At 63.9% G+C, this 56,727-nt stretch carries 52 protein-coding genes (2 of these 52 cut by a window edge); 25 read left to right on the forward strand and 27 right to left on the reverse strand.

Annotated elements, in window-relative coordinates:
- Positions 1–758, reverse strand: the 5' portion of a protein-coding gene (locus ABIE33_RS11350; RefSeq protein ID WP_429124839.1) for an ABC transporter substrate-binding protein. It extends 403 nt beyond the left edge of the window; the window shows 758 of its 1,161 coding nt (coding positions 1–758); its start codon is at positions 756–758; its stop codon lies off the left edge, out of view.
- Between the two features lie 203 nt (positions 759–961).
- Complete coding sequence (locus ABIE33_RS11355) at positions 962–1,870, reverse strand: LysR family transcriptional regulator (protein WP_053248315.1); 909 nt, start codon at positions 1,868–1,870, stop codon at positions 962–964.
- 160 nt (positions 1,871–2,030) lie between these two features.
- Here ABIE33_RS11355 and ABIE33_RS11360 point away from each other — a divergent pair, with 160 nt between their 5' ends.
- Positions 2,031–2,954, forward strand: coding sequence for an alpha/beta hydrolase (locus ABIE33_RS11360; protein ID WP_429124842.1), 924 nt, complete (start codon positions 2,031–2,033; stop codon positions 2,952–2,954).
- Between the two features lie 60 nt (positions 2,955–3,014).
- Here the strand turns inward: ABIE33_RS11360 and msrA are convergent, their stop codons facing one another.
- Positions 3,015–3,719 carry a peptide-methionine (S)-S-oxide reductase MsrA gene (msrA, locus tag ABIE33_RS11365; protein ID WP_429125537.1) on the reverse strand — a complete coding sequence of 235 codons (705 nt, stop codon included), beginning with the start codon at positions 3,717–3,719 and terminating at the stop codon, positions 3,015–3,017.
- Positions 3,720–3,927: 208 nt separating this feature from the next.
- On the opposite strand from msrA, the gene ABIE33_RS11370 reads away from it, so the two are divergent.
- Positions 3,928–4,329, forward strand: a complete 402-nt coding sequence (locus tag ABIE33_RS11370; protein WP_429124844.1) for an ACT domain-containing protein — start codon at positions 3,928–3,930, stop codon at positions 4,327–4,329.
- 73 nt (positions 4,330–4,402) lie between these two features.
- Here the strand turns inward: ABIE33_RS11370 and ABIE33_RS11375 are convergent, their stop codons facing one another.
- The 7 genes from ABIE33_RS11375 to ABIE33_RS11405 form a co-directional block, all read right to left on the reverse strand.
- Positions 4,403–4,822 (reverse strand): GFA family protein, encoded by a 420-nt coding sequence (locus ABIE33_RS11375; protein WP_429124846.1) that lies wholly within the window; start codon positions 4,820–4,822, stop codon positions 4,403–4,405.
- Positions 4,823–4,946: 124 nt separating this feature from the next.
- Complete coding sequence (locus tag ABIE33_RS11380; RefSeq protein ID WP_429124848.1) at positions 4,947–6,542, reverse strand: MFS transporter; 1,596 nt, start codon at positions 6,540–6,542, stop codon at positions 4,947–4,949.
- Positions 6,535–7,002 (reverse strand): SRPBCC domain-containing protein, encoded by a 468-nt coding sequence (locus tag ABIE33_RS11385; protein ID WP_429124849.1) that lies wholly within the window; start codon positions 7,000–7,002, stop codon positions 6,535–6,537. The genes ABIE33_RS11380 and ABIE33_RS11385 overlap by 8 nt, the downstream gene beginning before the upstream one ends.
- 133 nt (positions 7,003–7,135) lie before the next feature.
- Positions 7,136–7,702 carry a TetR/AcrR family transcriptional regulator gene (locus ABIE33_RS11390; protein ID WP_429124851.1) on the reverse strand — a complete coding sequence of 189 codons (567 nt, stop codon included), beginning with the start codon at positions 7,700–7,702 and terminating at the stop codon, positions 7,136–7,138.
- The gene (locus tag ABIE33_RS11395) at positions 7,699–8,193 is read right to left on the reverse strand and encodes an HPP family protein (RefSeq protein ID WP_429124853.1); all 495 of its coding nucleotides are present in this window, start codon (positions 8,191–8,193) and stop codon (positions 7,699–7,701) included. The genes ABIE33_RS11390 and ABIE33_RS11395 overlap by 4 nt, the downstream gene beginning before the upstream one ends.
- 66 nt (positions 8,194–8,259) lie before the next feature.
- A complete protein-coding gene (locus ABIE33_RS11400; RefSeq protein WP_429124855.1) occupies positions 8,260–10,254 on the reverse strand; it encodes a CocE/NonD family hydrolase in 1,995 nt (664 codons plus the stop codon).
- 78 nt (positions 10,255–10,332) lie between these two features.
- Positions 10,333–11,922: an ABC transporter substrate-binding protein gene (locus ABIE33_RS11405; protein WP_429124857.1), complete on the reverse strand. Its 1,590-nt coding sequence runs from the start codon at positions 11,920–11,922 to the stop codon at positions 10,333–10,335.
- A gap of 128 nt (positions 11,923–12,050) precedes the next feature.
- Here ABIE33_RS11405 and ABIE33_RS11410 point away from each other — a divergent pair, with 128 nt between their 5' ends.
- Positions 12,051–12,845 (forward strand): helix-turn-helix domain-containing protein, encoded by a 795-nt coding sequence (locus tag ABIE33_RS11410; protein WP_429124859.1) that lies wholly within the window; start codon positions 12,051–12,053, stop codon positions 12,843–12,845.
- A gap of 70 nt (positions 12,846–12,915) precedes the next feature.
- The gene (locus ABIE33_RS11415; RefSeq protein WP_429124861.1) at positions 12,916–13,257 is read left to right on the forward strand and encodes a hypothetical protein; all 342 of its coding nucleotides are present in this window, start codon (positions 12,916–12,918) and stop codon (positions 13,255–13,257) included.
- A 12-nt stretch (positions 13,258–13,269) separates the two neighbouring features.
- Here the strand turns inward: ABIE33_RS11415 and ABIE33_RS11420 are convergent, their stop codons facing one another.
- Entirely contained in the window at positions 13,270–14,313 is a 1,044-nt protein-coding gene (locus tag ABIE33_RS11420) for a LuxR C-terminal-related transcriptional regulator (protein WP_429124863.1), read from the reverse strand.
- Positions 14,314–14,327: 14 nt separating this feature from the next.
- Positions 14,328–14,705 (reverse strand): response regulator transcription factor, encoded by a 378-nt coding sequence (locus ABIE33_RS11425; protein WP_429124865.1) that lies wholly within the window; start codon positions 14,703–14,705, stop codon positions 14,328–14,330.
- A gap of 170 nt (positions 14,706–14,875) precedes the next feature.
- Between ABIE33_RS11425 and ABIE33_RS11430 the strand changes: the two genes are divergently transcribed.
- A complete protein-coding gene (locus ABIE33_RS11430) occupies positions 14,876–15,130 on the forward strand; it encodes a DUF1127 domain-containing protein (RefSeq protein WP_429124867.1) in 255 nt (84 codons plus the stop codon).
- A gap of 51 nt (positions 15,131–15,181) precedes the next feature.
- Here ABIE33_RS11430 and ABIE33_RS11435 read toward each other — a convergent pair whose 3' ends face one another.
- The 9 genes from ABIE33_RS11435 to ABIE33_RS11475 form a co-directional block, all read right to left on the reverse strand.
- Entirely contained in the window at positions 15,182–16,834 is a 1,653-nt protein-coding gene (locus ABIE33_RS11435; RefSeq protein WP_429124869.1) for an ABC transporter ATP-binding protein, read from the reverse strand.
- Positions 16,827–17,654 carry an ABC transporter permease gene (locus ABIE33_RS11440; RefSeq protein WP_429124871.1) on the reverse strand — a complete coding sequence of 276 codons (828 nt, stop codon included), beginning with the start codon at positions 17,652–17,654 and terminating at the stop codon, positions 16,827–16,829. Before ABIE33_RS11440 ends, ABIE33_RS11435 begins: the two co-directional genes overlap by 8 nt.
- Entirely contained in the window at positions 17,651–18,766 is a 1,116-nt protein-coding gene (locus tag ABIE33_RS11445) for an ABC transporter permease (RefSeq protein ID WP_429124873.1), read from the reverse strand. Before ABIE33_RS11445 ends, ABIE33_RS11440 begins: the two co-directional genes overlap by 4 nt.
- Positions 18,766–20,355, reverse strand: coding sequence for an ABC transporter substrate-binding protein (locus tag ABIE33_RS11450; RefSeq protein WP_429124875.1), 1,590 nt, complete (start codon positions 20,353–20,355; stop codon positions 18,766–18,768). The genes ABIE33_RS11445 and ABIE33_RS11450 overlap by 1 nt, the downstream gene beginning before the upstream one ends.
- Before the next feature lie 339 nt (positions 20,356–20,694).
- A complete protein-coding gene (locus ABIE33_RS11455) occupies positions 20,695–21,477 on the reverse strand; it encodes a carnitinyl-CoA dehydratase (RefSeq protein WP_429124876.1) in 783 nt (260 codons plus the stop codon).
- Positions 21,478–21,481: 4 nt separating this feature from the next.
- The gene (locus tag ABIE33_RS11460; RefSeq protein ID WP_429124878.1) at positions 21,482–23,551 is read right to left on the reverse strand and encodes an acetate--CoA ligase family protein; all 2,070 of its coding nucleotides are present in this window, start codon (positions 23,549–23,551) and stop codon (positions 21,482–21,484) included.
- Between the two features lie 236 nt (positions 23,552–23,787).
- Positions 23,788–24,948 (reverse strand): acyl-CoA dehydrogenase family protein, encoded by a 1,161-nt coding sequence (locus ABIE33_RS11465; protein WP_429124880.1) that lies wholly within the window; start codon positions 24,946–24,948, stop codon positions 23,788–23,790.
- Positions 24,949–25,086: 138 nt separating this feature from the next.
- Positions 25,087–26,580: a carnitine 3-dehydrogenase gene (locus tag ABIE33_RS11470; RefSeq protein ID WP_429124882.1), complete on the reverse strand. Its 1,494-nt coding sequence runs from the start codon at positions 26,578–26,580 to the stop codon at positions 25,087–25,089.
- A gap of 183 nt (positions 26,581–26,763) precedes the next feature.
- Complete coding sequence (locus ABIE33_RS11475) at positions 26,764–27,666, reverse strand: 3-keto-5-aminohexanoate cleavage protein (protein ID WP_429124884.1); 903 nt, start codon at positions 27,664–27,666, stop codon at positions 26,764–26,766.
- Between the two features lie 108 nt (positions 27,667–27,774).
- Here ABIE33_RS11475 and ABIE33_RS11480 point away from each other — a divergent pair, with 108 nt between their 5' ends.
- A complete protein-coding gene (locus tag ABIE33_RS11480) occupies positions 27,775–28,812 on the forward strand; it encodes a GlxA family transcriptional regulator (RefSeq protein WP_429124886.1) in 1,038 nt (345 codons plus the stop codon).
- Positions 28,813–28,943: 131 nt separating this feature from the next.
- On the opposite strand, the gene ABIE33_RS11485 is transcribed toward ABIE33_RS11480, so the two are convergent.
- A complete protein-coding gene (locus ABIE33_RS11485) occupies positions 28,944–30,236 on the reverse strand; it encodes a LysR family transcriptional regulator (protein ID WP_429124888.1) in 1,293 nt (430 codons plus the stop codon).
- Positions 30,237–30,444: 208 nt separating this feature from the next.
- Here ABIE33_RS11485 and ABIE33_RS11490 point away from each other — a divergent pair, with 208 nt between their 5' ends.
- From ABIE33_RS11490 to ABIE33_RS11535, 10 genes are all read left to right on the forward strand, one after another.
- On the forward strand, positions 30,445–31,983 hold the full coding sequence (locus ABIE33_RS11490) for an aromatic amino acid lyase (RefSeq protein ID WP_429124890.1): 1,539 nt from the start codon (positions 30,445–30,447) through the stop codon (positions 31,981–31,983).
- A 43-nt stretch (positions 31,984–32,026) separates the two neighbouring features.
- The gene (locus tag ABIE33_RS11495; RefSeq protein WP_429124892.1) at positions 32,027–33,406 is read left to right on the forward strand and encodes a dihydroorotase; all 1,380 of its coding nucleotides are present in this window, start codon (positions 32,027–32,029) and stop codon (positions 33,404–33,406) included.
- Positions 33,403–34,674 carry a Zn-dependent hydrolase gene (locus tag ABIE33_RS11500; RefSeq protein WP_429124893.1) on the forward strand — a complete coding sequence of 424 codons (1,272 nt, stop codon included), beginning with the start codon at positions 33,403–33,405 and terminating at the stop codon, positions 34,672–34,674. Before ABIE33_RS11495 ends, ABIE33_RS11500 begins: the two co-directional genes overlap by 4 nt.
- Positions 34,675–35,769 (forward strand): DUF917 domain-containing protein, encoded by a 1,095-nt coding sequence (locus ABIE33_RS11505; protein ID WP_429124895.1) that lies wholly within the window; start codon positions 34,675–34,677, stop codon positions 35,767–35,769. It begins immediately after the preceding gene.
- Positions 35,770–35,785: 16 nt separating this feature from the next.
- On the forward strand, positions 35,786–36,115 hold the full coding sequence (locus ABIE33_RS11510; protein WP_429124897.1) for a TfoX/Sxy family protein: 330 nt from the start codon (positions 35,786–35,788) through the stop codon (positions 36,113–36,115).
- A gap of 313 nt (positions 36,116–36,428) precedes the next feature.
- Positions 36,429–38,096 (forward strand): urocanate hydratase, encoded by a 1,668-nt coding sequence (locus ABIE33_RS11515; protein WP_429124899.1) that lies wholly within the window; start codon positions 36,429–36,431, stop codon positions 38,094–38,096.
- 53 nt (positions 38,097–38,149) lie between these two features.
- Positions 38,150–38,989: a transporter substrate-binding domain-containing protein gene (locus ABIE33_RS11520; protein WP_429124901.1), complete on the forward strand. Its 840-nt coding sequence runs from the start codon at positions 38,150–38,152 to the stop codon at positions 38,987–38,989.
- Entirely contained in the window at positions 38,986–39,741 is a 756-nt protein-coding gene (locus ABIE33_RS11525) for an amino acid ABC transporter ATP-binding protein (RefSeq protein WP_429124903.1), read from the forward strand. The genes ABIE33_RS11520 and ABIE33_RS11525 overlap by 4 nt, the downstream gene beginning before the upstream one ends.
- Before the next feature lie 9 nt (positions 39,742–39,750).
- Complete coding sequence (locus tag ABIE33_RS11530) at positions 39,751–40,434, forward strand: amino acid ABC transporter permease (protein ID WP_429124905.1); 684 nt, start codon at positions 39,751–39,753, stop codon at positions 40,432–40,434.
- Positions 40,434–41,093: an amino acid ABC transporter permease gene (locus tag ABIE33_RS11535; protein WP_429124906.1), complete on the forward strand. Its 660-nt coding sequence runs from the start codon at positions 40,434–40,436 to the stop codon at positions 41,091–41,093. The genes ABIE33_RS11530 and ABIE33_RS11535 overlap by 1 nt, the downstream gene beginning before the upstream one ends.
- A gap of 30 nt (positions 41,094–41,123) precedes the next feature.
- Here the strand turns inward: ABIE33_RS11535 and ABIE33_RS11540 are convergent, their stop codons facing one another.
- From ABIE33_RS11540 to ABIE33_RS11560, 5 genes are all read right to left on the reverse strand, one after another.
- Positions 41,124–41,885 carry an SDR family NAD(P)-dependent oxidoreductase gene (locus tag ABIE33_RS11540; RefSeq protein WP_429124908.1) on the reverse strand — a complete coding sequence of 254 codons (762 nt, stop codon included), beginning with the start codon at positions 41,883–41,885 and terminating at the stop codon, positions 41,124–41,126.
- Between the two features lie 4 nt (positions 41,886–41,889).
- Positions 41,890–42,708 (reverse strand): ABC transporter permease, encoded by an 819-nt coding sequence (locus ABIE33_RS11545; protein ID WP_429124910.1) that lies wholly within the window; start codon positions 42,706–42,708, stop codon positions 41,890–41,892.
- Positions 42,708–43,574 (reverse strand): ABC transporter permease, encoded by an 867-nt coding sequence (locus tag ABIE33_RS11550; RefSeq protein WP_025427797.1) that lies wholly within the window; start codon positions 43,572–43,574, stop codon positions 42,708–42,710. The genes ABIE33_RS11545 and ABIE33_RS11550 overlap by 1 nt, the downstream gene beginning before the upstream one ends.
- 275 nt (positions 43,575–43,849) lie before the next feature.
- A complete protein-coding gene (locus ABIE33_RS11555) occupies positions 43,850–45,010 on the reverse strand; it encodes a polyamine ABC transporter substrate-binding protein (protein WP_429124912.1) in 1,161 nt (386 codons plus the stop codon).
- A 72-nt stretch (positions 45,011–45,082) separates the two neighbouring features.
- A complete protein-coding gene (locus ABIE33_RS11560) occupies positions 45,083–46,171 on the reverse strand; it encodes an ABC transporter ATP-binding protein (protein WP_429124914.1) in 1,089 nt (362 codons plus the stop codon).
- A gap of 186 nt (positions 46,172–46,357) precedes the next feature.
- Here ABIE33_RS11560 and ABIE33_RS11565 point away from each other — a divergent pair, with 186 nt between their 5' ends.
- From ABIE33_RS11565 to ABIE33_RS11605, 9 genes are all read left to right on the forward strand, one after another.
- Positions 46,358–47,161, forward strand: coding sequence for a helix-turn-helix transcriptional regulator (locus ABIE33_RS11565; protein WP_429124916.1), 804 nt, complete (start codon positions 46,358–46,360; stop codon positions 47,159–47,161).
- A gap of 570 nt (positions 47,162–47,731) precedes the next feature.
- Complete coding sequence (locus ABIE33_RS11570) at positions 47,732–48,700, forward strand: sugar-binding transcriptional regulator (protein ID WP_429125540.1); 969 nt, start codon at positions 47,732–47,734, stop codon at positions 48,698–48,700.
- 125 nt (positions 48,701–48,825) lie between these two features.
- Positions 48,826–50,268, forward strand: a complete 1,443-nt coding sequence (locus ABIE33_RS11575; protein ID WP_429124918.1) for an extracellular solute-binding protein — start codon at positions 48,826–48,828, stop codon at positions 50,266–50,268.
- Between the two features lie 195 nt (positions 50,269–50,463).
- On the forward strand, positions 50,464–51,387 hold the full coding sequence (locus ABIE33_RS11580; protein WP_429124920.1) for a carbohydrate ABC transporter permease: 924 nt from the start codon (positions 50,464–50,466) through the stop codon (positions 51,385–51,387).
- Between the two features lie 9 nt (positions 51,388–51,396).
- Positions 51,397–52,254, forward strand: coding sequence for a carbohydrate ABC transporter permease (locus tag ABIE33_RS11585; protein ID WP_429124922.1), 858 nt, complete (start codon positions 51,397–51,399; stop codon positions 52,252–52,254).
- 3 nt (positions 52,255–52,257) lie between these two features.
- Positions 52,258–53,376 (forward strand): ABC transporter ATP-binding protein, encoded by a 1,119-nt coding sequence (locus tag ABIE33_RS11590; RefSeq protein ID WP_429124924.1) that lies wholly within the window; start codon positions 52,258–52,260, stop codon positions 53,374–53,376.
- Positions 53,373–54,497, forward strand: coding sequence for an ABC transporter ATP-binding protein (locus ABIE33_RS11595; RefSeq protein ID WP_429124926.1), 1,125 nt, complete (start codon positions 53,373–53,375; stop codon positions 54,495–54,497). The genes ABIE33_RS11590 and ABIE33_RS11595 overlap by 4 nt, the downstream gene beginning before the upstream one ends.
- Positions 54,497–56,074 (forward strand): FGGY family carbohydrate kinase, encoded by a 1,578-nt coding sequence (locus ABIE33_RS11600; protein WP_429124928.1) that lies wholly within the window; start codon positions 54,497–54,499, stop codon positions 56,072–56,074. Before ABIE33_RS11595 ends, ABIE33_RS11600 begins: the two co-directional genes overlap by 1 nt.
- Positions 56,071–56,727, forward strand: partial view of a 2-hydroxyacid dehydrogenase gene (locus ABIE33_RS11605; RefSeq protein WP_429124930.1) — the 5' portion only. It continues 381 nt past the right edge of the window; the window shows 657 of its 1,038 coding nt (coding positions 1–657); its start codon is at positions 56,071–56,073; its stop codon lies beyond the right edge, outside the window. The genes ABIE33_RS11600 and ABIE33_RS11605 overlap by 4 nt, the downstream gene beginning before the upstream one ends.

The raw sequence follows: 56,727 nt of genomic DNA on the forward strand, positions 1-56,727 counted from the left end.
ACGCCTTCGTTCTTGAAGTCGTCGATCTGGATCATCGCATCGTGCCAGTAGCGGCCGACGAGCGTGCGCTGGGTGCGAAGCAGATCGAGTGCTGCCTTGTACTGGTCTTCGTTGAGTTCGTACGGATCCTTGATGCCAAGCTCAGGCTTGTGCTTGATCAGGTAGTTGGCGGCGTCGGCCACATGGATCGGGCCGTCATAGGCCTGGACGCGACCCTTGTTGGACTTGCCGTCCGGCAGGGTCATTTCCTCGAAGACGACGTTCCAGCTCTTCGGCGCTTCGCCCTTGAAGGCGTCCTTGTTGTACATCAGCACGTTCGGGCCCCAGACGTAGGGCGTGCCGTAGTGAACGCCGTTGACCGTGTACCAGGGCGCGTTCTGCATGCGCTCGTCGATGGTCTTCCAGCTGGGGATGAGGTCGGTGTTGATTGGCTGGACGCGCTTGCCGGCGACAAGCCGCATCGAGGCATCGCCCGAGGCGGTGACGAGATCGAAGCCGCCTTCGTTCATCAGCGCCACCATTTCGTCCGAGGTGGCGGCGGTCTTGACGCTGACCTTGCAGCCGGTCTGCTTTTCGAAATCGGTGACCCAGTCGTAGTTCTTGTCGGTCTCGCCGCGCTCGATGTAGCCGGACCAGGCGACGATCGACAATTCGCCTTCGCCCTTGCCCAGTTCCTTCAGCGGCTCCTGCGCCAAGGCCGGCGCCACGAGGCCGAACGACAACGTCAGCGCGGTGCAGGATTTCAGGATCTGCTTCATCTGAATTCTCCCAGTTTTGAGCCGCATTTTACGGCTTCGTTCCCAGATTGAAGCGTGCCTTGATTTCTCCGCATTCGCAAATTCATTAATCAGAATGCCGCTATCGGTTTTGCCGATAGCGAGGACTGAGCGGGCGCGAACACACGCATCGACGGTGCCATAGCCCGATGATTTTCTTTGGATTTTTGTACACTATCGGATTTCTAGCGTGGACGGGCGCTGCGCAGCGCTTCGGCGATTCCGACGAAATCGCGTGCCGATTGCGGCAGGCTGGAGCCCTTGCGCCAGACCATGCCGACCTGGACGACGGGCAGGGCGCCCGAGACGTCGCGGCTCTCGATGCGGTCGCCTTCAAGCGACCAGGGGCGGTAGACGAGATCGGGCAGAAGCGCGACGCCGGCACCCGTCGCCACCAGGCTGCGCACCGCTTCGACCGAGCGGGTGCGGAAGGCGACATGCGGGCGGGCGCCGAGGGCCGACAGGAGCTTGCCTGTGTTCTCCTCGATCTCGTCGACCGTCAGCATGATCAGCGGCTCCTTGGCGATATCGCTGATCGAGATGATGTCGGCGCTGACAAGCGGATGGCCGATCGGCAGCCACAGGCGATAGGGCGAGGTTTCGAGAATCTCGGCCTGCAATGCCATGCGGTCTCTAAGGTTGGAGATGACCATGACGGCGACGTCGAGTTCTCCGCCTATCAGCAGGTGTTCGAGATAGGAGCCGTTGTCCTCGATGGCGCTGACATCGACGCCGGGGCAGGCCCGGCGATAGCGGGCGAGCAGGTCGGAAAGCACATAACCGGCCACCAGAGAGGTGACGCCGAGATTGAGCTTGCCGCCGGTTTCCTCGCGGCTGTCGGAGAAGCTGCGCCTCGCGTCCGAGACATCGGAGAGGATCTTGGTCGCATGCCGCAGGAACTGGTGGCCATTGTGGGTGATCGAAAGGCCGCGCGGATGCCGGTCGAACAGCTCGACGCCGAGGTCACCTTCAAGCTCCTTGATCGCCTCGGTGATCGAGGACTGTGAGATCGAGAGGTTCTGTGCTGCCCGCGTGATCGAGCCCTGCTCGGCGACGGCGACGAAATACTGCAACTGTCTGAAGGTGAAGGCCATCCGCGCAGTTAATCGTTGTCGCGCGGCGCTTGCAAGCGCGGCCAAGAGATCGTCCCCGACAACGCAACTGCGGCGGGATTTTCGCGTTGATGTCGGTTTCCGGATAGTAGACAGGCGGCCTGCTGCTAGACTTCCACCGGAGAGACGAGGGAGGCGGAATTTGGATCAGGCGGTATCAAAGCCCATGCCGACGGAGGAGGGCATTCTCGCCTTTCACCATCGCTGCGAAGCCTTCTATCCCGCCGATGCGGTCGACGCATCGATCGAGCAGCAGCGCAAATGGTATGATGCGCTCTGCGCCGAATTCGATGCGCCGTCGCCGCCGGGGCTTACGCGCGAGGATGCGCTTGTCGATGGCCGCATCCCGATCCGGCGCTATCGGCCAGCGACGGTTTCGACCGACACCCGCATCTACTACATTCACGGCGGAGGTTTCGTGGTCGGCTCGCTCGACAGCCATGATGCCATCTGCGCCGAGCTTGCCGATTTCGCCAGGGCCGAACTCTTTTCGATCGATTACCGGCTGGCCCCCGAACATGTCTGGCCGGCCGCCTTCGAGGATTGCTGCGCGGTGCTGAACTTCCTGCTGGCGGAAGGCCGGCCGGTGGTGGTCGCCGGCGACAGCGCCGGCGGGAACCTGACGGCGGGCATCGTGTTGAAGGCACGGGCGGACGGGGTGTCGGGTATCGTCGGGCAGGCGCTGATCTATCCCGGCCTCGGCGGTGACCTGGTTTCCGGCTCCTATGTGGAAATGTCCGAGGCGCCGGGGCTGACGACCGCCGACACCAGCTACTACCGAAAGATTTTGCAGGCGCCGGCCGACAATCCGTTCGCAGCGCCGCTGGCGGAGAAGGATCTTGCCGGTCTGCCGCCGACCTATATCACCGGCGCTTTCTTCGATCCGTTGCGGGATGACGCACGCCTTTATGCCGCTCGGCTTGCGACGGCAGGCGTCAACGTCACCTTTCGTGAAGAGCCGCAGATGATTCATGCTTGGCTGCGCGCGCGACACATGAGCGAAGGCGCGCGCGAGGCGTTTCGTCGCCTGGCCGAAGGCATTGCGGTGCTTGTCGGAACTGGCTGAGTTGGCTTTGACCGCGACGCACTTCCTGGAAGAGCACTTCACACGTCTCCCAGAATTGCTTTAGCTCTTCGCCTTGAACACCAACACGGGGTTGGCGCGGAAACTCTGCGGGAACAGTTTGCGCAGGCTCTCGATCTTCGGCATGTCGTTGTAGACGATATAGGGATAGGTCGGGTTGCGCGTCAGGAAATCCTGATGATAGCCCTCGGCGACATAGAAGCCTTTGAGCGGCGAGATCTCGGTGACGATCTCGGCCGGGAACACCCCTGATTTGCCCAGTTCGGCGATGTAGGCTTCGGCGATCCTCTTCTGCTCCGGTGTGGCGACGAACAGGGCCGAGCGATACTGCGTGCCGCGATCCGGCCCCTGATAGTTCAACTGCGTCGGATTGTGGCCGACGGAGAAGAAGATCTGCAGCAGCTTTCCGTAGCTCACCTGGCCTGGATCGTAGGTCACTTCCACCGATTCCGCATGGCCGGTGTCGCCATTGCTGACGGCCTCATAGGAAGCAGTGTCGGGGCTGCCGCCGGCATAGCCAGAGACAGCGTTGGTCACGCCCTTCACGTGCTGGAACACGCCCTGGACGCCCCAGAAACAGCCGCCGGCAAATACCGCCGTCTCCGGACCGCTGGCCGTTTTTTCATCGAGCGATGGCGGCGGAATGGACACGGCCGGTTCGGCGGCCCTTGCCATGGGGGCGATGGAAAGCGTGGCGCCGAGCGCAAGTGCGGAGGTAATCCACCGCAGGCGGCGGCCGGTCTTCACAGCGAGCGGATGATTGTCGCGTTTCGCAAACATCGGGCGGTTCCTTTGCCGCGGTCGGGCGGCGGCCGTGTTGCGCCCATGTTTTTCGTGGGCTCGTCCGAAAGCAAATCGCAAGAGCGTGCTTCACGGCAATGTGACGATCCGCTACCACTGCAGTTGCGATCGAGATCTCCCAAAATGAGGCCCGCGGAAGGTTGGAGGCGTTGTGATGGCTGGAGAAACGGATCTGACGACGTTGCTGGCGACGATGGCGCCGGTACTGTTCCCGCAGACCTATGTCTATTGCACTGTGCCCCATGACGAGGTGCGGCGCTACAGGCCGCTGGAGCCGCTTGCCACCTATCGTGAGGACGAAGGGCTGACGCTGATCCTGGAGCGGCACGCTGCGGATGCGGCCGACCTTGCCTACGGCCCGCTCCTTCGCCGCATTACGCTCAACGTGCATTCGGCGCTCGAAGCGGTCGGGCTGACGGCGGCGGTGGCAACGGCACTGACACGAGAGGGCATCAGCGCCAATGTCGTGGCAGCCTACTATCACGACCACATCTTCGTGCCGGAGGCGGACGCGGAACGTGCACTCGAGGCGTTGCGGGCATTGAGTCCCGCCTGATAAAATCCCGCTTGCGTATGCCCTGACAGGCGGCCACTTCACACTTTCCCCGGAAATTCTCCGGCTATGACGGTCACATGAAGCGAACGTCTGACGGCGGGTTTTCATAGTCGTCGTCACGACCGTTCTCGTAGATGATCGGTGCCGTGCCCAGCTCGTCGTCGCTGACGCCGTCCAGGCAGGCGACATTGACGGCGTAGAAATGGCCGAGGAAATCCTCGAGATAGCCGCGCGAAAACGGCCGGATACCGCAACGGCTGCAGAAGTAATGATCGACGTCGCCCTCCCGCCAGTTCGACGGTTCCGCCCGGTAGCTCGTCAGCGCTTCCTTGCCCTTGGTGATGGCGAACTCGTCGCGAAGCGCGAAGGATTTCTGCATGCGCGTCTCGGCACAGAAGCTGCAATTGCAGCGGCGGATGCCTTCGGCTAGATCGAGCTGGCATTCGAAGGCAACGGTGCCGCAGTGGCAGCTGCCGCGATAAAGCTTCTTCATTGGACGGGCTCCTGTTTTTTGGACAGGCGTCACCTGTCCCCGGTCTTTCGACCAGAGAGATGACGCTGCCGAGGTGAACGTTGATGCATATTCTGAACGGCGTCCGTTGCGTGGACGCCAGTCATTATCCGGCTTTGACGGAGGCTTCCGCCTCGTCGGCGATAACAGGATCGTTGTCGGCGCCGTCGCCGGTGGCCTTGCGCAAGAGCAGGAAGGCGAGCAGTGCCGTCAGCAGCGACAGCGCCACGCAGATCGATGCGGTGAAGGCAAACGAATTGGTGAACACGTCGCGGGCGGCAAACAGCAGCCGTTCCGACTGCTCGCCCGGAAGCTGCTCGGCGATGGCAACGGCGCCGCCAAGCGTCTGGCGTGCGGCCTCCACGGTCTCTGTGGGAAGGCCGGTGACGATCACGTCGTCCATGCGGCTGCGATAGGCTGATGTCAGCATGCTGCCGAGCACGGCGATCCCGAGCGCGCCGCCGAATTCGAAGCTCGTCTCCGAGATCGCCGATGCCGCCCCGGCGCGCTCCGGCGGAGCGGAGCCGACGATCAGGTCCGTCGTCAGCGTGCCCACGGGTGCGAAGCCGAGGCAGAGCACGACAAGGCCGATGGTGACGAGCAACGGGCTGCTTGTCGTTTCGACCTGGGTGCAGATGGCAAAGCCGATGGCGGTCAGCACAAAGCCGGCAGCAATCAGGTTCGAGGCGGCATAGCGGGCGGCAAGCGACGGCACGAGGATCGAGCCCAGCACCATGGCCACACCCGTCGGCACAGACCAGAGACCGGCAACGAAGGGCGACAGGCCGAGCACGAGCTGCAGATACTGCGCCACGAACAGGAAAGCGCCGAAGCCGACGAACAGCCCGAGGATATTGACGCCGAGGGCGGCGCTGAAGGCCGGTGTCCTGAACAGGGCAAGATCGATCAGCGGATCGGCAAGCCGGCTCTGGCGCCGGGCAAACAGCATGGCGACGGTCAGCCCGAGCAGGATGAAGAACACGGCGGTGACGTCGAGACCGTCTTCGGCGATGCGCTTCATGCCATAGATCACCGACAGCACTGCGACAAGCGACTGCCCGGCGCTGACGAAATCGAGCCGGCCCGCATTGGGGTCGCGGAATTCCGGCAGAAGCATGGGGGCGAGGATCAGAAGCAGGATCATCACGGGGACCGCGAGCAGGAAGACCGAACCCCACCAGAACTGCGACAGCATCAGCCCGCCAACGACAGGGCCGATGGCGCCGCCGGCGGAGAAGCTGGCGATCCAGATGCCGATGGCGAGCGTGCGCTGCTTGTCGTCGAGGAACATGTTGCGGATCAGCGACAGCGTCGAAGGCGCCAAGGTGGCAGCGGCGACGCCAAGAATGGCGCGGGCCAGGATCAGCGTCTCAGCGCTCCAGGCGAAGGCGGCCAGCACCGAGGCGATGCCGAAGGCGATTGAGCCGATCATCAGCAGCCGGCGCCGGCCGATGCGGTCGCCGAGCGTGCCCATGGTGATCAGCGAACCCGCCACCATGAAGCCGTAGATGTCGACGATCCAAAGCAGCTGCGAGGCTGATGGTTTCAGCTGCTCGGTCAGTTGCGGCACCGCCAGGTTCAGGACTGTCAGGTCCATGGAATAGAGCATGCAGGGCAGGGCGAGGACGGCCAGGCCGATCCAGTCCCGCCGCGTCGCCTTCGGGCCCGGTGCGTTGCCCGCGGTGGTGATTGTCTCAGACATAGGAAAGATACTCCTGCAGTCTTTCGAGGCACTCGCCCCAGCCTTCCTGGTGCGAGTCGCGCTCGTCGACGCTGTCGAAGGGGGTCTGGTGGAAGGTCAGGCGCGTCTTGCCGCCGACATCGGCGAAGGAAACTGTGATCAGCGTATCGGCACCCGGTTTACCTTCCTCGTCCCAGGCGAAGGTGAAGATGAGTTTCTCCGGCTCGATCACCTCGCGATAAACGCCGCCCATCCAGTAGTCGCGCCCTTCCGGCGAACGGATGCAACCGCGCCAGGCGCCGCCGGGGCGGAAATCCATCGTCAGGGAGTGTGCGGTGAAGTCGCGCGGCCCCCACCAGCGCAATTTGTGCTCGGGCGTCGACCATACCCTGAACACCAGGCTGCGCGGCGCGTCGAAGATCCTGGTGATCTCGAGGCTCAGATTACGGTCGCGCGATGCGTTTTCACTGGTCAATGCCATGACGACTCCTCCCACGGCCAACGCCGTCGGAAGGCGCGGCCGTTCTTTAACTCGAAAGTTATTTAACTTGTCGGTTAATAACCGGGTGTGCAGGGAATTGTCAAGGCGGCAGAGGCACCCGATCTGATTTTTGTCAGTTTTGCGACTGTTGGCAGCGAGCCTGGAGGCGAGCGAGCACGCGGACGAATGCCTCGGGATCATCGAGGCTGCGGGCAAGGATGAGGGCGCCCTGGATGCCGCCGATCACTTCTTCGGCCAGTGCTTGTCGGTCGTTTTCAGCGATGCCCTGGCGGCCGAGCGTCTCGGCAAGCGCGGCCCGCCAGTCGGCGAAATAGCGATTGAGTTCGACCGAGAAGCGATCATGGGCGCCGCTGGCGGCAATGACGCCCATCAGGCACAAGCGGCGTCCCTGGCGAAAGTAGTTGTCGACAGAAGCAAACATGTCGTCGACGGCCGCCGCCGGCGTTTCGCTGTCGCGCAGCCGTTCGAAGATGTTGGTCTGGAACCATGAGGCGATGTCGCCAAGCACCGCCTCGGCCATCTCCTCTTTCCCGCCGGGAAAGAAGTGATAGAGGCTGCCCTTGCCGAGCCCGGTCTTCTCGGTGATCAGGCTGAGGCTCGCGCCGTCATAGCCGTGTTCGCGGAAGACCTCCGCAAGCGTGGCGATGACGTCCTGGCGTTCGGCGACGACGCGGCTCATGCGGGTTTCCTCGTGAGCGGGTATTCGACCTTGCCAAAGCGGTGGAACAGCGTTCCGACCGCAACCAGCACCAGCGAGCCGGTGAGCACGGGGAAGAGTAGAAATTCGAAGCCGGGATCGCTCGCAAAGACGACGAGCGGGTTGGCGCCTGCTGGCGGATGGGTGATGCGCAGCGCCGCCATCAGCGCGATCGCAGCACCGACAGCGAGCCCGATTGCCCACCACTCGTTGGGGAAGATCGCGCGCATGATGAGGCCGACCAGCGTCGCGATGAAATGGCCGCCGACGACATTGGCCGGCTGGGAGAGCGGACTGCCCGCGACCGAGAAGATCAGCACGCAACTGGCGCCGAACGGTGCCATCAGCAGCGGTTCGCCGACGATTTTGGTGAGTGCACCGACGGCGGCAATGGCCACGAGGCCGCCGATGCCGGCAAGCAGGCCACGGCCGATATGGATGGGAGGTTGGTGTCGAAGGAAGAAATGGCGCATGACTGTACCGATCAGTAAATTGTTTACCGATTGGTACAGTCATGCGCCGTTACAGTCAAGACGCACTTACATCAGGTCGCGTGCGACCCGCTTGGAAAAGCTCTTTTCGAAGATCGGAACCTCGTTTTCATAGGCGATGATCTCGGCCTCTGTGATCCATTCGCTGTCGGTGCAGGAAAGCGTCGACGTCGAGACTGTGCGCACCGACCAGCCCTCACGCCGGGCAATGCAGGTCCAGGTCGAAGTGCCGATCATCGAATGCGGATCGTCGGGGGCAATGGACCATGTCTCGTCGCGAATGTCCTGCGTCGCGAGCCCGGTATCGGGATGCTCGCTCAAGCCCCCATCCTCGTAGATGCGATAGTGGGTGACGCCGTTGGTCATGTCGCGTTCGACGGTGCGGCTGGTGCTGCCCGCCGTCCGCTCGATGTATTTCGGCAGCGGATCGGGATTTGCCGGCTCCGGCACGACAACCTCGCTGTGCTGGCCAAGCAGGGGAAGCGAAAGCGTCAGGCTCGAAGTGTCGATCGTCAGGCCCGGATCGCTTGGCGGCGGCAGGATCATCGGCCAGTAGGCGGTCGACAGCGACAGCCGGATGCGGTGACCGGCGCGCACGCGATAGCCGCAGGCGTCGAGCACCAGGGTGATCCGCGTGCGGCGGCCCTTCTCCATCGCCCGCGGTTCGGCATTGTCGTCGCGATGCGCCAGGTTGAGCACGCCGAAGGCGATGCGCGTGGCGGTACCATCCGGGTGCACGTCGACGATGCGGGCGGCAAGATTGGCCGTGTCGGCGGCGCAGGTGACGTCGACAGTGAGTGTTGGCTGGCCGAGATAGTCTTCAGCCTCCAGCAGCGGCCGGGTTTCGAAGGTCAGCGCGCCGGCATCGTCGATGCGCTGGTCGCCGGCCATCTCGGCGTCGGGTTTCAGGGTAAAGTATTCGCCGGAAGCGGTGCCGGTATCGAGCGGCGATTTCAGATAGACGTCGCCGATGCCCTTGGCTTTTGTGTCCAGAGCAAGCCTGCCGTCGAGCGCGACGCCAAGAACCTGCATCTCCGGCGTCTGCCAGACATCCTTGGCGACCCAGCGGCCGGGGTCACTGTCGCGCCGGACGGCCGGGCGCGGGCCATCGAGGATATAGGCGCGCACCTGCGGCCCGCCTTCGGCGCCGTTCTTCTCGTCGCGCAGCCAGCGGTTCCACCAGCGGATCGCTTCGCCATGGAAATCGGCGCGGGGCTTCGGCCAGGCGAAATGCGGATATTTGTGTACCCAGGGGCCGATCAGCGCCTTGGCCAATCCGCCGAGGCCCTCGACGGCCTTCAGCGGCGTGTTGCGATAACCGTCGGCCCAGCCGGCGATGACGAGCGCCGGAACGTCGAAACTGGCGAAATCATCGCAGATCGAGCCGTGCTGCCAGAAGGTGTCACGGCGCTGGTGTTCGAGCCATTCCTCCATGAAATAGGGCTCGTTCTCCAGGCGCTCCAGCCACATCTCCTTCCAGCGGTCGCCGACGATATCAGGGTCGGGCGAGCGCGATTGATAGGCAAGCATCGTCGCCGCCCAGGAGAGCTGGGCGGAGAGGTGGCAGCCGTTCTTGTAGTGGATGTCGTCGTTGTAGCGATCGACGGTCGAGGCGATGGAGATCACGGCTTTGAGCGCAGGCGGCTTCAGGGCCGCGACCTGCAGGCAGTTAAAGCCGCCCCAGGAGATGCCCATCATGCCGACCTTGCCATTCGACCACGGCTGGGCGGCGATCCATTCGATGATCTCGCAGCCGTCGGAAAGCTCGCGCGGCGTATACTCGCCGTCGATGACGCCGTCGCTTTCGCCCGAGCCGCGAATGTCGACGCGCACGCCGGCAATGCCGGCGGCGGCAAACACCGGATAGGTCGATTCATCGCGCAGGCTGGTGCCGCCGCGCTTGCGGTAAGGCAGGTATTCAAGCACGGCCGGCACCGGTTCGGCATCCGCGCCAACAGGCATCCAGATTCGGGCGGCAAGCCGGGTGCCGTCCGACAATCGGATCCACTCGTTCTCGATCAGGGTGAAGTCACGGTCTGACATATCGATTGTTCCGCTCACTCTCTTTGTTTTGGCACATTTCCTGACGCAAAACCGCTACACACTTTCGCTGGAATTGCTCTAGTTGTCGAACCAGACGCGGCTGGCAACATAGCCGTTCGAAAGGTCGTTGCCGATGTCGTGCACGAAGCCCTTCAGCGATGCCGAAGCAGCGTTCACGTAGTCGTTGAACACCGGCAGGATCAGCCCGCCTTCGTCGCGCACCGTCATCGCCATCGTGCGGTACATTTCCTTGCGCTTGGCGTCGTCAAGTTCCGCGCGGGCCTGAAGCAGCAGCTTGTCGAAGTCCTCGCGCTTGAAGCGGGTGTCGTTCCACTCGGCGCTGGAAAGGTAGGAGGTGGAATAGCGCGAATCCTGCGTCGGCCGGCCGCCCCAATAGGAAGCGCAGAACGGCTGGACGTTCCAGACGTTGGTCCAGTAGCCATCCTCCGGCTCGCGACGCACTTCGAGCTCGATGCCGGCCTTCTTGGCGCTTTCCTGGAACAGGACCGCCGCGTCGATGGCGCCGGGGAAGGCGGCATCCGAGGTGCGCAGCAGGATCGGTCGGTCGTGGCCCGATTTCTTGAAGTGGAAGGCGGCCTTGTCGGGGTCATAGGCCCGCTGCTCGATGCCCTCGGGCGCCAGCGCATAGTTCTCGTTGACGGGGTAGTCGTTGCCGAGCGTGCCGAAGCCGCCGACGACCCGGTCGAGGATCGCCTGGCGATCAACAGCGTATTTCAGCGCCAGCCTCAGGTCGCCATTGTCGAAGGGGGCTGTGTCGCAATGCATCAGGAAACTGTAGAAACCCTTGCCGGCGGTCCTCAAGATTTCGACGCGCGGCGCACGCTTCAGCAGCGGCACGGTCTTCGGGTCGATGTTGTTGATGAAATGCACCTGGCCGGAGGAGAGCGCGGCGATACGGGCGGTCGTGTCGTTCATCACGATGATTTCGACGCTGTCGACGAAGCCGCGATCCTGACGCCAGTCGTTGGTGTTCTTCTCGAAGGTCGAGCGCAGGCCGGCCTCATAGCTCGCAAGCTTGTAGGGGCCGGTGCCGATGGGAGAGGCCGGATTGTCGACGCCGCCGCGCGGCTGGATGATCAGGTGATAGTCGGTGAGCAGCAGCGGCAGATCGGCATTGCCTTCCGTCAGCGTCAGCACCAGCGCGCCGGCCTTTTCCTCGATGGTCTTGATCGAGCGCATCAGACCGAGCGCGCCCGACTTCGAGCCTTCGTCCGAGTGGCGCTTCAGCGTGGCGATGACGTCGGCGATGGTCATCTTGCTGCCGTCGTGGAAGCTGACGTCGTTGCGGATCTTGAAGGTCCATTGCGATGCGTCGGCCGAAGGCTCCCAGGATTCGGCGAGTGCCGGCAACGGCGCGCCGGTCTTGGGATCGGATTCGACCAGCGTGTCGCCCCATAGATGGCCGATGACGAAGGAGACCGAACCGCTATAGCCGGCGGGATCGAGCGTATCGGTGGTGGCGCCGCCCTTGAGACCCAGCTTCAGGTGACCGCCGCGCTTGGGCTCCTCGGCGCGCGCGTCGCCCGCCAGCATCGTACCGCCGAAGCCAGCGGCCAGACCGAGGGCCGCCGTGCCCGCGAGGAAGCCGCGGCGGTTGATGCCGGCCGGCACAATCAGGCCGTCGGGACGCTTAGTGAATTCGCTCATATGCAGGTTCCCTCTGAAGTGTTGTTTCAAGGGGAAACCTAACGCCTGCCACAGGTCGCACAATTTCGCGACTTGACGCTGTTTTGCGCGACTTTACGCTACTTGAATTCACTCTTCGGGAGAGTAGCTTGCACGACGCCGACCTTTTCGCCGCCAATCTTCGTTTCGCCTGCGCGACGCGGCGCTCGATCTCGCAGATTTGCCGCGAGATCGGCATCAATCGCCAGCAGTTCAACCGCTACATCAGCGGCGAGGCGCGGCCTTCGGCGCATAATGTCGCCCGCATCGCCGGCTTCTTTGGGCTGCAGGCGCAGGACTTTTCGCTGTCGTTGAAATTGTTCGAAGCCCGCATGGTCAGGCCGGATCGCGATCGCTCGCAAGCCGGGCTGCTGCTCGAGGGATTTCCCGGCGATCTCGTCGGGCTTCGCCGCCACATCGGCTATTACCAGACCTATCATCTTTCGCCGTCCTGGCCGGGCCGCGTCGTCTGCTCCTGCGCCCGCATTCATGAAGAGAGCGGCTCGATCCGGGTGAAATCGATCGAGCGCATCCGCGATGTTGCCAACGAGATCCAGCAGTTTTCTAAGTATGTCGGCCTCGTCACCTTCTGGCGCAATCGCATCTTCATTGCCGAGCGCAGCGTCGGGCGCCAGCCGATGCTGTCGCAGACGATCCTCATGCCGTTCGAAGTGCATCAGCGCGTCTATCTGCGCGGCACGACAATGGGCGTCTCCTGGCGCAAGGAAAACCTGCCCTATGCCTCGCGCATGATCTGGCGCACTCTCGGGCAGGAGCCGGACATCCGGCAGATGCTGTCGCGCTGCGGCGTGCTGGCCGTGGGATCGCGGCAATTGCCGACGACGGTCAGGGCCTTTCTCGAAACGCCTGACGCCGACGTGCTGACGGTGCCGACCGATTGTTGAGGTGGCGGCTTCGGCGTTGCCGCTCTAGATTGCGTTGCATTCCGTGTGTGCACCGAAGGAGGGGAAGCCGATGAAAGCTGCTGTTGTCGCCATGTCAGGACTTTTGCTCGCGGTCTCGGCCATGCCGTCCGGCGCCGAAGACGCGCGTCCGCCCATCCCTGCTTGCGCGCTTTCGGGCTCCACCAGCGTCATGATCGGCGGCCAGCCGGCGCTTCGGCTTTCCGACGTCGCCAATTGCCCGCCGGAACTTTACGAAGTCGTGCCGAGCATCATGATCGAGGGACAGCCGGTGGTGCATTTCCGTTCGGGCAGCGGTGCTACCGGAGACTGCACGGCCAAGGCGGAGTCATCGGTGACCTTCGAAGGCGAGGCGGCGCAGCGGCTGGGTGATGTGGCCTGCCAGCAGAAGTGAGCCCTTTTGGAGCTAATCGATCATCGCCAGCCGTGCGCCGTCGCGCATAGCGTCGAGAGCCCGCGGATTGGTGACCGGATATCCGCTGACGAAACGCTCGACCGATGACAAGGGAAACTCCGCCTTGAGCCGACGTGCGCTGTCGGCCGCCTGCATGGCTTCCCCGAGCCGGGCGTGAGCCATGGCCTTGAAGATCAGGGTGCTCGGCGATTCCTGAGAGCTTCTGTCGAGGGCGGAGAGGCATTCGCGGTCTCGGCCGACGACGTAGAGGATGCGGGCACGCATGCCGAAATACCAAGGTGGCCCCAGCGGGTTGAGGTAGAGCGCCCGGTCGATGAGCGAGACGGCCTCCTCGGGATCGCCTGTGATCAGCGCCTTGGCGCCGGCGAGAAGCGCCAGCGTATCGGCGTGGTTCCGGCCGTATTGGTAGGCGCGGGCATGCGCCTCGGCGGCACCCGGCATGTCGCCGCGGCAGGCCCGGAGATCGCCCAGGCAGGTGTAGGCCGCGGGATCGGTCGGATCGAGCCGCAGAGCCTGCTCCAATGCTGCGCCCCAATTGTCGAGGGCCGTATCGAGATCGCTGTCAAAGCCGCTGCACGCTTGAACGGCATAGGCATAGGCAAGCTCGCTCCAGGCTCTTGCGCGGGTGGGCTCAAGCTCCAGCGAGCGTTTGAATAACTTGATCGCCTCGACATTACCCTCCTGACTGAATCGGTTGTGCTGCTCGACGGCGAGCAGATAACAATCATAGGATTGCAGGTTTCCCGGCGCCTTGTGCCGGCTCGCCTTGCGGCCGAGGGTGGCGAGCGTGCCGTAACATCCGGCAAGAACGTTGATGACACTCTCGGTGAGGCTGTCCTGTAGCGTCAGGATATCCTCCATCGGCCGGTCGTAGCGCTCGCTCCAGAGCAATTGGCCCGAACGGGGTTCCAAAAGCTGGATCGTCAGGCGAACGCGGTGGTCGTCGGCGCGCAGTTGCCCCGTGATGGCATAGGTGGCGCCAATCGCCTGGACATGGTCGTTGAAACTTTCGGGACGGTTGCCGAGCAGCTTCATCGTGTGGAAGGCAATTACGGGCAGGTCGGCGTAGCGGGCGAGGTCGACGCAGATATCCGAGGAAAGGCCATCGGCGAAACGGTGCCAGCGCTCTTCTGCGTTGAGGCTCTCGATCGGGAAGACGGCGAGAACCGGCGGCGCCTGCTGGACGTCTGGAGCAGCGGCGACCGCGCGCCGGCGGAGCCGGTGACATGGCTTGCCAGCTCAATCTTGTTGCGCACTCCAAGCTTGCCATAGATCGTGGCGAGATGGGTGCGCACGGTCGAGGGCGCGATGAACAGCGCCTCGCCGATCTCGCGATAGGTGAGGCCGGCAGCAAAGCGCTCGGCCACCGCCCGTTCACGGTCGGACAATGCTTCAGGGGCGAACTCAGAACTTGGGATGCGGTTCATGCCTGCTCCCTGCCATTCGCGCTGGTCGGATTCAACCAAGGCTGGAGCAAAATACTACAAATGCAGGAGAGGAAACACAGCAGCTGCGCGATGTCGCAATAGAAGGACGGCCCTACAGTTCCAGCATCGCTTCAACGGCCCGGTTGGGGCCGGCAGATGAGGGAACGACGATGAGCAATCTCCTGACAGGCATGTCCGAATTCTACAACGCCGTCTGGCTCGATATCCGCCAGCCGGCGAAACACTCGGGCGACGGTGCCGGCCGCTATGATCCCTTCCGTCTGCTTGCCGTCTGGGAGGAGCGCATTCGCTTTCGCCAGCAGCTCGAGTTGATGGCCAAGAACAAGCCAGAATTGCTCGACGATGTCGGGCTGACGAGAGCACAGGTCGACAGGGAAACGCGCAAGTCCTTCTGGCAGCGCTAGGGTCTGGAGCCCGGCGAGTAATACGGCCGCCATGTGGCGGCCGTATTGTCGTCAGTTGCCGGCGCTTTCCATGCGTCGGGTGGCCAGCACCCGTTCCAGCCAGCCGATTTCCATTTCCGGGACGGACTTCAACAGCAGATCGGTATAATCGTCGAAGGGCGGCGAGAGCACCTTCGACTTCGGCCCGAACCGCACCAGCCGGCCGCGGTGCATCACCGCGACGCTGTCGGCAATCGCCCGGACGATGGCGATGTCGTGGGTGATAAAGACATAGGAAACAGCGGTTTCCTCCTGAAGCTTCAGAAGCAGATTCAGGATACCTTCGGCAACCAGCGGGTCGAGGGCCGAGGTCGGTTCGTCGCAGAGGATCAATTCCGGCTCTGCGGCCAGCGCCCGCGCAATGGCAACACGCTGCTTCTGGCCGCCGGAAAGCTCGGCCGGATAGCGATCGAGGAACCGTGTTCCCATCTCGATCTGGTCGAGCAGTTCCTTGACCCGCGCCGTCTTCTTGGCACCGTGCATGCCGAAGTAGAAGGACAGCGGCCTGCCGACGATGTCGCGCACCGTCTGGCGCGGGTTCATCGCCGTATCGGCCATCTGGTAGATCATCTGGATCCGGCGCAGCTCGTCGTTGCTGCGGCCCTTCAACGCCCGCGGCAGTTCCTTGCCTTCGAAGGTGATGCGTCCTTCGGTCGGCGGCAAGAGGCCGGTGATGACGCGCGCAAGCGTCGACTTGCCGGAGCCGCTTTCGCCGACGATCGCCAGCGTCTGGCCCTTGGGCAGATGCATGGAAACGTCGTGCAGCACCTTGAAGCCGTTGCCATAGCCGGCGCTGACATGCTCGATCTTCAGTTGCGTGCCGGTCTGATCCGGCGCCTCGTCGCGCTTGGTCTGGCGCACGCTGACGAGCGCCCGGGTATAGTCTTCCCTTGGTGCCTCGATCACCTGCTTGGTCGTGCCGTATTCCACCGTCTTGCCGTGGCGCAGCACCATGATGTCGTCGGAGATCTGGGCGACGACGGCAAGGTCATGGGTGATGTAAAGCGCTGCGGTATGCGTTTCCTCGATCGCGTGCTTGATCGCCGCAAGCACGTCGATCTGGGTGGTCACGTCGAGCGCCGTCGTCGGTTCGTCGAAGACGATCAGCTCCGGGTTGGGGCAGAGCGCCATCGCGGTCATTGCCCGCTGCAGCTGGCCACCGGAGACCTGATGAGGGTAACGATCGCCGAAGGTCTCCGGGTTCGGCAAGCCGAGCACCTGGAAGAGATAGAGCGCCCGCTTCTTTGCCTCGTCGCGGTTCATGATGCCGTGGCGAAGCGAAGCCTCGATCACCTGATCGCCGAGCCGGTGCGCCGGGTTGAAGGCGGCGGCCGCCGATTGCGCGACGTAGCAGACGCGGGCGCCGCGGATCGAGCGGATGCCGTTCTTGTCGAGCGTCAGGATGTCCCGGCCGTCGAGCAGCGCCTGGCCCCCGGTGATGCGCACGCCGCCGCGGCCATAGGCGAGCGCGGACAGGCCGATGGTCGATTTGCCGGCGCCGGATTCGCCGATCAGGCCCAGCACCTTGCCCTTCTCAAGCTCGAAGGACACGCCTTCGACGAGCGTCACGGTTTTCGGCGGTTCGCCCGGGGGATAGCTGGTCGCCTCGATCTTCAGGTTTTTGACGGAAAGAAGCGTGTTCCTTGCAGATGAAGACTCAGGCATCGCCACGCCCTCCCTTCAGGCTGGAGGTTCTCTTCATCAGCCAGTCGACCACGAGGTTGACGCAGATCGCCAGCGTCGCGATCGCGGCCCCCGGGATCAGGGCGGCCGATATGCCGAAGATGATGCCGTCCTTGTTGTCCTTGACCATGCCGCCCCAGTCGGCGGCCGGCGGCTGGATGCCGAGACCGAGGAAGGAGAGGGTGGAGAGAAACAGGATGGAAAAGGCAAAACGCAGGCCGAACTCGGCAAGCAACGGCGACAGCGTATTGGGCAGGATCTCGCGGAAGATGATCCACGTGCTGCCTTCGCCGCGCAACCGTGCGGCCTCGACGAACTCCATGACCGCGACGTCGAGCGCCACGGCACGGCCGATGCGGAAGACGCGGGTGGAATCGAGCACGGCCATGACCAGGATCAGGATCCACAGATGCTGCGGCAGAACCGCCAGCACGACGAGGGCGAAGATCAGCGTCGGGATCGCCATCATCAGATCGTTGAAGCGGGAGAAGAACTGGTCGACGAACCCGCCCATGACCGCAGCTGTGAACGAGAGGATCATGCCGAGCGAGAAGGAGATCACGGTTGCCGCCAGCGCCACGAAGATGGTGGTGCGGGCGCCATAGATCAGGCGCGAAAGCAGGTCGCGCCCGAGGTTGTCGGTGCCGAGCAGGAAATCGCCGCCGGCCGGAAGCCAGACGTCGCCGACGACGTCGCGTTCGCCGAACGGGGCGATGAAAGGCGCAAACAGCGCGCAGAAGATCGCGATCGCTATGCCGGCGATACCGATCCAGGCGCTGAAGGGGATGGATCTCAGGTTCATCGCGGGTGCCTCAGTCTCGGGTTGGCGAGAATGGCGATAACGTCGGCCGCCATGTTGAGGAAGATATAGAAGGCGGCAAAGATCAGGCCGCAGGCCTGAACGACCGGCATGTCGCGAACGGTCACGGCATCCACCATGTATTGCCCCATGCCCGGATAGACGAACACCACCTCGACGACGACGACGCCGACGACGAGATAGGCAAGGTTGAGGGCGATGACGTTGATGACGGGTGCCACGGCATTGGGAGCGGCGTGGCGGGCGATGATGCGGAACATGCCGAGGCCCTTGAGCTCGGCCGTCTCGACATAGGCCGACGACATGACATTGAGGATTGCGGCCCTGGTCATGCGCATCATGTGGGCAAGAACGACGAGCACGAGGGTTGCGACCGGAAGCGCGATCGCCGAAAGCCGTTCGGTGAAGCTCATGCTGTCATAGACGGTCGCCGGGAAGGTGGCGACGCCGAATTTGACGGCGAAGAACATGATCAGGAGGTAACCGACGAAGAACTCGGGAAGCGAGATGGCCGCAAGCGAGACGACGTTGATGATCTTGTCGGGCAGCCGGTTGCGGAACTGCACCGCCAGCATGCCGAGGCCGACGGCAAGCGGCACGGAGACGATCGCGGCGAAAAAGGCGAGGAACAGCGAATTGCCGAGGCGTTTGCCGATCTGTTCGCCGACCGAATTCTTGCTGGCCCAGGAGGTGCCGAAGTCGCCTTGCACGGCGCCGCCGAGCCAGGAGAGATAGCGTTCGCTCCAGGGCTTGTCGAGGCCGAGGTCCTTGCGGATGTTTTCGACCGCCTGCGGCGTTGCCGACTGGCCGAGATAGGTGGTGGCGAAGTCGCCGGGCAGCGCCTCGATGCCGCCGAAGATCATCAGCGACACGGCAAAGAGCAGCCCGACGCTCAGGCCGAGGCGCTGAAGGATCAGCGCCGCGAGGGGACGACGAAAGATAAAGCGCCGCCAGAAGGTGCCGCCGAGTTCGCCCTGGGCGTCGGCGGGGTTGGGTTTTGCTGGTACACCGGAAAGATCGGTAGACCGCGGATGTGCTCCATCCGCGGTCCCATCCGTCGGAACCGGACCAGTCATCGGTCCGCTTTCCATCATCAGGCGTCGAGCCAGACGCGGGTCGCGACGTAGCCGTTCGACATGTCGTTGCCGATGTCGTGCACGTAGCCCTTCACCTGCTTGGTGGAGGCGTTCACGAAGTCGTTGAACATCGGCAGGATCAGGCCGCCTTCGTCGCGCACCATCATCGCCATAGTGCGGTACATGTCCTTACGCTTCGCTTCGTCGAGTTCGGCGCGGGCTTCGAGCAGGATCTTGTCGAAATCCTCGCGCTGGAAGCGCGTGTCGTTCCAGTCGGCACCAGAATGGTAGGCGGTCGAGTACATCTGGTCCTGGGTCGGGCGGCCGCCCCAGTAGGAGGTCGAGAAGGGCTGGACGTTCCAGACGTTTGTCCAATAACCGTCGCCCGGTTCGCGCTTGACCTCGATTTCGATGCCGGCCTTCTTGGCGCTATCCTGGTAGAGCACAGCCGCGTCGACAGCGCCCGGGAAGGCGACGTCGGAGGTGCGCAGCAGCACCGAGCCGCTATGGCCCGACTTCTTGTAATGGAAGGCCGCCTTGTCGGGGTCATAGGCGCGCTGTTCGATGCCTTCGGGGAAGAGGGCATAGGTGTCGTTGATCGGGAAGTCGTTGCCGACCTTGCCGTAGCCGCCGAGGATGCGCTCCACCATGGTCTCGCGGTCCATCGCGTATTTCAGCGCCAGCCGCAGGTCGTTGTTGTCGAACGGCGCCGTGTTGCAATGCATGAGGAACACGTAGTGGCCGCGGCCGGAGGTGGTCAGGATCTCGACATTGGGCGCCCTCTTCAACAGGTTGACCGTCTTCGGATCGACACGGTTGATGTAGTGCACCTGGCCGGAGGAAAGTGCGGCGACGCGCGCCGTCGCATCGTTTATGGCGATGAGTTCGATGGTATCCACGTAGCCGCGGTCCGTGCGCCAGTCATCGGCATTTTTTTCGAAGGTGGCGCGCACGCCCGCTTCGAAGCTGGCCACCTTGTAGGGCCCGGTGCCGATCATGGCGTCGGGATTGTCCAGACCGCCGTTCGGCTGGATGATGAGGTGGTAGTCGGAAAGCAACAGCGGCAGGTCGGCATTGCCTTCCGTCAGCGTCAGCACGAGCTTGCCGCCGTCGGCCTTGATTTCCTTGATCGACTTCAGCACGCCGAGTGCGCCCGATTCCGACTTGTCATCGGTGTGGCGCTGCAGGGTCTTGATCACGTCGTCGACGGTCAGCTCCTTGCCGTCATGGAACTTGACGCCCTTGCGGATGGCGAAGGTCCAGGTCGACGCATCGGCCGACGGCTCCCAGGATTCGGCAAGCGCCGGCACCGGCGCACCTGTCGTCGGATGGCTTTCGACCAGCATGTCGCCCCAGTTGCGTCCGACGACCATCATGAATTGCGAGAGGGCCTTTGCTGGGTCCTTCGAGTCCGTGGCTGCCGCGCCTTCGAGGCCGAGCTTCAGATGGCCGCCGCGCTTCGGCTCCTGGGCCGCGGCGCTGGTGGCAAACAGCGTGCCTGCCGTCGATGCGAGGATGCCGGCTGCAGCCGCGCGTCCGAGAAATTCACGCCGGTTCATCTTGCCGAGCATGACCTGTCGTGTGAGATAATCCTTGTAATCGCTCATTCCCCTGTTCCCTTCTGTGTCGGCATTCGCCGTTCGTTGTGGTTGGTAGAGATTGCTGCGTACCGCCACCTTATGGGATGGCTTTCGGATCGGCCGTTTTGGCCCTTCTTGTCTTCGATTGCCTCGTTTTCTCCTTTCTCGGGCGGACGCTACGGGTTCAGATCGATAAGCCTAATCGCTTGAATGCACCTTGTAACGTCCTAAATTATAATTCATTTCCATAAGCTGCATTTATGGATACGCCTTCGGCGGCGCGCGGGAACCCCCGCGCGTTCCATGACGTCGTTGCGCCGGTTCACCGGCCCGTTGTCAGTCCTGCGCCGCCCGTGGCAGCGTCTGTCAGCGCCCCTTCCAGACCGGGTCGCGCTTCTCGGCAAACGCCTTTGCGCCTTCCAGCTGGTCCTCGCTCGAATAGAGAATGTCGACGGTCTTGAACTGCCGGCGGGTGATCTTGTTCATCGTGGTCTGGAAGGTCTCGCCTTCGGCTGAGCGCACCACTTCCTTGATGGCGGCATAAACGAGCGGCGGGCCGCTTTCGAGCAGGCGGGCCAGTTCCCAGGCGCGCGCCATCAGCCTGTCGGCAGGCAGGATCTCGTTGACGAAGCCCCAGCGGTTGGCCTCGACGACGTCGAGCCAGCGGCCGGTCAGAAGCATGTCCATGGCGATGTGGTAGGGGATGCGCTTCGGCAGCTTGATCGAGGCGGCGTCGGCAACGGTGCCCGAGCGGATTTCCGGCAGCGCGAAGGTCGCGTGCTCGGCCGCCAGGATCAGGTCGGTGGAGAGCGCGATCTCGAGACCGCCACCGCAGCAGATGCCGTTGACGGCGGCGATAACAGGCTTGTTGAGGTCGCGCAGCTCCTGCAGGCCGCCGAAGCCGCCGATACCGTAGTCGCCATCGACCGCGTCGCCGGCAGCGGCCGCCTTCAGGTCCCATCCGGGACAGAAGAATTTTTCGCCGGCGCCGGTGATGATGGCGACACGCAGCGTGTCGTCGTCGCGGAAGTCGCGGAAGATCTCGCCCATCACCCGGCTGGTCTTCAGGTCGATGGCGTTCGCCTTCGGCCGGTCGATCGTGACTTCGAGAATGCCGCCTTCGCGGCGAGTAAGGATCGGTCCGGTCATGGTGTCATTTCCTCCGGCGGATCAGGGCGTCGGCGGCGATGGCTCCATGGCCCTCCGGTAACACCATTAAAGGATTGATATCGAGTTCTTCGAGCTTTGAAGCGTTTGAAACGACATAGGATGCCGCAGCGGCGACAGCGTCGGCAAGGGCTGCGAAATCGCCCTTCGGTCCGCCACGATAGCCGTCGAGCAGCTTCCTGATCTTCAGGCCGTCGATCGCCGCGCGGATCAGTTCCGGCGTCGTCGGCAGCGTCAGGATTGCGGAATCATCCAGCAGTTCCACGAGGATGCCGCCGGCACCGATGGTCAGCACCGGGCCCGCCACCGGGTCGCGCATCGCGCCGATGATCAGTTCGGCGACGGGCTTTGCCACCATCTTCTCGACGAGATAGCCGGAGGCAACTGAAGCCATGGCTTCGGCCGCTGCAAGCACCTCGGCGCCGCTTGTCAGGCTCAGCTTGACGGCCCCGGCCTCTGTCTTGTGGGCAACACCCAGGCCCTTGAGGACGACGGGGAAGCCGAGGCTTTCGGCAGCACTGGCGGCCTCTTGCGGCGTCGATGCGGTTCTGCCCTGGGGGATCCGAAGACCGGAGGCCGAAAGCTCGGTCTTTGCTTCATGCTCGCTGAGCGTGATCGACCAGCCGCCACCGCCGGAAACGCCGCCGTTCAAGAGCTTCGGCGGCGCGGGCCTCGCCCATGCCGCGCCGATGCCGGCAGCGGTCTCGACGGCCGCTAGGGCCTCGTCGATGCCGAAGAAGGGGATGACGCCGGCAGCCATCAGAAAGAGTGCCATCTGTTCCGGCATGTTTTCGCCGAGGCTCGCGACGATACCGGCGCGCGCGCCGGTCGCTTTTGCCGCGTCGATCACCGCATCGCAGGTCGTCACCCAGTCGGCGGCGTCACAGCGGTCCTGCCGGGGAAAATCGAGCACGATCAGGTTGAGCGCATAACCGCCCTTCATCATGGCGCTGAAGGCGGTCGTCTGCTTCTCCCGGTTGCCCCAGACGAAGGTGTGGTAGTCGAGCGGGTTGGCGATCGTCACCATCTCGCCGAGGCTTTCCTTCAAGGGCCGTCGCTGTTCTTCCCGAAGCGCCCGGAAGTTGACGCGATAGCGGACGCCGGCATCGGCCATCAGCGAAGCTTCGCCGCCCGAGCAGCTCATCGAGGAGATCTCGTTGCTTTCCAGCGGGCCGGCGACATGAAGAAGCTTCAGTGTTTCGAGCAGCGCCGGCAGCGTATCGACGCGGCCGATGCCGAGACGGGCGAGCAGCGCCGAGGAGACGCGGTCGTTGCCGGCAAGCGAGGCCGTGTGCGAGACGGTGGCGAGCTGGGCCGCCTCCGACTTCCCGACCTTCAGCGTCACCACCGGCTTGCCCAGTTCGCGAGCGCGTGTCGCCAGCCGCTCGAGCGCGGCGATGCTATCGAAACCCTCGATATGCAGGCCGACGGCGGTGACGCGCGGGTCTTCGAGCACGGCGCAGGCGATGTCAGAAAGACCTGTTTGCGCCTGGTTGCCGGCGGTCATGAGATAGGCGAGCGGCAGCCCGCGCGTCTGCATCGAGATGTTGCAGGCGATGTTGGAGGATTGCGTCAGGACGGCGACGCCTTTTTCGACGCGCTGCATGCCGTGTTGATCTGGCCAGAGCAGGGCGCCGTCGAGCATGTTGATGAAGCCGTAGCAATTGGGACCGACGATCGGCATGTCGCCGGCAGCGGTGACCAGCGCCTCCTGCATGTCGTTGCCGTCATCGAGTTCGCTTGCCGCCTCGCGAAAACCGGAGGCGTAGCAGACGGCGCCGCCGGCACCGCGTGCCGAAAGCGCTGCAATGATGTCGATGGTCAGCTGCCGGTTGACGCCGACGAAGGAGGCGTCAGGTGCGGCGGGGAGGTCGGCGACGGAGCGATAGCACTTGCGGCCGAGGATCTCGTCTTCCCGCGGATGCACCGGCCAGATATCGCCGGCAAAGCCCATCTTGTCGCATTGTTCGATGACCCGTCGCGCTTCCTTACCGCCGAAGACGGCGATGGATTTCGGTCGGATCAGGCGATCGAGGGAGCGGGGTGCATGGGTCATCTGGTCAGACACCCCGTCATACCGAGGGTCGTTGGAGCGGTTGCCACCAACGCCCTCATTCCTGTGCCTGTCACAGGAATCCAGCCGGCTTGCGTCGGCAAGCCGCCAGGAGTTTTCTTTTTCACGGCGCCAACGCCGGTCGGGTTCTGGTCTTGCGCGGCACGGACGTGCCGCTGCTGGATTCCTGTGACAAGCACAGGAATGAGGGAGGGAGAGGAAGCCTGCTCAATCATCCGTCACGCTCCCAGCGGCCTGAGCAGGTCGCGGCTGATGATGTGGCGCTGGATCTCGGAGGTGCCGTCCCAGATGCGCTCGACGCGGGCGTCGCGCCAGAAGCGGGCGAGCGGCAGGTCGTCCATCAGCCCCATGCCGCCGAAGATCTGGATCGCCTCGTCGGTGACGCGGGCGAGCATCTCCGTGGCAAAGACCTTGGCCGAGGCGATCTCGCGGTTTGAAGGCAGGCCCTGGTCGAGGCGCCAGGCGGCCGACAGCGTCAAAAGGTCGGCAGCATCGATCTCGGTGATCATGTCGGCGAGCTTGAAGGAAACGCCCTGGTTGGCGCCGATCGGCTTGCCGAACTGCTTGCGCTCGGCGGCGTAGTTCAGCGCATAGTCGAAGGCCCGGCGGGCGCGGCCGACCGAGGTCGCCGCCACCGTCAGCCGCGTGGCGAACAGCCAGTCGTTGGCGACATCGAAGCCCTTGTGCACTTCGCCGAGGATCTGGGCGGAGGGCAGGCGGCAATCGTCGAAGGTCAGGATGCAGTTGTTGTAGCCGCGGTGGGAGACGGAACTGTAGCCCTTGCGGATCTCGAAGCCGGGCGTGCCGCGGTCGACGAGGAAACAGGTGATCTTCTTTTTTGGCCCGCGCGGCGTGTCCTCTTCACCCGTTGCGATGAAGACGATGACGAAATCGGCGATGTCGGCGTGGCTGATGAAATGCTTGGTGCCGTTGACGATCCAGTCGTCGCCATCCTTGCGGGCAAAGCACTTCATGCCGCGCACGTCGGAACCGGCATCCGGCTCGGTCATGGCGAGCGCGTCGAACTTGTCGCCCTTGACGGCCGGCAGCAGGTATTTTTCGCGCTGCTCGTCGTTGCAGGCCATCAGGATACCCGAGGGGCGGCCGAAGAATACCGTGAGGCCCATCGAGCCGCGGCCGAGTTCGCGCTCGACCAGCGTGAAGGACGTATGGTCGAGGCCGGCACCGCCGACCTCTTCGGGGAAATTGCAGCCGAAGAAACCGATGTCCTTGCACTTGCGGGCGATGTCCTGACCCAATTCGGGCGGCACGATGCCGGTGCGCTCGACCTCGTCCTCATACGGATAGATTTCGGTCTCGACGAAGCTGCGGACCGTGTCGACGATCATCTGCTGTTCTTCGGTCAGTGCGAAATTCATTGTTCTGTTCCCCTCGTTTTCGCGCCGCTGCCGTCCGTTCGCGGTCGGGCCGCCTCCTCAAGCGGGTATCGACTGCGGTTTGAAGGTCCGCCGCGGGTGCGGCGAACCTTGTGTTTTTCCTGCGTCGCCGCGCCTTGCTCAGGCGCGCTTCTGCCCGACGAACCGTCCGGCGCCTTCCGGTGCCGGCAGGCCCGAATGCGCCTCGGTGATCGCCTTCAGCTTGTCCAGGACCTTGGCTGGCGCTGCGACCGATTTGCCGGCCTTGCTGTCGACATGCAGCATCATCTGCTCGGCGGTCGCGACCGCTTCCTTCGTCTCGGCATTGTAGATCGTCGAGAAGAGATGCAGGCGTTTCTCGTCCGAGGACAGAAGCTGGCAGGTCGAATAGAGCGCGTCGCCGAGCTTGGCCTCGCCGAGATTGCGGATATGGGTCTCGACCGTATAGTAGCTGTGGCCGTCGCGGACATAGTCGAGGTCGACGCCGATCAGGCGCAAGAGGCCGTCCGAGGTGTCGCCGAACACCTGGAGATAGCGGTGTTCGGTCATGTGGCCGTTATAGTCGACCCAGGCGGCGCTGACCTTGGTGTCGAGAATGTGCAGCGGCTTGACGTCACCGAGATCGGCTTCAGGCTTCTTGGCATTGGCCCAGAGTTTCGCTTCGAAGTCGGCAAGCAGCTTGCCCGCACCCCAGCCTTCGCCGCCATTGCCCGATTTCAGCGCATGCATGATGCCGACGAGGTTTTCGTCGCGGATGCGCTCCAGTTCGCGGATCGAGCGGCCGGCGGCCTGCGCGTCCGACTGTGCACCGATCTTTTCGACCAGCGCATCGTCGAGATCGACGACGTCGGTGAACTTCGTCCACGGCCATTTCAGGCAGGGGCCGAACTGCGCGAGGAAGTGGCGCATGCCCGCTTCGCCGCCGGCGATGCGGTAGGTCTCGAACAGGCCCATCTGCGCCCAGCGCATGCCGAAGGAGTAGCGCATGACGTTGTCGAGCGTCTCGGTATCGCAGATGTCGTCCTGGATCAGCCACAGCGCCTCGCGCCACAGCGCTTCCAGCAGGCGGTCACCGACGAAGGCCTCGATCTCCTTGGCGATGACGACACCCTTCATGCCGATCTGCTCGACGCCCCGCATGGCGCGCTCGATCGTCGCCTTCGATGTCTTCTGGCCGCCGACGAGCTCGACCAGCGGCAGCAGGTAGACAGGGTTATACGGGTGGGCCACGAACATGCGCTCAGGATGCTTCATCTCGGCCTGCAGGTCGGACGGCAGCAAGCCCGAGGTGGAGGAGCCGATCAGCGCGTCGGGCCTTGCGGCCGCGTCGATCTCAGTGATCACGCCGCGCTTCAGCTCCAGCCGCTCAGGCACGCTTTCCTGAATCCAATCAGCGTCCTTGACCGTTTCCTCGATGCTCTTGCAGAAGGTGAGTTTTCCCTTCGGCGGCAGCGGCGCCATGGTCAGCATGGCATAGGCGCGCTCGGCATTGGCCATGACTTCGCCGATGATGCGCTCGGCTTCCGGATGCGGGTCGAAGATCTTCACGTCGATGCCGGCGAGCGCAAAGCGCGCGACCCAGGCGCCGCCAATGACGCCGCCGCCGACACAGGCTGCATTCTTGATTTCGGTCATTCCTTACCTCGACTTCTTGAATTGCAAACTGCCTCTCGCCCTAACCCTCTCCCTATCTGCGGGTCAGAGAGCTCAGTGCCTTCGGCTTGCGGCCTGTTCCCCGCCTAGCGGGGAGAAGGTGCCGGCAGGCGTATGAGCGGCGGTACCCTCACCGCGCGGATGAGGGGCCGCGGGGCGACGGACTCAGCGTTTCGTCAGCTTCAGCTTCTTGCGGACCTCATCCGGCCCGATGATCTTGGCGCCCATGCCCTCGATGAGGCCGACCGCCTTTTCGACGAGCCGGCCGTTGGTCGCGAGCTGGCCCTTGCCGATATAGAGGTTGTCCTCGAGGCCGACGCGAACGTTGCCGCCGGCAAGCACTGCCGCTGCCGGATAGGCCAGCGCGTTGCGGCCGATGGAGAAGGCCGAGAAGGTCCAGTTATCAGGCACGTTGTTGACCATGGCCATGAAAGTGTTGAGGTCGTCGGGCGCGCCCCACGGAATGCCCATGCAGAGCTGGATCAGCACCGGATCCTCGATCAGGCCTTCCTCGGCGAGTTGCTTGGCGAACCAGAGGTGGCCGGTGTCGAAGGCCTCGATTTCGGGACGCACGCCGAGCGCCGTCATCTGGCGGGCCATTTCGCGCAGCATCGACGGGGTGTTGGTCATGACATAGTCGCCGAGCGAGAAGTTCATGGTGCCGCAATCGAGCGTGCAGATTTCCGGCAGACAGTCGGCGACATGGGCGACGCGCTCGGTGGCGCCGGCCATGTCGGTGCCCTTCTCGTTGACCGGGAACGGGCTTTCGACGTTGCCGAAAACAAGGTCCCCGCCCATGCCGGCCGTCAGGTTGAGCACGACGTCGACATCGGCAGAGCGGATGCGGTCCGTCACTTCGCGGTAAAGGTCGAGCCTGCGGGCAGGCGCGCCGGTCTCCGGATCGCGGACGTGGCAATGGACCACGGCAGCCCCAGCCTTGGCCGCCTCGACCGCTGCTTCGGCGATCTGTTTCGGCGTGATTGGAACGTGACTGGACTTCGAAACGGTGTCTCCTGAGCCGGTGACGGCGCAGGTGATGAATACCTCGCGGTTCATGCTGAGCGGCATTGCTGTCTCCCTTTTATTGAGGCCATTACGAGCCAAGAAGGGCGGCGCTGCTTTTCATAATCGGTTCTATCTTGTACATTATCGGCAACGAGGCGGAGAAGTTTGCGAATGGAACAAAGCGTTTCGCAGGTGCAGCATGCCGATATCCTGGTGTTGCCGGAGACCAATCTGATCCTCGTTGCTTCGGTGATCGAGCCGATGCGCGCCGCCAACCGCATTGCCGGACGACCGCTCTACAACTGGACGCTCTACAGCCCCGACGGACAGCCGATCGAAACCAAGAGCGGCATCCCCATTCCGGTCGCAGGCCCTTTCCGGCCGCAGCGCGAAACGGCGCCGCTCTTCATCCTGTCGAGCTACAACTGGCAGAGGAGCGCGACTTCGCAGCTGAAGATGATGCTGTCGCAGACGGCGCGCCATCGCGAGATGATGGCAGGCATCGAATCCGGCTCCTGGCTTCTTGCTGAAACGAGCCTGCTCGACAATTCCAAGGCCACCACCCACTGGGAGGATTTCGAGGATTTTACCGCCACCTATCCGCAAGTGACGATGGTGCGCGAGCGGTTCGTCATCGACGGCAAGCGCATCACCACCGGCGGTTCGCTGCCGACGCTCGACCTGATGCTGGAACTGATCCGCCGGGCGCACGGCTATTCGCTGGCGCTCGAAGTGTCGCGACTGTTCATCTACGAGCAGGAGCGCACCCGCGGCGACCTGTTGCAGATGCCCGCGATCGGCAACATGCGCATCCTCGACCCCCGCGTCGGCGCCGCGGTCAAGCTGATGGAGGAAACGGTCGAGGCACCGCTGACGCTCGCGCGCCTCGCTCGCCGCATCGGTGTCAGTGCTCGGCACCTGCAGGACCTGTTTCGCGACACGATGGGGGTGGGGCCGCACGAACATTACCTTGCGCTGCGCCTCAACGCGGCGCGGCGCAAGGTGATCGAGACGCGCATGGAGTTCGCCGACATCGCCGCGATCTCCGGCTTCAATTCGTCATCGTCCTTCTCGCGCAGCTATCGCGCGCATTACCGCGAAAGCCCAAGCGAGACACGACGCCGGCTGAAGCTTGGCCATGGCGCCGAGGATCGCAGCCGCGGCTCGGAAAATGCGATCGGCAAGGCCGAGTCGACTAGACATGCCTAATTTGCGCGGCGAAACGCAGGTTTGGAGACGCTGGTTCAACAACCTCACGGGTTGATTCAACGGCGCGATATTGCCGAGTCGTTTCAGGACTTTGGCGGCGGATCGTGAGGAAGTGATTCCGCTGGTCTCGATCACACCGGCAGGGCCGTGGTTGCCTGCGGCCCCGTTTTCATCATGCCGATTATCAGGTCGCCGACCTCGCTCGAAAAAGCGCCGCGCGGCCAGACGAGCGTCAGCGACTGACGGTAGAGCGGCCCCAGCCGGATCATGGCGGGCGGACGCTGGACACGCGACAGTGAGGTTTCCGGCAGCATCGAGAGATAGCCGTGGTGGCTGACCAGGTTGATGATGACGGGGATGGAATCGACCTCGACAAGGGTCACGCGGCGGCGCTCAGGCTCCGTAAGGATGTCATCGAGAAAGCGCGTCACCTCCCGGCGCAAGCCGCTACGCGCGCTCGGCACGGCGATCGGGCAGGTGGCGAGCAGCCGCGGGAGATCTCCGCCCATTTCCGAAAGTGCTGGTGCCGGACCGGCAAGGACCAGTGCGGTCTCCGATACGAGCCGCCCGTCGAAGTCATTGGGAATATCGGCGATATCGAGCAGGGCGGCGTCGAAGCGCCGGCTCTTGAGGCCGGCCAGCAGTTCGTCGGCGGTGGTGCTGGAAATGAACAGCGATTGCCGCGGGCGGGAGCGATGCCAGGTGGCCGTCAGCGCCGCCAGCATGCGGGCAATCTCGCTTTCCGGCCCGAGCGGCATGACGGCGCCGAGGCGCCAGGTGGTGACGTCGCGGCGGAACCGGTCGGCCGAAGCGCGCGTTAGCCGCGTCCAGATGTCGAGCAGGCGCTCGACTTCAGGGATGATGCCGAGCGCGGCCGGTGTGCAGACGATGCCGCCGTGGGACCGCTCGAGCAGTCGGCGTTGCAGATGACGTTCGAGGTCGGCGATCTGCCGCGTCAGTTGCGGCTGGCCGAGGCCGAGGGTTCGGGCGGCCGCCCGGATGCTGCCGGCCCGGGCGATCCGGACGAAACGATCGAGCGCGACGAGGCCGACGGGCGGGACCGCGACGAGGCCGACGGGCGGGACCGCGACGAGGCCGACGGGCGGGACCGCGACGAGGCCGACGGGCGGGACCGCGGCGAGGCCGACGGGCGGGACCGCGGCAGGTGGATCCGCATTGGCGGTGGCGAGCAGCGACCGGATCGTGTCGCTTGCCTCGGCGACATCGACCTGGCGCGCGCGGGCCTCCAGGGTCAGAGCTACGAGGTTGCCATCGCGGCGGAAAAGCGGAATGGAAACGGCCTGTTCGAAGCGACGAACGGCGGCGCTGACGCTCGATGGCGCGCGGCCGCTCAAGGTGGCGGCGCGCCTGATGCCGCCTTCGCGCATGACGGCCTCGACGAGCAGGATCGTGGCGATATCCATTGCGTAAATTCTCCGTCTGCACCATCGCCGGAACTATGTTCAGCTTTAGGCATCGGCCGTTCCGGATTTGGGATATATCACGAGAGCGAACAAAACGCATAGCATGCTGATAGACGATCCCTCGTCCAACGGGGTGGATCGCATCAAGTCTTTGCATCCACGCATCGTTTCGGCGTCGAAGCGGATCGCGTGGTAAGGTTCATTCGGCATGCTGCAACAGGTCAAGTCCATCGTTCTCTGCGGGAAACCGCTCGACTTCGCGACGCTCGAGGAAATCGGCTCGGGTGTTGCGCGGCCGGTCGCGGACGAGGGTGGCATGGAGCGGGTCGCCGCTGCCCACAAGGTGATCGCCGATCGCATCGCACTCGGCCTGCCGGTCTACGGCTCCAACACCGGTGTCGGCTCGATGAAGGACCGGCTCTGGACAGCGGACGATCTGGCGGAATTCAACACCTCGCTGGTGCGCGCCCACCATTTCGGCACCGGCGAATTTTTTGCGGTGCCGATCGTGCGCAAGGCAATCGCCATCCGCTGTAACACCGCGATGCGCGGTCATACCGGCTGCAGCCCCGAGCTGATCAACGCCTTCCTCGCACTCATCGAGCACGACATTATTCCGGCGGTGCGCCGGCATGGCTCGATGGGCTGCGCCGATATCGGCCTGATGGGGCAGATCGCGGCCGTTTTGACCGGGGTCGGCGAAGCCTATCATCGCGGCCGCCTGGTGCCGGCCGAAACGGCGCTTGCCGATGCCGGATTGAAGCCCTTGGTGATGCGACCGCGCGACGCGCTTGCCGCTCTCAGCGTCAATGCGATTGCCTATTCGGCGGCCGCCGACGTGCTGCGCGAGGCGGCCGCGGCCATCCGCGTGCTGCTGGTGACCGGCGTGATGTCGTCGCAGGCGCTTGGCGCCTCGGCCGATCCGTGGCGGGTGGCGGCGACGCTGTCGACGCGCGGCGACGCGCTGGTCGGCTCCTGGCTCTACGGCCAGTCCGGCGTTGGCGACTGGCCCTTGCCGACCGCGATCCACGATCCCCTGAGCCTGCGCATGACTGCCCAGGTGTTCGGCGCCGTCGTCGATACGCTGCTGGTTGCCGCCGGCCGGTTGGTCGAGGCGACCTATCTCTCCGACGACAATCCTGTTGTGCTCGGCGGCCAGGTGCATGCGTCGGGCGCTTCGCTGCCGCTGACGACGACGCTCTATGTCGAGACGGCGCAGATCGCGTTTTCGCATGTGGCGCGCAACGTGCTCAACCGTTGCATCCTGTTGTCGAATGGCGGGCGCCGCAACCTGCCGGTCAATCTGGTGGCGCCGGGCGAAGTGGCCACCGGCCTCGGCCCGCTGATGAAGCTTGCCGTCGAACTCTACATGCGTGTGCAGTCGATGGCGGTGCCGCTTTCGGCCCAGTCCATCGTCGTTGCCGGCGGGCTGGAGGAGGAGGCGACCTTCCTGCCTTTGATCGTCGAGCGCATGGAAACGCAGGTCCGCGATCTCAGGCAGCTGGCGGCGATCGAGGCGATCCTGTCGTCGCAGGCGATCGATCTCGTCGGTGATGCACCGCACGGGATCGTCAAGCTTGCGCATCAGCGCACCCGTTCGATCAGCCCGATGTATGTCAAGGACCGGCCGCTTTCGAAGGAGATCGAGGCGCTGCAGGACGCGTTCACCTGCCATGACCTGCTGCGCACCTTCGTTACGATGGCGCCGATGCCGGAGTTCGACGACTTCTTTGCGCTGAGCAAGTGATCCAAGATTGATCCAACAAGACTGATCCAATGGGGAGAACACGATGTCCGATTTCGATCTTGTCCTGAAAGGCACCGTTGTTCTCCCGCACAGGATCGTCGATGGCGGGCATGTGGCGGTGCGCGACGGCAAGGTCGTGCATGTCGGGCAGGGAGCAGCACCATCCGCCCGTGAACGCCACGATCTCGGAAACGCAATGATCCTTCCCGGCGCCATCGACGCCCAGGTGCATTCGCTGTCGCAGAAGAACCAGGAGGATTTCGTCTGGTCGACCCGCTCGGCCGCAGCCGGCGGTGTGACTGTTATCGTCGACATGCCCTATGACGAGGGCAATCTCGTCTGCTCGGCCGAAGCGGTCGGACGCAAGGTCGCGCATGCGAGCCCGCAGGCGCGCGTTGATTTCGCGCTCTATGGCACAGTCGATCCCGAGGAGGGACCGGCCCGCATCCTCGAAATGGTCGAAGCCGGGGTCGCTGCCTTCAAGTTCTCCACGTTCGGCACCGACCCCAAGCGCTTTCCGCGCATTCCCGCAGCGCTGCTCGAGGATTGCTTTCGGGCGATTGCGCCGACAGGGTTGACGGCAGGAGCGCACAACGAGGACGACGAGGCGGTGCGCGGCGCAATCGAAAGGGTCAAGGCCGCGGGGATCACCGACTATCGCGCCCATGGCCTTTCCCGCCCGCCGCTCACCGAGCTGCTGGCAACCAACCAGATCTACGAGACGGGTGCTTCGACCGGATGCCCGGCGCATGTGGTTCATTGTTCGCTCGGGCGCGGCTACGAGATCGCCGCCGCCTATCGGCGCCAAGGCCATGCGGCGACGATCGAGTGCTGCATCCACTATCTGACGCTCGACGAGGAGAACGACGTTCGACGCCTCGGCGGCAAAGCCAAGATCAATCCGCCGATCCGCCCGCGCGCCGAGGTGGAAAAGCTCTGGCGGCATGTGGCCGACGGCACGGTGACGATGGTCTCGACCGACCATGTTAGCTGGTCGGAGGATCGCAAGACCAACCCTGACATGCTGGCCAATGCCTCGGGTGTGCCCGGCCTGGAAGTGATGGTGCCGCTGTTCGTCAAGGGCGCTCTTGAACGCGGCATCCCGCTGACGCGGGCGGCCGAGCTGATGACGCTGAACCCGGCGCGGCACTTCCGGCTCGACCATCAAAAGGGTGCGCTGGAGACCGGCAAGGACGCTGACATCATCGTCATGACGCCCGAGCCCTATACTTACGATGCGGCCGAAAGCGGCAATAATGTCGTCGGCTGGTCGCCCTATAACGGCATCAAGCTCCCCTGGCGGGTGTCGGCGACCTATCTGCGCGGAGCGCTTGCCTTTGATGGGCGCGCCGTCGTTTCCAAGCCCGGCACCGGCGCCTTCGTTCGCCCGCTTCAGACTTTGCCGTTGCAGGAGGCCCGATGAGCACGAGCGTCAAGACCAATCTGCCGGTGGACGCAAGCCGGATCGCCGGCATCGTCAACGGCCTTGCAGGGATCACCGAGCCGGACCGGCCGTATACCAGGCGCGCCTTCACACCGCTGTTCCTCGAAGGCCGTGCGTTCCTCGATCGCCGCTTCCGGGCGGCGGGGCTCGAAACCCGGATCGATGCGGCCGGTAATCTCATCGGCCGGCGCAAGGGGCGGACGTCGGCGCTGGGCACGCTGATGCTCGGCTCCCATTCCGACACGGTGCCGGAGGGGGGGCGCTTCGACGGTATCGCCGGGGTCGCCGCCGCACTTGAAGTGGCGCGCGCGCTTTCGGACGCCGGCGTCGAACTCGATCACGACCTGGAGATCGTCGACTTCCTGGCCGAGGAAGTGTCGATCTTCGGCGTTTCCTGCGTCGGCAGCCGCGGCATGGCCGGCATCCTGCCCGATGGTTGGCTGAGCCGGGTGCAGGGCGAATTGAGCCTGCGGCAGGGCATCGTCGAGGTCGGCGGCGACCCGTCGCGGCTGTTAGCGCTTAAGCGATCCGACATCAAGGCCTTTCTCGAGCTGCATATTGAGCAGGGGCCGGTACTGGAGACGGGGCGGCTCGATATCGGCGTCGTTACCGCCATCTCGGGCATCACCCGCATCGAGATCATCGTCGAAGGGCAGGCGGACCATGCCGGTACGACGCCGATGGGCCACCGGCGCGACGCGCTGGTTGCAGCCTCCCGGCTGGTGCTGGAGATCGAGAAGCTGGCGACGGAATTTTCCAAGGGCGAGGGGCATTTCACGGCGACCGTCGGCGAGTTCTCGATCGAGCCGAATGCGGCCAATGTCGTGCCGTCGCGGGTGCGTCTGCTGATCGATGCGCGCGCTGAGTTGCGGCCGCAGATGGAACGATTCCTCGCCGAACTTCAGCCGCTGTGCCAGGGCATTGCCGACGATGCAGGTGTGACGATCGCGCCTGCGAATGTGATTTCCGACAACCACCCGACGCCCGGCGACCCGCTTCTGCTGTCGACGCTGGAGGAAAGCTGCGACGCGATCGGCGCCACGCACCGGCGCATGGCATCGGGTGCCGGTCACGACACCGCCTGGATGGGCCGCATCACCCGCTCGGCGATGATCTTCATCCCGTGCCTCGGCGGGCGCTCGCATGCCCCTGAAGAATGGGCCGAAAATGACGATATCGCGCTTGGCGCCGCCGCTCTCTTCGAGGCGGTGAAGAGGCTCGACAAGAAATTGCAGGAGAAGCTGTAGATGGGCCGGATACTGAAGGAAAAGGACGTCGAAGCGGCTGTCAAGGGCGGCTCGGTTTATGCGGCCGGCGGCGGCGGCTGGGCTGATCACGGCCGCATGCTCGGCTATGCCGCGGTCTCGATCGGCAAGCCGGAGCTGGTGTCGGTCGACGAGCTTGAGGCCGACGACTGGGTGGCGACGGCAGCCGCCATCGGCGCGCCGGCCTCGACCACCCCCTGGGAAATGCGCGGCATCGACTACGTCAAGGCGGTGCAACTGCTGCAGGAAGCGCTCGGCGAGAAGCTCTCGGGCCTGATCATCGGCCAGAACGGCAAGTCCTCGACGCTCAATGGCTGGTTGCCGTCGGCGATCCTTGGCACCAAGGTGGTCGATGCGGTCGGCGACATCCGGGCGCACCCGACCGGCGACATGGGCTCGATCGGCCTTGCCGGCTCGCCCGAGCAGATGATCCAGACGGCCGTCGGGGGAAATCGCGAGGAGAACCGCTATATCGAGCTGGTGGTCCGCGGCGCCACCGCCAAGGCCTCGCCGATCCTGCGCACCGCCTCCGACATGTCCGGCGGCTTCATCGCCTCGTGCCGAAATCCGGTGCGCGCATCCTACGTCAGGGACAATGCGGCGCTCGGCGGCATCTCGCTGGCGCTGGCACTCGGAGAGGCGATCATCGCCGCCGAAGCCAAGGGCGGCAGCGCCATCATCGACGCGATCGTCAAGACGACCAATGGCGCGCTGCTTGCCGAAGGCGTGATCACCGACAAGTCGGTGGTCTACACCAAGGAGGCTTTCGATATCGGCACGGTAACGCTGGGGAAGGGCGCTGACTCAACGGTATTGCACGTGATGAACGAATACATGGCGGTTGACTCTGCGGAAGGCGAAAGGCTCGCCACCTTCCCCGACGTCATCACCACGCTGTCGCCGGAGGGCGAACCCTTGAGCGTCGGCCAGTTGCAAGTCGGCATGAAGATCTTCGTTCTGCATGTGCCGAAGACGGTGATCCCGCTCGCCTCGAGCGTGCTCGACCCGACGGTCTACCCCTCGGTGGAAAAGGCGATGGGCATAGAACTCGCCCGCTACGCGCTCGCTGGGCGGTAACGACGGGAGAGAGGTTATGGGGCGCGATGCGGGACTTGAGGAACTGATCGAGGACGAGCTCGCCGGTCGGCCGGGACTGTCGGAGAAGGCGATGTTCGGCGGCTGGGCGTTTCTGCTCAACGGCAATCTGCTCTGCGGCGCGCGCGAAGGATCGATGCTGGTGCGGCTCGGCAAGGACAATGACGGCTGGGCGCTGGCACTGCCTGGCATCGAGCTGATGACGATGAACGGCCGCGCGAGGCATGGCTGGGTGCGGGCCGGAGCAGAGGCCTATGGCGACGACGGCTTGCGCAAGCGGCTCATCGATGCGGCGCTCGCTTTCGTCGAAACGCTGCCGCCGAAGTGAGTGGTGAGGTAGTCTTGCCCCTCACCCTAACCCTCTCCCCGCTTGCGGGGAGAGGGGACGCCTTGGCGACCCAGGGCGGCCAGCCGTGGCCGTCCCTCTCGCCGAGAATGGGAGAGGTCACGAGTGTGATGAGATGTGGCGCCGGCGGCATGCAGGGAGCCATTCACTCCCCCAACCTGTGGGCGGGGAACATAGCCGCTTTGCACGCGACGTTGGCGGCAAGCTCTGAGGAATCCCCTCTCCCCGCAAGCGGGGAGAGGGCCAGGGTGAGGGGCAGCTAGCTTCCGCCGACACAACAACAAGGAACGAGACGATGCCCAAGGCCAATCCCCGTCATCCTGGCTTCCCCATCCCCGGTGGGCCGGTGCTGCGTGCCAAGGGCTGGCGGCAGGAGGCCCTGCTGCGGCTTTTGGAAAACGTGCTTTCCGTCGGCGAGGACCCGGACAATCTCATCGTCTACGCAGCACTCGGTAAGGCCGCCCGCAACTGGCCGGCGCACCGCGCGATCGTCAAGACGCTGATCGAGATGGACGAGGATCAGACGCTGATCATCCAGTCGGGCAAGCCCGTGGGTCTGTTGAAGACCCACGCCAAGGCGCCGCTCGTCATCATGGCCAATTGCAACATCGTCGGCCAATGGGCCAAGGCCGAAGTCTTCTACGAGCTCCAGCGCAAGGGCCTGATCTGCTGGGGTGGGCTGACGGCCGGCGCCTGGCAATATATCGGCAGCCAGGGGGTGATCCAGGGCACCTACGAGATCTTCATGCGCATTGCCGAGCGGCGGTTCGGCGGCGACCTTTCCGGCCGCTTCGTGCTGACGGCCGGTCTCGGCGGCATGGGCGGGGCGCAGCCGCTTGCCGGCCGGATGGCGGGTGCGGCGATCCTCTGCGTCGACATCGACGCGGAGCGGGCGAAGAAGCGCCAGGAGATCGGCTATCTCCAGGAGATCGCGCCGGATCTGGATACTGCACTTTCGATGATCAACGCAGCGGTCAAGGACAAGCGGGCGCTCTCCGTCGGCCTCGTCGGCAATGCGGCCGAGATCTATCCGGAAATCGCCCGGCGCGGCATCGTGCCCGATGTGGTGACCGACCAGACCTCGGCGCACGACCTCGTCTACGGCTATGTGCCGAAGGGCATGAGCCTCGACCAGGTAAAATCGCTGCGCGAAGACGGCCAGGGGCAGCTGATGGCCGCGAGCCGCGCCTCGATCGTCGAGCATGTGACGGCGATGCTCGACTTCCAGAGACAAGGCGCGGAAGTCTTCGACAACGGCAACCTCATCCGCACCCAGGCGCGCGAGGGCGGCGTTGCCAATGCCTTCGACATCCCGATCTTCACCGAGGCCTATCTGCGACCGCTCTTTGCCCGCGCCATCGGTCCCTTCCGCTGGATGGCGCTATCAGGCGAGGAAAGCGACATCGCCCGCATCGACGACCTGCTGCTCGAAATGTTCCCGGACAACAAGATCGTCACCAACTGGATCAAGCTCGCGCGCGAACACATCCCGTTCGAGGGCTTGCCGGCCCGCATCGCCTGGCTCGGCCACGGCGAGCGCACGGCGCTGGCCCGCCGCGTCAACGAACTGGTGGCATCCGGCGAACTGAAAGGCCCAGTCGCCTTTTCGCGCGACCACCTCGATGCCGGCGCCATGGCGCATCCCAACATCATGACCGAGCGGATGAAGGACGGATCGGACGCCATCGCCGACTGGCCGCTGCTGGACGCCATGCTGCTCTGCTCATCGATGGCCGACCTCGTCGTCGTGCATTCCGGCGGCGGCGGCTATGCCGGCTATATGACGAGCTGTGGCGTGACGGTGGTTGCCGACGGCACGCAAGCTGCCGACGAAAGGCTCGACCACGCGCTCACCAACGACACATCGCTCGGCGTCATCCGCTACGCCGATGCCGGCTATGACGAGAGTTTCGAAGAGATCGCCGCCAAGGGCATCGGACATATCAGGATTGAGGGCGCCTGATGACATCTGGGGGGACAGTTCAGCAAATCATGATCAGGGAAAAGGGGAAGTTGATGTTTGGAAAAGTTCTGGTGGCGCTCGCCGCCGTATCGCTTGCGGCCATTCCGGCGCTGGCGGAAGATGCGCCGCTGAAGTCGGCCATCGACAGCACGTTTGCACCGCACGCCATGCCGAAGGTATCGGGCGGCCTCGAAGGCTTCAACATCGATGTGGTCGACGAGATCTCCAAGCGCATCAAGCGGCCGATCAACGTCGAAGGCGCGCAGTTCGCCGGCCTGATCCCGGCACTGCAGGCGGGGACCTACGACTTCCTGACAGCAGTCGTCACGGTCACGCCGGAGCGGGCGCAGCAGATGCTGTTCATGGAAGGCTTCGTCGATGCCGACTACCGCTTCCTGACGCTTGCCGACGCACCTGAAATCAAGAGCCTCGACGATCTCAAGGGCAAGACGATCGCGGTGCAGAAGGGCTCGGTCTACGAGAAGTGGATCAATGAACAGGCGGCAACGATGGGCTGGACGCCGCAATCCTTCGCAACCAGCACCGATGCCGTGCAGGCCGTGTTGACAGGCCGGGCCGACGCCACCGTCTCCGCCGCGACCGTGATCGCCTGGGTGGTCAAGAACAATCCACGGCTGAAAAATGCCTTCCTCTACGAAACCGATCTCGTCTGGTCGATGCCGCTCAGGAACGACAGCACCGAGCTGCGCAAGACGCTGGAAGATGCGATCGAGTGCATGAAGCAGGACGGCACGCTGACGAAGTTTTACGTCAAGTGGTTCGAGGTCGAGCCGAAGGCGGGTTCGGCAACGACGACGATCTATCCAGGCTACGGCGCTCCGGGTACGCCAGGTTATGACGCGACGCCGCACGAGCTGAGTTGCAACTCGTGAGGGATGAAGGCGGAGCGAAGACGCCTCTGCTTGAGGCACGCCAGATACGCAAGAACTACGGCGCGAATGAAGTGCTCAAGGGGGTCGACCTTCTGGTCGCTCCCCGAGAGCTGGTTTTCCTCATCGGGCCGTCTGGCTCGGGAAAGAGCACGCTTCTGCGCTGCTGCAACCGCCTGGAGGAGCCGACCGGCGGCACGTTGCATATGGACGGCGTCGACGTCCTGTCACCCCGGACGGACATCAACCTGATGCGGCGCCAGATCGGCATGGTGTTCCAGAGCTTCAATCTCTATCCGCACCTGACGGCTTTGAAGAATGTCACCCTGGCGTTGCGCAAGGTGATGAAGATGTCGCGGGCGGGGGCCGAGGCGAGGGCGATGCAGAACCTGGAGCTGGTCGGCCTTGCCGACAAGGCGCACGCCTATCCGTCGCAACTCTCGGGCGGACAGCAGCAGCGCGTGGCGATCGCCCGCTCGCTGGCGCTCGAGCCGAAGATCATGCTGATGGACGAGCCGACCTCGGCGCTCGACCCGGAACTGGTGGACAGCGTGCTCTCCGTCGTCAAGGCGTTGCGCGACCGCGGCATGACGATGGTGATCGCCAGCCACGAGATGAACTTCGCCCGGGATGCCGCCGACCGCGTCGTCTTCCTCGACGGCGGCGTCATCGTCGAAGAGGGCAGTGCCGCGGCGATCTTCGGCAATGCGCAGCACGAGCGCACCCGGCGTTTCCTGCGCCAGATCCGGCATTGAGGTGATCCCGTGAGCAATTGGGACCGCTTCGTCTTCACCTTCCTCAACGCGGATATCGCCCGGCAATATTGGCAGGACATTCTCGGCGGCCTCGGCATCACTATTCTCGCCGGTATCGCCGTCGTCGTCACCGGCATTGCTGTCGGGCTGCTGCTTGCGGCGATCCGAACCGCGGGCATCCGGCCTATCAATGTCCTGATCCGCATCTATGTCGATATCTTCCGCGCCTTGCCGCCGCTAGCCATCATTCTCGTCACCTTCTTCGGGCTGCCGAATATCGGCATCCTGCTGCCGAGCTTCGTCGTGCTCTGGCTGTCGCTCGGTGCCGTGCTTGCGGCTTTCTCCGAAGAGGTCTTCTGGGCGGGCATCACCTCCGTCAACAAGGGGCAATGGGCAGCGGCGCGCTCCACCGGACTTTCGGCCACTCAGACGCTGGTCCATGTGATCTTCCCACAGGCGATCCGGCTTGCCATTCCGCCGCTCACCAACCGGACGATCTCGATCACCAAGAACCTGGCGCTCGGCAGCGCCATCGGCGTCAACGAAATCCTCGGGCGGGCGAACTCGGCGCTCGCCTTTTCCGCCAACGCCACGCCGTTGACCATCGGCGCCTTCCTCTATGTCATTCTCTTCGTTCCGCTCGTGGTCGGATCGCGGGCGCTCGAACGTCGTTACCAGTGGGGCGGTCACTGATGCAGAACCTCGTAAACGAGTTCTTCAATATCGAGATCATGCTGCGCGTCCTGCCGATGATCCTTGCCGGCTGTCTGCAGACGCTGCTGCTCTGCCTCTTGCTTATCCCGATCGGGCTTGTCGGCGGCATCGGCGCGATGCTGCTGGCAACCTCGCCTTATCGGCTCGTCCGATGGCCGGCGATCGCGCTCATCGATTTCTTCCGGTCCTTCCCCCCGCTGGTCCTTTTGATCTTCGTCTATTCCGGCCTGCCGTTCCTCGGGCTGCAGATCCCGGCGCTGCTCGCCGTCTGCATCGCCTTCCTCCTGAATTCGTCGAGCTATTATGGCGAGATCTACCGTGCAGGGGTGAAGAGCGTGCCTGCCGGCCAGCGCGAGGCAGCGCGCTCGACCGGGCTCAACGCGGCGCAGAGCTGGATTTACGTGGTCCTGCCGCAGGCGGTGCGCAACGTGCTGCCCGATCTCTTGTCGAACACGGTGGAACTGGTGAAGCTGACGACGCTTGCAAGCGTGATCTCGGTGCCGGAACTTCTGCATTCGGCCGACCTGGCGCGCTCGCTCACCTACAACACATCGCCGCTGATCCTGGCGTCTGCCACCTATCTCGTGGTTCTCTGGCCGATCGTCTTTGCGATCAGCCGGCTCGAACACAAGCTTTGAATGCCCTGGCGTCGGGGCTGGTCCCCGGCGCTAGACGACGGTCTCGCCGCCATCGACCACCAGGATCTGGCCGGTCATATAGGACGAACGGTCAGACACCAGGAACAGGATCGACTCGGCGATTTCGTCGACGCTTGCCCAGCGGCCGAGCGGCACCTTTTCGCGGATATAGGCCTCGATCGCGCCGCGGCCGCCCATCTGGGCGATGAAGGGCTCGTTGAAGGGGGTGTCGACCCAGCCGGGGCAGAGCGCGTTGACGCGGATGCCGTGGCGGGCGTAATCGCCGGCCATCTGCTTGGTCATGGCGATAACAGCGTGCTTGGTCGTGGTGTAGGCGATCATCTCGCGGTCGTAGAGCACGCCTGATGACGACGAGGTGTTGACGATGACGCCGCGGCCGGCGGCCTTCATCGACGGCATGACCAGGCGCGCGGCCATGAAATGGGCGCGCACGTTGAGGCTCCACGAGCGGTCGAAGCCGGAGACCTCGACTTCTTCAAGATCGCCGGCAATCTGCGCGCCGGCGTGATTGTGCAGGATATCGATGCGGCCGTGGCGATAGAGGATATCGGCGATGCCGTCGGCAAGCGCTGCGTCGTCGGTGACGTCGAGAGTAACGGCCTCGGCCTTGCCGCCCATGGCACGGATAGTGTCGACGGTGAGGCTGCCCGCCTCGGGGCTGCGGTCGACGACGACGACATGCGCGCCCTCGCGCGCCATGATGGCAGCGCCCGCCTGACCGATCCCGGAGCCCGCTCCGGTCACGATCGCGACCCGGTCTTTCAGGATCATCTGTTCACTCCCCGGATTTCGGTTTTTTATCCCGCATCAGGATGCGGGCGGTCAGGATCAGAAGCAGCGAGGCGACGAGCACCAGCGTCGCGATCGCGTTGATTTCCGGCGTCACGCCGCGGCGGATCGAGGCGAAGACGTAGATCGGCAGCGTCGTCTTCGAGCCGGCGACGAAGAAGGCGATGATGAAATCGTCGAAGGAGAAGGTGAAGGCCAGCAGGAAGCCTGCAAGGATCGACGGCAGGATCTGCGGCAGCACGATCAGCCGGAAGGTGGTGAGCGGCGTCGCATAGAGATCGCTGGAGGCCTCGACGATATCACGCCCGAGGCTGGCGATGCGCGCCTTCACGATCATGGTGACGAGCGCCATCGAGAACAGGCCGTGGGCGGCGATGATCGAGCCATAGCCGAGCCCGAGCTGCGGCGGCTGGTCGCCCGGCCAGATCGCCGAAAGCGCCGGGTTGACGAAGGAGAAGACTGCAACGAGCGCCACAAGCGTGGCAATGCCGATGACGACGCCGGGAACGACGATGGCCGCAGCAAAGAGCGCATCGAAAATCGCCCGGTTGCGCGGCGCGAGCCGCTCCATGCCAAGCGCGGCCATCGTGCCGAAGATCGCGGCAAGCGTCGCGCTGGTAAAGGCGATCATCAGGCTGTTCTGCAGCGCCGAGACCAGGAAGGTATTGCCGAGCGCCTTGCCGTACCAGGCGGTCGAAAAGCCGGTGAACTCGCTGGCGCTGCGCCCGGCATTGAACGAGAACAAGACGACCAGCGCGATCGGCGCGTAGAGGAAGAGATAGACCGAGGAGATGAAGGCGCGCATCAGACGAGATCCACCTGTCTTGTGCCGGCGACCCTGAAGGCGATGCGCATCGCCACCATCAGGATCACTACGACCACGGCCACCAGCGTCACGGCGATCGCCGAGCCGAAGGGCCAGTTTCGCGATTGCAGGAAGAGATCGACCAGCGCATTGCCGATGAAGAACACCTTGCCGCCGCCGAGCAGCTGCGGGATGAGGTACTCGCCGAGCAGAAGGATGGTGACGAGCGCGACGCCGGTCATCACGCCCGGCAGCGACAAGGGCAGGGTGACGCCGAAGAAGGTCGAGACCGGTCTCGCGCCGAGATCGGCCGAGGCTTCGAGCAGGCGGCGATCGAGCTTTTCGAGGCTGACATAGATCGGCATGATCATCAGCGGCAGGTAGCCATAGACGATGCCAAGCAGCACGGCGCCGGGAGTATTCAACAGGCGCACATCCTCAAGACCGATCATCGACAACAGATTGGGAATGCCGCGCGAGCCGAGAATGTACATCCAGGCATAGGTGCGCACGAGCAGGCTCGTCCAGAAGGGCACGACCACCAGCGATACGAGGATCAGGCGGTAGCGTGGGTCCGCCTTGACGGCGAGATAATAGGCGACGGGATAGGCGACCAGCAGGCAGAGCAGCGCGCCAACCGGCGCCAGCACCATCGTGTTCCAGAAGGCGGCGGCCCGCGTCGGCAGCCTTGCAAACTGGGCGAAGGTGAACGCCGCCTGATAGCCGCCCTCCGGCGCACGCTCGCCGAAGGCGAAGACCAGCATGGCGATGAACGGCAGCACGAGAAAGATCATCAGCCATGCCGCCGCCGGCGCCACCAACGCTGCCGTCACCAGGTTTCTCTTCGTGTTCGTTGCCGCGGGCATGAGAATGGGTCCGTTAAGTTTCAGTAGCATTTGACCCCTCACCACGCGGTGAGGGAAGCGCCCCTCATCCGGCCTGCCGGCCACCTTCTCCCCGCAGGCGGGGCGAAGGGGACTCGTGGCACCGGCCTTGCTTCCTCTTGCCCGACTGTCGGGAGATGGGAGCGGGAGCTTGCTGCTTGTCCCTTCTCCCCGTCAAGACGGGAAGAAGGTGCCGGCAGGCGGATGAGGGGCGCTCCCTCACCGCAGGGATGAGGGCAGTCACATGGCAGTCTCGATCAAGCCGACTTGAACCGCGCCATCAGCTCGGCGCGGCCCGGATCGGTCAGCGTCACCGCGGCGCCGAATTCGAGCGGCGTCAGCGAGGCGTCGTCGGGATAGACGATCTTGTTGCCGGTAACGTCGGCCGGCAGCAGCTTCAGGACGCGGCTGTCGGTGGTCGGTGCGCCGTTGGCGATGTGCTCCTTGACGGCATTTTCCGGCGACATCAGATAGTTGAGCAGGGCGTAGCCCGCCGCCTTGTTGGCGGCGCTCTTCGGGATCGCGTAGAAGTCCGACCAGATTTCGCCGCCGTCCTTGCCGAGCACGAACTGGATTTCCGGCATATCGCGGTTGAGCTGCGCGCCGTCATTGGTCCAGCACATGGTCATCCAGGCATCGGTGGCGCGCATCGACGGCTGATAGTCGCTGTTGATGGCGTAGAGATGCGGCTTGACTTTGATCAGCAGTTCCTCGGCCTTGGCGAGTTCGTCCGGCTTGGTCGAATTGAAGGAGTAGCCGAGCGAGACGAGCGCATTGCCGATGGTGGTCAGCTGGTAGTCGTGGACCATGGCGCGGCCGTCGGCCTCGGTCATGGCGACCTCGAAGAAGTCCTTCCAGCTGGTGACCGGCGTCTTGATCTTGGTGGAGTTGAGCGCAATGCCCGTGGTGCCCCAGTTTTTTGGCACGGCATAGGTCTTGCCGTCGACGACACCCTCGTTGGTGAAACGTGCCGTCTCGGTCGAGGCGTCGTAATTCGGCAGCTTGGAGAGATCGAGTTCGTCGATCAGCCCGAGCTTCACATAGGTGGAGATGGTGTAGTTGGTGGGCACGAACAGGTCCCAGCCGGTGCCGCCGGCCTGGAGCTTGGCGAGCATCTCCTCGTTCGAGCCGAAGACGTTGACCTCGACGGCAACGCCGGTTGCGGCCTGGAACGCCTCGAAGGTGGCGGGGTCATGATAGTTCGGCCAGGTGGCGATCGACATCTGGCTGCCGAGGTCCTGGGCAAACGCCGTCGAATTGAACAGGCCGGGCTGGCGCGCCAGCACCGCCGTCGCAAGGCCAAGGCCGGTGACGCCGAGGAAGTGGCGGCGGGTGACCGAGCCGCGCTTCAGGCGCATCAGCTCGTCGGCCAGCTGCTCGGCGGTGATCGGGGCATTTTCTCTGTACCATTTGGTCATCACGCTGTTCCCTTTATCGTTGACGTTCATGCAAGGCAGCAGGGGGCGGCCGGGTCAGGCCGGAAAGATAGTTCAGGCCGGAAAGACGTGGAGCGCATTCGGATCGAAGGCGAGGCCGACCTTGTCGCCGGGCTCGACGAGATCGCTGTCCCCGAGCGCCCGTCGGTCGGCGGTGACGAGAAAGTCACCGAGGCCGTCGACATCGACGGAATACTCGACTAAGGATCCGAGGAAGATGCGATGCGTGACGGTGCCGGAGAGGGCGGCGGTGCCGGCCGCGCCGTTGCGTTTCAGGCTGATTGCCTCAGGGCGCAGCGCGACCATGGCCGAGCCGGCGCTCGGCGTCGTGGTGACGGGGGCGGCAACGCGCGTGCCATCGGCGAAAACGATCGAGGCGCCGCCGGTGTCGACGGTTGCCGCGATCCGGTTGGTCTTGCCGACGAAATCGGCGACGAACAGGCTTGCCGGGCGATCGTAGATTTCCTGCGGCGGCCCGACCTGGACGATACGGCCAGCGTTCATGACGCAGACGAAATCGCTCATCGACAGCGCTTCCTCCTGGTCGTGGGTGACGAGCACGAAGGTGATGCCGAGTTCGCGCTGCAGCGTCTGCAGCTCGATCTGCATGGCGGTGCGCAGCTTCTTGTCGAGTGCCGCCAACGGCTCGTCGAGCAGAAGCACTTTCGGCTTGTTGACGATGGCGCGGGCAAGCGCCACGCGCTGTTGCTGGCCGCCGGACATCTCGTGGATGCGGCGCTTGCCGAAGCCGCCGAGCCGGACCATCTCCAGCGCCTCCTGGGCGCGGCGCGAAATCTCGGCGCCTGATATGCGCGGCCGCATCTGCTTGAGGCCGTAGGAAACGTTCTGCTCGACGTCGAGATGCGGAAACAGCGCATAGTGCTGGAACACCATATTGACCGGGCGCCGATAGGCGGCAACGCCGTTCATCGCCTCGCCGTTGATATAGACAGTGCCTTCGCTCGGCTGCTCGAAGCCGCCGATCATGCGCAGGCAGGTGGTCTTGCCGCAGCCGGAAGGCCCGAGCAGCGCCATGAAGGCGCCCCGGGGCACCGCGAAGTTGATGTCCGAAACGGCGGTCACGCTGCCATAGCGTTTGGCGACCGAACGGAACTCGATGTCGTTCGTCGAAGCGGATGTCACGTCTGTTCCCTGCGGTTGTTGTCGGATGCCACCAAGGCTCTGATGCCCTCGCGTTCCACCGTCATTGACAGGCAGCCTAGTCAAAGCGCCCGGTGCCGGTATATACCCCGAGAGAGGTATTTCAACGCGAATTGGCTTGTGGGAGGAGTATACCCCGGAACAGGGCCGGATCGGCGGGAGAGCGGTTTGGGCATCGATCTCGAGGGATTATTTCAGGTGTTGGCGCCCATGGTCGATGGCGCGGCCATGGAAGACGAGGCTGTGGGCTCGGCCTATCGGCAACTGATGTCGACGCTGATGACTTTCGACTATGTCGTGGTGTTCGCCTATCGCGGCAAGGAACGCCCGCTCGATCTCTACAGCACCTTCAACGCCAAGGATCACGTTCTGTTCGTCAGTCTCTATCAGGCTGGCCCTTATCTGCTCGATCCGTTCTACCATGCGGCCTGCGAGGGCAAGCCGGGCGTCTGGCGCATGCGCGAGCGGGCGCCGGACCGGTTCTTCTCCAGCGAATACTACCGGACCTATTACGTGCAGACCGGGCTTGCGGAGGAGGTCGGCTTCTTCGTGCCGATCAGCGGTGAGATCACCGTCGTCCTGTCGCTGATGCGGCGCGAGGCGACGGGACCGTTCAGCGCTGCGGAATTCGCACTGTTGAAGAAGGTCGAGCCGCTGGTCTCGGCGCTGGTGCGCCACCACTGGGCCGATCTCGGGCGCCGGTTCGACGCGGCGCTGGCGAAGACCGGACGTAGCCGGAGAAAGTCGGTGCATCCGCCAGCTGACGGCGTCTGGCAGCATCTCAATCTGACCGAACGCGAATCCTCGATCATCGAACTGGTGCTGCAGGGGCATTCATCGGAATCGATCGGCCTCAAGCTTGGAATTTCGACAGGCACGGTCAAAGTCCACCGCCGCAACGTCTACCGCAAGCTCGGCATCTCCTCGCAGACGCAGCTTCTTTCCCTCTATCTGCGCAATCTCGGCCAGTAAGGGCTGAGCCGCAAGCCGGCGTTTTGGTCGGTCAGCGTGTCGGCGAGCCGCTGATAATGCCTTGTTTGAGGTGCAGTGCATCCCACTCCCACTCTCCCTCATCCTGGCCCTTGTGGCGGGGATCCAGCGGCCCGGGGTCTGCCGGGTCAAAGGTCCTTTCAGCCCAAAGACTTGGGCTGACTGGATTCCTGTGACGGGCACAGGAATGAGGAGGATTTGGCTTTTGTTCGTTTCCTCAGCGGCCGGCCCGCTCGTGACAGCAGTTTAACCGGCATTCCTATTGTCGATACGGATTGGTGCCGCTTTCGCCGACGACCGATGCATTCAAGCCTTCGCTACGGTTTGTGCCGTTCCGGCCCGTGGGGGGCATCGGGTATCGGCCCCTGACAGCCGCATCAAAGCCGCCCTTAATCCCCATCGTTCCCACCGATCCACAAAGCGTGATCGCGGTCCTCACGTTCTTGCTTGACATTTTTTTCACGGCATGAAATTTATTTCATTAGCGAGATAAAAATATCATGCAATGCAAAATTTATCATGCATTGCAGCATAACGGTCCGGGTGGAGACGATGGCGATCATCGGTGGTGCAAACCTTCGCGACGACGAAACCAGCATGGCGACGCGGGCTGCGTGGCTGCACTATGCCGGCGGCCTGACCCAGGCCGAGGTCGCCAAGCGGCTGGGGTTGACGTCGCTCAAAGCTCACCGGCTGATCATGAAGGCCAACCAGGAAGGTCTGGTGAAGGTCTATATCGATGGCGAAGTGTCGGAATGCGTCGAACTGGAGCAAAAGCTCTCGGCGCGCTATGGCCTCGATTATTGCGAGGTCGTTCCCGATTTCGATGCTGACGACCTGCCGCTGAAGGCGCTCGGCATTTCCGGTGCGCAGTTCCTGAAGCGCGAGATCGAGCGGGGCGAAACCGCGCTGGTCGGTGTCGGGCACGGCCGCACGCTTGCCGCCTGCGTCGAGTATCTGCCGCGCACCACCAGCAATAATACCCGCTTCGTCTCGTTGCTCGGCGGGCTCACCCGCAAGTTTTCGGCAAACCCGCATGACGTCATCCACCGGCTGGCCGAGCGCACGGGAGCCGAAGCCTATGTCATGCCGGTGCCGTTCTTCGCCAACACGGTCGAGGACCGTGACGTGCTCTTTAGCCAGCGCGGCGTGCGCGAGGTCTTCGATCTCGCCAAGACCGCCGATCTGCTGATGGTCGGCATCGGCACGGCAGAGCGCGAGGCGTCGCTGGTTTCGACGGGCATGATCGAGATGAGTGAGATCGAGGAGATCCAGAGGGGCGGGGGCAAGGGCGAATTGCTCGGCCACTTCTTCGACGAGGATGGTCGCCCGATCGAGACGACGCTGTCTAATCGCACCTTCACACTCAGCCGCGACGACCTGAAGGATCGGCGCACGGTTGCGGTTGCCGGCGGCAAGATCAAGACGCCCGCCATCCGCGCGGTGCTGGCAAGCGGCCTGTTAAGCGGTCTCATCACCGACGAGAAAACGGCTCGGGCGCTGGCCGCCGACGGCAAATGAGGAGTGTCTTGCAAAGTCGAGGCGAGGGCGAAGAGGTGTCGCTCTAAAGCCTCAAGGGGAGGAATACCGGTCGGGTAGCCGGTGATCGCATGATGCAATCATACCCGCAACGGAGGAGAAGACTTATGTACGAGAAGGAGAAAGACCTCATCAGCGCGTTTCTGTGCGGAGAGGTAGATCGTCGCGGCATGCTCAAGGGTCTCGGCGCGGCCGGGATTGCGGCCGGCTCGGCCGGCACGCTCTTCAACATGATGTCGACCCAGGCGCTGGCCGCCGACTTCGACTGGAAGGCGCATTCGGGAAAGTCGCTGAAGCTCTTGTTGAACAAGCATCCCTATGCCGACGCGATGATTGCCAACCTTCAGGCCTTCAAGGATCTGACCGGCATCGAAGTCACCTATGACGTGTTCCCCGAAGACGTCTATTTCGACAAGGTGACGGCAGCACTTTCCTCGGGCTCGACCGAATACGACGCCTTCATGACCGGCGCCTACATGACCTGGACCTATGGCCCGGCCGGCTGGATCGCCGACCTCAACGAGTGGATCAAGGATCCGGCCAAGACCAACCCCAACTACAACTGGGACGATTTCCTCGCCGGTGTGAAGAACTCCTGCGCTTGGAACGGCCAACCCGGTGGGGCACTCGGTTCGGAAGACGCCAAGCAATGGTGCATTCCGTGGGCGTTCGAACAGAACAACATCACCTATAATCGCGAGATGTTCGACAAGGCCGGCGTCGAGCTGCCGAAGAACCTCGATGACATGATCGCGGTTGCAGCCAAGCTGCAGAAGGACATCGGCGGCATCTACGGCATCGGCGTCAGAGGCTCGCGCTCCTGGGCGACGATCCACCCGGGCTTCCTGTCGGGTTACGCCAACTTCAACCAGAAGGACCTGAACGTTTCGGCCGACGGCAAGCTGTCGGCGGCCATGAACACGGCCGAATCCAAGGCTTACCACGCCAAGTTCGTGCAGATGATCCAGGAAAGCGGCCCGAAGGACTGGTCGACCTATACCTGGTATCAGGTCGGCGCCGACCTTGGCGCCGGTGCGTCGGCGATGATCTTCGATGCCGATTGCCTCGGCTACTTCATGAACGGCGGCGACAACAAGATGGCCGGCAAGCTCGGTTATGCCGCCTTTGCCGCCAACCCGGAAGCCACCGCCTCGACGCCGAACATCTGGATCTGGTCGCTCGCCATGTCCAACTTCTCCAAGGACAAGGACGCAACCTGGTACTTCCTGCAGTGGGCGTCCGGTCCCGAGCATGCGCTGTTCGGCGCCACCAAGATGGACTTCGTCGATCCGGTTCGCCAGTCGATCTGGAAGGACGAGATGTTCCGCGAGAAGCTGAACGGCAAGTATCCGGGCTATGTCGAAATGTTCGATGCGTCGGCCGCCGGCGCTTCGATCAAGTTCACGCCGCAGCCGCTGTTCTTCGACGTCACCACCGAGTGGGCAGCGACGCTGCAGAAGATGGTCGCCAAGCAGGTGCCGGTCGATGAAGGTCTCGACCAGCTCGTCGAAAGCATCGATCGCCAGCTGAAGGAAGCTGGTCTCGGCTGATACGCCTCCCAAGCGATGCCCGGCGACTTGAGAGCCGCGCGTTCAAATGAACGCAAAGAGGCACTTGAGCGTCGGGCATCCCGTGACCGGCCGGTGGCCGCCCAAACCAACCTGAGATGCCGATGGACTGGCGCGGGCTAGACAACGCCTCGCGTGCCGCGTGCTTTCTTCAAGAGTTAGAGAACGGAGCTCGACATGGCTTCAACAGCAACCCTCCGCAAACCGGCGTCAGGTTTCAGGATCAGCAGGAAGATGCTTCCCTATGTGCTGAGCCTACCGGCGCTGCTCGTGTGCATCGGCATTCTCATCCCCTTCTTCACGGCGGTTATTTATTCGTTTCAGCGCTACCGGCTGAGCCAGCCCTGGGCGCGTCAGTTCAACTGGGGCGAAAACTACCTGAACTTCGTCACCGACCCGGCCTTCTGGAACACGCTGAAGGTGTCGCTGCTCTATGCCGGCATCACCGTGACGCTGGAGCTGCTGCTTGGCCTCGGCATCGCGATGCTTCTGCAGCGCCGCTCCACCATCAACAACTTCATCTCGATCATGCTGCTTCTGCCGCTGATGATCGCGCCGGCGCTGGCCGCGCTGATGTGGAAGCTGATGACCAATCCGAGCTTCGGCATCCTCAGCTACCTCGCCAGCTTGATCGGCCTGCATGATTTTCGCTGGGCCTCGTCGCCTGATACCGCGCTGTTGACCGTCATTCTCGTGGATATCTGGGTTTACACGCCCTTCATCATGATCCTCCTTCTGGCCGGATTGCGCTCGTTGCCGACCCAGCCTTTCGAGGCGGCGGCCCTTGATGGTGTGCCGAGGAGCTTCGTGTTCTTCCGCATCACATTGCCGATGCTGACGCCCTATATCCTGACAGCGACTTTGTTCCGGCTGCTCGACAGTATCCAGCAGTTCGACATCATCTACGCGATGACCCAAGGGGGACCCGGCAACACGCTGACCGTCTTCCAGGTCGAGGCATATCTCAACTTCTTCCAGTCGACCAATGTCGGCCGTTCGGCAGCGCTTCTGATCATCCTGTGGGCGATCACCTACACGCTCTCCAACGTCTTCATCAAAAACTGGCTGCGCCTGCGCGAACGCGCTCGCGGCGAAGCGTAGGAGGTTCAAATGGAAACCATGTCTCCCATCGAACGGGTCCTGCGCGCTGTCGCCCTGACGCTCGTCGTTGTCTTCTTCATGTTCCCGATCTTCTGGATCTTCCTGATGTCGTTCCAGACGAACGAGACGATCCTGACCATTCCGCCGTCGATCGTGTTTTCGCCGACGCTGTCGAACTATGCGGCACTGATCACCGGCAAACTGCAGACCGCAGCCGGCACGCTCGACATCGCCTTCATGCGCAATCTCGGCAACTCGATCTTCCTGTCGGTCGCGTCCGTTGCGGTGGCGCTGGTGCTCGGCGTTCCCGCGGCCTACGCCTTTGCCCGCCACAAGTTCAAGGGATCGGAGGACATCGCGTTCACGCTGCTGTCGTTCCGCTTCGCGCCGCCGCTGCTGGTGCTGTTGCCGCTGACCCAGTATTTCCAGTGGCTCGGCCTTTCCAACACGTACTTCGGCTTGATCTGGGTCTACCAGCTCATCTGCCTGCCGCTGATCCTGTGGATCGTGCGCGGCTATTTCGAGGATATCTCGGCCGATGTCGAATATGCCTATCGCATCGCCGGCCATTCCTGGTTTGCGACCTTTCGCAAGATCGCCCTGCCGCTCGCCGGTCCCGGTATTGCCGCCGCCGGCCTGCTCGCCTTCATCTTCGCCTGGAACAATTTCGTCTTCGCGCTGGTGCTGGCATCCGCCGACAAGCAGCCGGTGACGGTGGGCGCACTTGCCTTCGTCACATCCTCAGGCATCCAATACGGGCAGATCGCCTCGGCCATCGTTCTCTCGGTCACGCCGACGCTGGCGCTCGCACTCTACGCCCAGCGCTACCTCGTCGAAGGCCTGTCGCTTGGCGCGGTGAAAGGGTAAGACATGACGACGCTTCACTTAAAAAACATCGTCAAGCGCTACAAGAGCCAGACGGTTCTCGACGACCTGTCGCTCGACGTCGCCAATGGCGAACGCCTGGTGCTCTTTGGCCCGTCCGGCGCCGGCAAGACGGTGCTTTTGCGCCTGGTCGCCGGCGTCATCGAGCCGGATGAGGGCAGGGTGCTGATTGGCGGCGAGGACATGACCGATGTCGATGCCGAACACCGCGGCGTCGGCATGGCTTTCCAGAACTTCGCGCTTTTCCCGCACATGAGCGCCTTCGACAATATCGCAAGCCCGTTGACGGCCACGAAGTCGTCGAAGGATGCGATTGCTGCGGGCGTGCAGAAGGTCGCGAAGCTCTTGAAGATCGACCACGTGCTGAGCCACCACCCGAAGGCGCTTTCCAACGGCCAGAAGCAGCGCACGGCACTGGCCCGCGCGCTCGTCGGTTCGCCGCCGTTGCTGCTTCTTGACGACCCCTTGCGCAATGTCGACGCCAAGCTGCGCTTCGAGATGCGGCTGGAACTGCCGCGGCTGCTGGCGGCGCAAGGTGCCACTGTCGTCTACGTCACCCAGGACTACAAGGAAGCGATGGCACTCGGCGACCGGATCGCCGTGATGTCGCAGGGCCGCATCCGCCAGATCGGCACGCCGCAAGAGATCTACAACGCGCCCGCTGATATCGAGATCGCCCGCCTCTTCGGCGATCCGACGATCAACCTTCTGGATGTCGTGCCGCAGAAGAGCGGCGACGGCGTCTTCGTCGAGCTCTCCAACGTCAGGGTGCGTCTCGCGGTTTATGACGGCGATGTCTCGGGCCAGTCGTGCGTTCTCGGTCTTCGCCCGGAAACCATCGTCTTCACCGACGCATCGGCGCCGGGCGCCATCCCCGTGACGGTCGAGGCGGAAACGCCGCTCAACGAGAAGACCGTGACGTTGGCGATGACCGCGCGCGGCCGCGAAATCCTCGTGTCGCGTCCGGCCGGAACGCCGGGGCCGGTGGCGGGGCCAGCCCATATCGCCGTCAACGGCGCCCAGGCTTTCCTCTTCGACAAGGCGAGCGGCCGACTTCTGCCGCGCGCCGACATAGAATCCAAGCGCAATGGAGAAGCGGCATGAACGACACCGCTCTTTTGATCCGAGACGTCGACAAGTTCTACGGTCCGCTCGACTACGGTGTCCACGCCGTCAAGAAGCTCAACATGGACGTCAGGAGGGGCGAGATCATCGCGCTTCTGGGCTCGTCCGGCTGCGGCAAGACCTCGACGCTGCGCATGATCGCCGGCTTCGAGGCCGTGTCCCGCGGCACGATTTCGCTCGGCGGGCGCGAGGTGCAGAGCTTTGCGCCGGTGCGCCGCAACGTTGCCATGGCCTTCGAGGGCTATTCACTCTACCCGCCTCTGACCGTGCGCGAGAACATCGCCTTTGCACTCAAGGCTTCCAAGTTGTCGCAGAGCGTCGTCGACGAGAAGGTGGCTGGTATCGCCAAGCTGCTCGAGATCGAGGACATTCTCGGCCGCTATCCGAGCTCGATCTCCGGTGGCCAGCAGCAGCGCGCCTCGCTCGGGCGGGCGCTGGTCCGCGACGCCAGCCTGCATCTGCTCGACGAGCCGATGGGCCAGCTCGAGCCGCAGCTGCGCGCGGTGCTTCGCGGCCGCATCAAGCACTACATCAAGGAGCGCGGGCTGACGGCGATCCTCGTCACCCACGACCAGACGGAAGCGAACGCTCTTGCCGACCGCATCGCCGTCATGGAGGGCGGCGTGCTGCAGCAGTTCGATACGCCGCAGAAGATCAAGGAGCGTCCGGCCAACCTCTTCACCGGCACCTTCGTCGGCGAGCCGCCGATGAACGTGTTCGAGGCGAGCGTCACCGGTTCGGATGCCAAGGTGTCGTTCGGCCTCAAGGACGGTGTGCGACTCGAATATCCGGCGTCGGACTTTTCCCATGCGGTGCGCGATGCACTGATGAAACGGCAGAAAGTCGTGCTCGGCATCCGGCCCTATTCGGTGCGCCGGAGCGCCGACGGGGTGGCCGGCCGGGTGGCCGTCAACCAGTGGCTTGGCGACCAGACGCATATCGCGGCGGACTTCGCCGGCGGCACCATGGTGCTGGTCGAGCACGACCGCACGGAGCTTGCCGTCGGCCAGCCAATCGGCATCCACCTCGACCCCTCGAGCCTGCACGTCTTCGATGGCGACAGCGGCAAGGCGATCAGCCACGGCGAGGAGCTTGCCTGATGCGGGACATCCTCATCGGCGTCGATGCGGGAACGTCGGTCATCAAGTCCGTGGCCTTCGATCTTGGCGGGCGGCAACTTGGCATGGCATCGGTGCCGAACGCCTATGAGGCCGTCGGCAGGACCGGCAGCGTGCAGGATCTCAACCGAACCTGGACCGATACGGTCACCACCCTGACCGAGCTTTCGGCCAGGATCGAGAACCTCCCTGGCCGCGTTGCCGCGATCGCGGTGACCGGCCAGGGCGATGGCACCTGGATGATCGACAAGGGAGGCGAGCCGGTCGGCAAGGGCTGGCTCTGGCTCGACGCGCGCGCCGGCGACACGGTCGAGCGGCTGCGCGGCGACAGCGGCGATGTCGAGCGGTTCGCCAGCACCGGCTCCGGCCTTGCCGCCTGCCAGCAGGGCGCGCAATTGCGCTGGATGAGCGACAACGCGCCGGAGATGCTGTCGGGCGTCGCGACTACGTTTCACTGCAAGGACTGGCTCTATTTCAAGCTGACGCAGATGCGTGCGACGGATCCGTCCGAAGCCAATTTCACCTTCGGAAACTTCCGCACCCGCAGCTACAACGACGACGTCATCCGCTTTCTCGGGCTGCAGAAGCTCAAGCATTTCCTGCCGGAGATCGTCGACGGGGTGACATCGCAGCACCTGCTTTCGGCGGATGCGGCTGCCGTTACCGGCCTTCCCCGGGGGACACCGGTGGTGCTCGGCTATGTCGACGTGGTCTGCACAGCACTTGGCGCCGGGCTCTACGATCCGGGCACCGACACCGGCTGCTCGATCATCGGCTCGACCGGCATGCACATGCGGCTTGCGACCAGCGCCGACGACGTGCGGCTCAACCGCGATCTCACCGGCTACACCATGTGCATGCCGATCGCCGACACCTACGCGCAGATGCAGTCGAACATGGCGGCAACGCTCAACATCGACTGGATCCTGTCGGTCGCCGGCGGACTCTTGAAGGGCATGGGCGTCGAGAAGACCAAAAGCGAGCTTCTCTCCCATGTCGACTGCTGGCTGGCGGAATCCAAGGATACGTCGCTGTTGTTCCAGCCCTATATCTCGGAGGCGGGCGAGCGCGGGCCTTTTGTTGACGCTTCGGCGCGGGCCTCCTTCGTCGGGCTGTCGATCACCCACGGTTTCGGCGACATGGTGAAGGCGGTGTTCGACGGGCTCGCCATGGCCGCGCGCGATTGCTACGCCGAGATGGGGCCGCTTCCGGGCCGCATCCGGTTGACTGGCGGTGCGGCGCGCAGCGCCTCGCTTCGGCGCATCCTTGGCGGTGCCCTCGGTGCCAGCGTCCAGACCAGCGAACGCGAGGAGGCGGGGGCGGCGGGTGCTGCAATGATCGCTGCCGTGTCGCTCGGCATCTACCCCTCGATGGCCGATTGTGTGCGCGACTGGGTGTCGCCGCATCAGCGTACCGCCGAGCCGGCCGACGAGGCGCTTGCGCGCCGTTACGACGGCCTTTTCCCCTCCTACCAGCAGTCGCGCATCGCGCTTCGACCCGTGTGGCACGCACTCTCCCAGGATGCGGCCTCGGGACCACAACAGGAAAAACTGAAATGAAGAAGATAGCCATCATCGGCGACCGGTTCATGTTGCCGGACGTGTTTCGCGACAAGATCGTCGAAGCAAGCGGCGACGGCCATGACATCCGCACCCTCGAACTGCCCTGGCCGGATGTGCCGATGGAGCATGGCTACGCCGTCGAAGGCATGGACGGCCTGAAGGAATATCTGGGCAAGGCCGACGATATCGTCGAGTTCATCGGCGACGCGGAAATCCTGGTGACGCAGCTTGCGCCGCTGTCGCGCGGCATGCTGACCTCGCTCCCCGGGCTGAAGCTCGTCGCCGTCTCGCGCGGCGGGCCTGTTAATATCGACATGGCCGCCGCCCGCGGCGCCGGCATCAGCGTCGTCAACACGCCCGGCCGTAATGCCAGCGCCGTTGCCGAATTCACGCTCGGCGCGATCCTCGCCGAGACGCGACTGATCCGCACCGGCCATGAAGCGCTGCGCAAGGGCGAGTGGCGCGGCGACCTCTATCGCGCCGACCGCACCGGCCGCGAGCTTTCGGAGATGACCGTCGGCGTCATCGGCTACGGCAATATCGGCACCAAGGTCGTCAGGCTTTTGCGGGCGTTCGGCACCAAGGTTCTGGTGCACGACCCCTATGTGCAACTCTCCGCTGATGACCTGAACGCCGGCGTCGAGCAGGTC

Origin of the sequence: Ensifer sp. 4252 (assembly GCF_050434565.1) — a bacterium.
GTDB lineage: Bacteria > Pseudomonadota > Alphaproteobacteria > Rhizobiales > Rhizobiaceae > Ensifer.

Coding starts and splice junctions, on each gene's coding strand:
- ABIE33_RS11420 (WP_429124863.1), bottom strand. CDS start 14,313: ATGAAGCTGCTCGGCAACCGTCCCGAAAGTTTCAACGACCATGTCCAG.
- ABIE33_RS11535 (WP_429124906.1), top strand. CDS start 40,434: ATGCAGAACCTCGTAAACGAGTTCTTCAATATCGAGATCATGCTGCGC.
- ABIE33_RS11390 (WP_429124851.1), bottom strand. CDS start 7,702: ATGAGCCGCGTCGTCGCCGAACGCCAGGACGTCATCGCCACGCTTGCG.
- ABIE33_RS11520 (WP_429124901.1), top strand. CDS start 38,150: ATGTTTGGAAAAGTTCTGGTGGCGCTCGCCGCCGTATCGCTTGCGGCC.
- ABIE33_RS11585 (WP_429124922.1), top strand. CDS start 51,397: ATGGAAACCATGTCTCCCATCGAACGGGTCCTGCGCGCTGTCGCCCTG.
- ABIE33_RS11555 (WP_429124912.1), bottom strand. CDS start 45,010: ATGACCAAATGGTACAGAGAAAATGCCCCGATCACCGCCGAGCAGCTG.
- ABIE33_RS11415 (WP_429124861.1), top strand. CDS start 12,916: ATGAAAGCTGCTGTTGTCGCCATGTCAGGACTTTTGCTCGCGGTCTCG.
- ABIE33_RS11570 (WP_429125540.1), top strand. CDS start 47,732: ATGGCGATCATCGGTGGTGCAAACCTTCGCGACGACGAAACCAGCATG.
- ABIE33_RS11540 (WP_429124908.1), bottom strand. CDS start 41,885: ATGATCCTGAAAGACCGGGTCGCGATCGTGACCGGAGCGGGCTCCGGG.
- ABIE33_RS11385 (WP_429124849.1), bottom strand. CDS start 7,002: ATGGCATTGACCAGTGAAAACGCATCGCGCGACCGTAATCTGAGCCTC.
- ABIE33_RS11445 (WP_429124873.1), bottom strand. CDS start 18,766: ATGATGGAAAGCGGACCGATGACTGGTCCGGTTCCGACGGATGGGACC.
- ABIE33_RS11455 (WP_429124876.1), bottom strand. CDS start 21,477: ATGACCGGACCGATCCTTACTCGCCGCGAAGGCGGCATTCTCGAAGTC.
- ABIE33_RS11355 (WP_053248315.1), bottom strand. CDS start 1,870: ATGGCCTTCACCTTCAGACAGTTGCAGTATTTCGTCGCCGTCGCCGAG.
- ABIE33_RS11425 (WP_429124865.1), bottom strand. CDS start 14,705: ATGAACCGCATCCCAAGTTCTGAGTTCGCCCCTGAAGCATTGTCCGAC.
- ABIE33_RS11380 (WP_429124848.1), bottom strand. CDS start 6,542: ATGTCTGAGACAATCACCACCGCGGGCAACGCACCGGGCCCGAAGGCG.
- ABIE33_RS11370 (WP_429124844.1), top strand. CDS start 3,928: ATGGCTGGAGAAACGGATCTGACGACGTTGCTGGCGACGATGGCGCCG.
- ABIE33_RS11545 (WP_429124910.1), bottom strand. CDS start 42,708: ATGCGCGCCTTCATCTCCTCGGTCTATCTCTTCCTCTACGCGCCGATC.
- ABIE33_RS11580 (WP_429124920.1), top strand. CDS start 50,464: ATGGCTTCAACAGCAACCCTCCGCAAACCGGCGTCAGGTTTCAGGATC.
- ABIE33_RS11485 (WP_429124888.1), bottom strand. CDS start 30,236: ATGGATATCGCCACGATCCTGCTCGTCGAGGCCGTCATGCGCGAAGGC.
- ABIE33_RS11500 (WP_429124893.1), top strand. CDS start 33,403: ATGAGCACGAGCGTCAAGACCAATCTGCCGGTGGACGCAAGCCGGATC.
- ABIE33_RS11440 (WP_429124871.1), bottom strand. CDS start 17,654: ATGAACCTGAGATCCATCCCCTTCAGCGCCTGGATCGGTATCGCCGGC.
- ABIE33_RS11435 (WP_429124869.1), bottom strand. CDS start 16,834: ATGCCTGAGTCTTCATCTGCAAGGAACACGCTTCTTTCCGTCAAAAAC.
- ABIE33_RS11480 (WP_429124886.1), top strand. CDS start 27,775: ATGGAACAAAGCGTTTCGCAGGTGCAGCATGCCGATATCCTGGTGTTG.
- ABIE33_RS11460 (WP_429124878.1), bottom strand. CDS start 23,551: ATGACCCATGCACCCCGCTCCCTCGATCGCCTGATCCGACCGAAATCC.
- ABIE33_RS11595 (WP_429124926.1), top strand. CDS start 53,373: ATGAACGACACCGCTCTTTTGATCCGAGACGTCGACAAGTTCTACGGT.
- ABIE33_RS11575 (WP_429124918.1), top strand. CDS start 48,826: ATGTACGAGAAGGAGAAAGACCTCATCAGCGCGTTTCTGTGCGGAGAG.
- ABIE33_RS11470 (WP_429124882.1), bottom strand. CDS start 26,580: ATGACCGAAATCAAGAATGCAGCCTGTGTCGGCGGCGGCGTCATTGGC.
- ABIE33_RS11375 (WP_429124846.1), bottom strand. CDS start 4,822: ATGAAGAAGCTTTATCGCGGCAGCTGCCACTGCGGCACCGTTGCCTTC.
- ABIE33_RS11590 (WP_429124924.1), top strand. CDS start 52,258: ATGACGACGCTTCACTTAAAAAACATCGTCAAGCGCTACAAGAGCCAG.
- ABIE33_RS11490 (WP_429124890.1), top strand. CDS start 30,445: ATGCTGCAACAGGTCAAGTCCATCGTTCTCTGCGGGAAACCGCTCGAC.
- ABIE33_RS11600 (WP_429124928.1), top strand. CDS start 54,497: ATGCGGGACATCCTCATCGGCGTCGATGCGGGAACGTCGGTCATCAAG.
- ABIE33_RS11430 (WP_429124867.1), top strand. CDS start 14,876: ATGAGCAATCTCCTGACAGGCATGTCCGAATTCTACAACGCCGTCTGG.
- ABIE33_RS11495 (WP_429124892.1), top strand. CDS start 32,027: ATGTCCGATTTCGATCTTGTCCTGAAAGGCACCGTTGTTCTCCCGCAC.
- ABIE33_RS11505 (WP_429124895.1), top strand. CDS start 34,675: ATGGGCCGGATACTGAAGGAAAAGGACGTCGAAGCGGCTGTCAAGGGC.
- ABIE33_RS11510 (WP_429124897.1), top strand. CDS start 35,786: ATGGGGCGCGATGCGGGACTTGAGGAACTGATCGAGGACGAGCTCGCC.
- ABIE33_RS11550 (WP_025427797.1), bottom strand. CDS start 43,574: ATGCCCGCGGCAACGAACACGAAGAGAAACCTGGTGACGGCAGCGTTG.
- ABIE33_RS11475 (WP_429124884.1), bottom strand. CDS start 27,666: ATGCCGCTCAGCATGAACCGCGAGGTATTCATCACCTGCGCCGTCACC.
- ABIE33_RS11450 (WP_429124875.1), bottom strand. CDS start 20,355: ATGAGCGATTACAAGGATTATCTCACACGACAGGTCATGCTCGGCAAG.
- ABIE33_RS11400 (WP_429124855.1), bottom strand. CDS start 10,254: ATGTCAGACCGTGACTTCACCCTGATCGAGAACGAGTGGATCCGATTG.
- ABIE33_RS11465 (WP_429124880.1), bottom strand. CDS start 24,948: ATGAATTTCGCACTGACCGAAGAACAGCAGATGATCGTCGACACGGTC.
- ABIE33_RS11395 (WP_429124853.1), bottom strand. CDS start 8,193: ATGCGCCATTTCTTCCTTCGACACCAACCTCCCATCCATATCGGCCGT.
- ABIE33_RS11515 (WP_429124899.1), top strand. CDS start 36,429: ATGCCCAAGGCCAATCCCCGTCATCCTGGCTTCCCCATCCCCGGTGGG.
- ABIE33_RS11405 (WP_429124857.1), bottom strand. CDS start 11,922: ATGAGCGAATTCACTAAGCGTCCCGACGGCCTGATTGTGCCGGCCGGC.